Source organism: Dyella sp. SYSU CM1112, from assembly GCF_058216415.1.
In genome coordinates this window covers 225,637-272,245 of record NZ_JBZEGI010000006.1, presented here as the reverse complement: position 1 = coordinate 272,245, position 46,609 = coordinate 225,637, and the positions used below count along the sequence as shown (strand labels likewise).

Genomic DNA, 46,609 nt, shown 5'->3' with positions numbered 1-46,609 from the left:
CGGTCAAGCGCGAGGACGAACAGGCCTTCGCCCTGGCCAATGGCAGCAACCTGATGTTCTGCGAGGATGCCGCGCGCCGCATCCAACGCGCGCTGGATGTGGACAAGGACATCGTGGATTTCCATGTGCGTCTGGAACATCAGGAAAGCTTGCATCCGCATGATGCGGTGGCCTATGCCAGTAAGGGCGTAATGGGCGGTTACGGTGATTCACGCACTTGAGTTTGCTTACGGAACACGGGCAGCGGCTATGATGCCTGCGATGTTCTTGCGGGAGTTTTCATGAAGATTCGCTACGGGGCATGGCTGATTGCCCTACTGGGTGTGGCTGGCTGCAGTTGGATACCGCACTTTGGCAAGCACAAAGCGTCGGAACCACAACAGCAAATGCTGATGAAATCACTGGGTGGCGAAGTCGATTACGACCTCGTGCATACCTTGCCACCGGATGCCTATCTGGAAGTGACGCTGTCCGAGGTCAGTCCGGACACGCGAGTCATCGCCACGGATCGTATAGCCCCCATAGGGCCGTCGCCGGTCTCGTTCGTGTTGAGTTATGAACCCGCCGATCTGAGTGCCGGTACGGACTTCGCGGTCGCGGCCCGGATCAAGCAGGGGAACCATACGCTGGCATCCACCGACGTCCCCGTCCGAGTACTGGGCAGTTCCGGCAATAACGGTCCAGTACGCGTGGTAGTTTCCGAGTTGAAGTAAGCGTCTGGCGTTTTGCGTTTTATCGGTCAAATGCCAAACGTTCGCCGCGCACGTTTTCGTCCACGCGTGATCCATCCCATACCCGTTGTCCGTTGACGAAGGTTCCAACGATCGAGCTGCTGAAGGTGAAACCCTCGAATGGGGACCATCCGCATTTCGAGAGGACTTCCTCGCGCCGTACGGTATGGGGCTTGCGGGGATCGACCAGCACCAGGTCGGCAGCATAACCTTCGCGAAGAAAACCGCGCTGATGGACATCAAACAACGTGGCGGGTGCATGGCAAACCGCTTCCACGATACGTTCCAGTGTCAGCTTTCCTTCGGTGACGCGCTGCAAGGCGGCTTGCAGCGCGAATTGAACCAGCGGCAATCCGGAGGGGGCTTTGTCATAAACCTGTGCTTTTTCCTCCAGCAGATGCGGTGCATGATCGGTCGCCAGCACGTCGATACGGCTTTCGGCCAGTGCTTGAGTGATTGCCTCGCGGTCCGTCGCCGTCTTGATGGCGGGATTGCATTTGATGAGGAATCCCAGGCGTTCGTAGTCGGCGTCGCTGAAGTGCAGGAAATGCACGCAGGTCTCGGCCGTGATCTTCTTGCCCTTGATCGGACCAGGCTGGAACAACGCCAGTTCGTCGGCGGTGGAAATGTGCAGCACATGCAGGCGCGTACCGTGCTTGCGGGCCAGCGAGATGGCAAGTCGGGTCGACTTGATGCAGGCCTCGCGCGAGCGGATCAGGGGATGCTCGCGGGCGGGGATGTTTTCCCCGTATTTTTCGCGTGCTTTGGCATGTAACGCATCGATCATCGGGGTGTCTTCGCAATGCGTGATGATCGGTGTGGGTGCTTCACGGAAGATCCCGTCCAGTGTCTCCGGATTGTCGACCAGCATGTTGCCGGTGGACGCCCCCATAAACACCTTGATGCCCGGCGCAGCCTTCGGATCGAGTGCCCGGATAGCCTCCAGGTTGTCATTGCTGGCGCCTAGGTAGAACGCATAATTCACTGCAGAGGTTTCTGCGGCACGACTGTATTTGGCTTCGAGCGAGTCGCGGTCGAGCGCAGGGGGCCTGGTGTTGGGCATTTCCATGAAGCTGGTGATGCCGCCGGCCGCACAGGCGCGCGATTCGTGCGTGATATCGGCTTTGTGCGTGAGCCCCGGTTCGCGAAAGTGCACCTGATCGTCGATCATGCCCGGCAACAGCCATAGCCCCGAAGCGTCAATGACTTGTTCGCCTGCGCGGGGACTGAGGCGCTCGCCAATGGTCTCGATGCGTCCGTGTTTCACGCGCAGATCGGCATGGAAACGACGCCCTTCGTTGACCAGTTCGGCGTTCTGGATCAGCCAATCGTTAGACATGTAGGACTCCTAGAAGAAAATGGCAGGACATGTGCGTAAAGGAAGCAGGGTACATGTGTAGGCCGCTTCAATGGTTGCTTCCCCCTACATCTCGCTCGGCAGCGGGCATGCGGCATCGGCAGAAGTGAACGTGCTCCGGGACAGGATCATGTCCCCCCGAACAGAGGGGCTGACAGCGCAATATCCGCCATCCTGCCAAGAGGCTGCCGCGCCACGGACCGAAACGGGAGATCGCAATCCGTGCATAATCCGAGCAACTGGGGTAAAAGCGACAACGCTGCCCTAGCAGCGGGCTCACGAAGCGCTTGTAGAGGTCGAGCAGGGAAATAATCAATCGGCTCACAGCATTCACATTGCCGAGCTGCTTACGACAGCTGAGGGTGCAAGTATTCCAGAAGGACGGTTGCCGGTGTTGAGGGTATTGGGCTATAACACCCGGCCGCCACGGCCAAAATGGTGAAGGTAAATGGCGAAAACCACCCGTAATCCGACCGCCGCCAAAAAAGCTCCTAAGGGAAAGGCAGCGGGCAAGAGCAGTGCAGCCAAGGCCGGCAAGGCCAAGGCGGCTGCTAGCAAGTCCGTGAAGAAAACCGCTCCTGCCAAGAAGCCTGCGGCAAAACAAGCGCCGGTCAAGGCAGCAGCCAAAAAGGCGCCTGCCAAGAAGGCGGTGGCAAAGCATGTCGCCAAGCCGGCCGCCAAACCGCAGCCGAAGAAGGCGGCCCCGCCGCCGCCGGCCGCCAAGCCAGCGCCGCGGAAGCCGGAGCCAAAGCCGGCTGCGCCCAAGAAGGCGGTGGAAAAAACCGTCGCCAAGCCGGCGCCAACACCGGCTGCGGCCAAGGCGCCTGCCGTTCCGAAAACATCGGCTGCACAAATTGCAACATCGCAACCCGTATCATCAGCGACCTCCCGCCTTGCCGAGGGCAGGGTGGCCAGCGCCGTCGGGCCGACCGCTCAGCGCGTAGCGAACGCCGCCGCGCATGAATCCTCTACCAAGAAACAGAAGACCACGCAGTCCTCAATGAATAGCACCGCGACAACTCTCGACAATGGCGTGACCCGTGAAGACGGCCGCTACGCCCTGCCCATCACGACCAACATCGACTTGCCAGAAGGCTATCGCCCTTCCCCGAACGAGGAGTACATGAATCCTCGTCATCTCGCATACTTCCGCAACAAGCTCAGGGTGTGGCGTGAACAGCTGGTCGAAGAGTCCCGCCAGACCATGGAGAACCTGCGTGACGAAGTGCGCGATGTCGGCGATGAGGCCGAACGCGCCACTCGTGAGACGGAGAATTCGCTGGAGCTGCGCACGCGCGACCGTTATCGCAAGCTGATCTCCAAGATCGACAAGGCGCTGCGTCGCATCGAAGAGGGGCGCTATGGCTATTGCGAAGAAACGGACGAGGAAATTGGCCTGGAGCGTCTCGACGCCCGTCCCATCGCCACGTTGTCGCTGGACGCGCAGGAACGCCGCGAGCATCTGCAAAAACAGATGGGTGACTGATATCCGTAGCGGCCGAACAAGCAAAGCCCCGCCAGTTCATTGGCGGGGCTTTTTTGTTGAATATCATTCACCGCTTCGTGATTTTGCGGGCGCTACTTTTCCAGCTCGGCAGCGGCATAAGCCCTGAGCTTGGTCAGCATCGCCGCCAAGCCGTTCGAGCGCGTCGGCGAAAGATGCTTGGCAAGACCGATTTGCTGGATGAAAGCCGGTTCCGTGGCAACGATCTCCGCCGCCGGACGGTCCGAATACACGCGCAATACCAAGGCAATCAATCCTGAGACAATGGCCGAGTCGCTGGCCGCATCGAAGTGCATGGCCGAGGCGTTGCCACTGGGTACCAGCCACACCATCGACTGGCAGCCGTGGACACGGTAACCCTCGGTTTTCCATTCGTCCGGAAATGAGGGGAGCTGCTTACCGAGGTCGATCAAGTATTGATAGCGCTCAGTCCAGTCGCCGAAGAAGGCGAACTCGTCGGCGATATCCTGTTGCGCCTGAGCGGCGCTGGCGGTGGCGATCGTATTCATGTTGCCATTATCGCGCGATCCGGCTTACTGGGCCCGAACCGGAGCATGCGAGGGGATTAATGCTTTGCCACGCTCCAGCGTGTCCCCTGGGCGCTATCTTCGATGGTCACCCCCATGGTTGTCAGTTCGTTGCGGATCGCATCGGCTCGCGCAAAGTCGCGTGCCGTACGCGCTGCCCGCCGTTCTTCCAGCAATGCCTCCACATGCGCTGAATCGACTGCGTTGCCACGTGCCTGCTTGAACCACGTCTCTGGGTCGTCCTGCAGTAATCCGAGCACTGCACCGCCACCGAGCAAGGCAGACTTGGCCGCCAGACTGGGCGTTTGTCTAGCCGCATCGGCAAGTACCGCCAGTTCAGCCAGGGCCTGCGGCGTATTCAGATCATCGCAAAGCGCGGCTTCAAGCGATTCGGGCACGGGTAGCGGCTTGGTCGTGTCGATGGCGATGTCGCCAAGATCGCGCAGCACGCGATACCACCCATCCAGCGTACTGATAGCCTGGACGATGGCTGCGTCGGACCAATCCAGTGGCTGACGGTAGTGACCGCGCATGAGTAGCAAGCGCAAAGCTTCCGGTGGATGCATGCCGAGCAGTTCATGCACCTGCAGCACGTTGCCGAGCGACTTGGACATCTTGCGCCCTTCAAAAGTCAGCATGCCGTTGTGCATCCACCAGCGCGCGAACACTTTGCCGCCATGGGCGCAGGTTGATTGAGCAATTTCATTTTCGTGATGAGGAAACTGCAGATCCACGCCACCAGCATGGATGTCGATGGTTTCTCCCAGATGCGCTGCGCTCATGGCCGAGCATTCAATATGCCAGCCCGGCCGACCGCGGCCCCACGGACTTGCCCAGCCGGGAAGCTCGGGGCTGGAGGGCTTCCATAAGACGAAGTCGGTGGGATTTCTCTTATACGGTGCGACTTCCACCCGCGCGCCCGCGATCAGTTCATCGGTATCACGGCCGGACAAGGCACCATAAGCCGAGTAGGACGCTACGTCGAACAAAACGTGGCCTTCCGCTTCATACGCGTGTCCGCTGCGTATCAAGGTCTCGATCATGGCGATAATGGGGCCGATATGCGCCGTGGCAAAAGGCTCGACATCAGGCGGCGCAATGCCGAGCTTCGCCATGTCTTCACGATAAGCCTGCGTGAACTGGCGGGTGATGGCGCCGATGGGCACCCCCTGTTCGAGGGCGGCGGCGTTGATCTTGTCGTCCACATCGGTGATGTTGCGAGCATAGATGACGCACGGATAATGCCGGCGCAGCAGCTTGACCAGGATGTCGAAGACGACCGGGCCACGTGCATTACCGATATGCACGTAGCTATAGACGGTGGGGCCGCACAGGTACATCGTCACCCGGTTCGGATCGATTGGCGAAAAAGGCTCGATACGACGGCTGAGGCTGTTGTAGAGCGAAATCGGCATGGGTGTTTCCGCGGCGGGCCTAGTAAGGTCGACAAGTCCGCCATCTTATCAAGGTCTTGCGGATGAGCTGTGCCGAACCGCCCGGAAATTTCGGAAAGCGGCGCCGAAATAGGCGCTAAATTACGCTTGTTCTAAGCGTGGATTCAGCGTGAATTTGCTGCAATTTCAGCATGCGCAGAGAAGCGTCCTTATGCCCCCTGGTGGAGGTTGTCGATGAATAAAAAAATGATGTTGATCCCCATGCTCATGTTGACTGTGATGTCGACGGGGGTCATGGCGCAGCAGGGCGGTTATCCGCCCCCGCCTCCGCCGCCCGGCGCCGGTGGAGCTCCCGATAATGCACATTACGCGTGGGCAGACGTGCTGCGGGTCGATCCGGTCTATGGTGTTGCGCGCACCGCAACGCCCTCGCAACAGTGCTACAACCAGCAAGTTGTGCAGCAGACGCCTAGCAATAAGGGTCTCGGCACCGTCCTGGGGGCAGTGGTCGGCGGCGTCCTGGGCAGCACCATCGGCCATGGCCGGGGCAACACGGCCGCCACCGTGGGGGGAGCCGTAGTCGGTGGCGCGGTTGGCAATTCCGTGGCCAGTGGCGGCCAGACTTATACGAGCGACCAGACGGTCTGCCAGCCGGTCACTCAAGTCAGCGAGCAGCGCCAAATCATTGGCTACGACGTGGAGTACCGCTACCACGGTGATGTGTATATGTCGCGACTCAGCTACGATCCGGGCGAACGCCTGCGGGTCCGGGTGAGCGTGTCCCCAGCGGACTGATCGGACCGTCTGCGAAACCAAAAGGCGACCGCGCCGATGGCACGGTCGCCTTTATCTTTGTATCCCCGGAACTTTCTGTTGCACGGCAGCGAAATTCCAGTCATGATTCGGATTCGATCACCCGGACCTTCCATGTCTTCAGCCGTCTATACCGCTACCGTGCTCACCAGCGCCCGCATGGCCGCTGGTATGACGTCGCGTGCGCGCCGACCGCTGGACCGACATTCGGCCGGGTAGGCTGTCGCCACATTGCATGTGTAATACGACGACGAAACCCGGCCCCTGCGCCGGGTTTTTTGCTTTTCTGACTGGAGTCAATGATGTCGCTTCGTCACTTCCTTACCACCCAGGACTACAGCCGCGCCGAAATCGATGCATTGCTTGAACAGGCCGCTGCATTCAAGCGTTCGCCGCGTGGCCAACAGCTCGCCGGCAAATCGGTAGCGCTGCTGTTTTTCAATCCCTCGATGCGTACGCGCACGAGTTTCGAACTGGGTGCGTTCCATCTCGGCGGTCACGCCATCGTCCTTTCGCCGGGCAAAGATGCATGGCCGATCGAGTTCCGGCCTGGCGTCGTGATGGACGGCGAGGCCGAAGAGCACATCGCGGAAGTGGCGCGCGTGTTGAGTCGATACGTCGATCTGATCGCGGTACGCGCGTTCCCGAAGTTTCAGGATTGGTCAGTTGATCGGGAAGATAGCGTGATCAAGGCTTTCGCCCAGTATGCGACCGTGCCGGTTATCAATATGGAAACCATCACGCATCCTTGTCAGGAATTGGCGCACGCGTTGGCGTTGAAGGAACGCTTCGGCGATCTGACGGGCCGCAAATACGTGCTTACCTGGACGTATCACCCCAAGCCCCTCAATACGGCAGTTGCCAATTCTGCGCTGCTTATCGCCACCAAGATGGGCATGAACGTGACGTTGCTCTGTCCCACGCCGGATTACGTGCTCGATGAGCGCTACATGGCCTATGGCGCCGAGAACGCCAAGGAAAACGGCGGTTCGCTCACGGTCAGTCACGATATCGAAGAAGCTTATCGCGGCGCCGACGTGGTGTATGCCAAGAGCTGGGGCGCACTGCCGTTCTTCGGGCGCTGGGAGGCCGAAAAACCCGTCCGCGATGCGAACAAGCACTTCATTGTGGACGAAGCGAAGATGGCGCTGACCAACAACGGCGTTTTCAGCCATTGTTTGCCATTGCGCAGAAACATCAAGGCGACGGATGCGGTGATGGATTCACCGGCCTGCATCGCCATTGATGAAGCCGAAAACCGGCTGCATGTGCAGAAGGCCGTGATGGCCTCATTGATCGCACAGCGCTGATTTCCTCCTGGACGAGCCATGTACTTGCCCACTTCCTTTCACGAAACGCGGATCGACGTACTGCACGCGCTGATTCGCGATTATCCGTTCGGCACCGTCGTCACACACGGCGCCGAGGGATTGGCTGCGAATCATCTTCCCTTTGAGCGGGTAGGCGATGCGTCATTGCATGGGCATGTAGCGACCGGTAATGAGCTGGCGAATGCTGATGGTGCGCAAGTGCTGGTTATTTTCCAGGCGGCGGATAGCTACATCAGCCCGAACTGGTATCCGAGCAAGCACGAATCCGGCCGCGTAGTTCCCACCTGGAATTACGCAGTGGTCCATGTGCATGGACGTCTAAGAGTGGTGCGCGACGCGATATGGCTGCGTCGGTTGCTGGAACGGCTTACTGCACGTCACGAAGCATCACAGCCCAAGCCATGGCATATCGATGACGCACCCGCGGACTACATCGAGAAAATGCTGCAGGGGATCGCGGGCATTGAGATCGCGATCGAGCGTATCGAGGGCAAGTTCAAGCTAAGCCAGAATCATCCCGGCGCGAACCGTGCAGGGGTTGTACAAGGGCTGTCCGAACGAGCCGGTCAGCGCGATGCCGAAATGATGGCGCTGATGCAGCAAGCCGAGGATCGTCGAGATGGGGAATAAGCAGCACCGCTATCCCATTGAAGTCGTGTGGACCGGCAACCGTGGCGAAGGCACTAAAACCTATCAAGCCTATGGTCGGGAGCACGAGATACGCATTGCCGGCAAACCGGTCATTGCTGCTTCCTCCGATCCGGCTTTTCGCGGTGACGCAGGGCGGCACAATCCGGAAGAGTTGCTGGTCGCTGCATTGTCGAGCTGCCACATGCTCTGGTACCTGCACCTGGCGGGTGTCGCGGGCGTTATTGTCACCGGTTATATCGATGAGGCTGTCGGCACGATGGTGGAGCATGCCGATGGTGGGCGCTTTACCGAAGTCGTGCTGCGGCCATGTGTCACGATCGGTGCGAACAGCGATGCCGAGCTTGCTACGCGCGTGCATGGCGAAGCCCATCACGCCTGTTTCATTGCCAACTCCGTCAATTTCCCGGTGCGTTGCGAACCCCGCACTGTCATTGAATCCGTGTAAACAACCTTTCTTTTGGATCTCGCATCATGAGCAAAGATATCGTTCTGGCTTTCTCCGGTGGTCTCGACACCAGCTTCTGCATTCCCTATCTGCAGGAACGCGGCTGGGCCGTGCATACCGTGTTCGCCGATACCGGTGGTGTCGATGCCGAGGAGCGTGCTTATATCGAAGCGCGCGCCAAGGAACTGAACGCAGCCAGCCACGTCACAGTCGATGGCGGTCCGGCCATCTGGAACGGTTTCGTCAAGCCGTTCGTGTGGGCTGGCGAGGGGTACCAAGGGCAGTACCCGCTGCTGGTGTCCGACCGTTATCTGATTGTGGACGCTGCTCTCCAGCGTTGCGCCGAACTCGGCACCAAGGTGATTGCGCACGGCTGCACCGGCATGGGTAACGATCAGGTGCGTTTCGATCTTGCCGTCAAGGCGCAGGGCGATTACGAGATCGTGGCGCCGATCCGCGAGATCCAGAAAGAACACACGGAAGTGCGTGCTTATGAGCAGAAATACCTGGAGCAGAAAGGTTTTGGTGTGCGCGCCAAGCAAAAGGCCTACACCATCAATGAAAACCTGCTCGGCGTCACCATGTCCGGTGGCGAGATCGATCGTTGGCAAGCGCCGGGTGAAGGCGCGGTGGGTTGGTGCAAGCCACGTTCCGAATGGCCGTCCAAACCGCTGCGCCTGACGATCACTTTCGTCAACGGCGAAGCCGTAGCGCTGGATGGCGAAAAAATCGAAGGACACAAGCTGCTTGCCAAGCTCAATGGCTTGCTGGCGCAGTACGGTGTGGGCCGTGGCCTTTACACCGGCGACACCACCATTGGCCTCAAGGGCCGCATCATTTTCGAAGCACCGGGCCTCACCGCGCTGCTCGTCGCCCATCGTGCCTTGGAAGAAGCCGTGCTCACCAAGCAACAGAACCGCTTCAAGCCGGACGTGGCGCGCAAGTGGGTGGAATTGGTTTATGAGGGCTTTTTCCACGATCCCTTGAAGACCGACCTGGAGGCTTTCCTTGCGTCCAGCCAGTCGACCGTCAACGGCGACATTACGCTGGAAACGTCGGGCGGGCTGGTAACCGCGGTAGCGATCGAGTCGAAGCATATCCTCAACGCCAAGGGTGCCACCTACGCGCAGGCGGCTGACTGGGGCGTGGCCGAAGCGGAGGGCTTTATCAAGCTGTTCGGCATGAGCAGCACCTTATGGGCCGAGGTCAACCGATGAGCACAGGCCTTGGCACGCAACGATCCGGCTTGGACAGTGCCGCGTTGCTGGATGCGACGCTTGAGCATTTGCGCGCATTGGTTTCATTCGACACGCGCAATCCGCCGCGTGCGATCGGCACCGGCGGCATCTTCGACTACTTGCGCGAACGATTACCTGGCTTCACCGTGGACGTCGCCGATCACGGTGCGGGTGCGGTGACGCTTTATGCCGTGCGTGGCGCGCCAAAGTATCTGTTCAACGTGCATCTGGATACCGTGCCGGATTCACCGCATTGGTCGCGCGATCCGCACGTACTGGAAGTCGCCGAAGATCGTGCGATCGGCCTGGGTGCTTGCGACATCAAAGGCGCCGCTGCCGCACTGGTTGCCGTGGCGAACGCGAGCGAGGGCGACATGGCCTTGCTCTTCTCCACCGACGAAGAGGCCAATGATCCGCGCTGTATCGCCGCTTTTCTCAAGGGGAACCACCCTTATGAAGCGGTGATCGTGGCAGAACCCACGCGCGGCGAAGCGGTGCTTGCGCATCGCGGCATTCATTCGGTGCAGATGCGCTTCAGCGGGCAGGCCGGTCACGCCTCGGGCGAAATCAAAGCCAGTGACAGCGCCGTGCATCAAGCCATTCGTTGGGGCGCCGCCGCGCTGGATCATGTAGACAGCCTGGCGCATGAACGCTTCGGCGGCCTGACCGGGCTGCGCTTCAACATCGGTCGCGTGGAAGGTGGCATCAAGGCGAACATGATCGCGCCGACAGCCGATGTGCGCTTCGGTTTTCGACCGTTGCCAAGCATGAATCCGGATCATTTGCTGGAGAACTTCCGCACCCTGGTGCAGCCTCAACCGGTGGCCTATGAGGAACTGTTCCGCGGCGTGTCGCTACCCGCGGGCGACGTGTCCACGGCCGAGGCGCGTCGTCTTGCCGCCCGCGACATCGCTGATGATCTGGGCATTCCGGTAGGCAATGCCGTGAACTTCTGGACAGAGGCGGCACTGTTTTCCGAAGCCGGCTACATCTCATTCGTCTATGGCCCCGGCGATATCGCGCAAGCGCATACCGCCGACGAATGGGTGGCCTTGGATCAATTGCAAACGTACGCAGAGAACATCTACGAGATCGTGAACCGTGGAAGCCCATAAGAACACTCGCCAGACCATTGTGCGCCTGCTTTCCGCGATGGGCAGCGCCAAGGAAATCCAACAATACCTGAAGCGGTTTTCACAGCTGGATGCCAAGCGTTTTGCCGTCGTCAAAGTCGGTGGCGCGGTGTTGCGCGACGAACTCTCGGACCTGACATCCTCGCTCACCTTTTTGCAGCAGGTGGGCCTCACGCCCATCGTGCTGCATGGCGCCGGTCCCCAGCTTGACGAAGAGTTGCAAGCCGCCGGCATCACCAAGCAGACCGTCAACGGTCTGCGCGTGACCTCGGCCAAGGCGCTGGGCATCGTGCGGCGTGTATTCCAGCAACAGAACCTGCGTCTGGTCGAAGCCTTGCAGGCGATGGATACACGCGCTACCTCGGTGCCATCCGGCGTGTTCATGTCCAGCTATCTGGATAAAGACGTCTACGGCATGGTCGGCAAGGTGGACAGTATCAATCTGGCGCCGATCGAAGCGAGTTTGCGCGCGGGTTCCATTCCCGTCATCGCCAGCCTTGGCGAAACGGACGAGGGCCAATTCCTCAACATCAACGCCGACTTCGCCGCCAACGAGCTGGTACGCGTGCTTCAGCCCTACAAGATCGTTTTTCTTACCGGCACCGGCGGATTGCTCGATGATGAAGGCCGCATCATCGACTCGATCAACCTCAGCACCGAATTCGATCATCTGATGGCGCAACCGTGGATCAATGGCGGCATGCGCGTGAAGATCGAGCAGATTGCCGACCTGCTGCAGAGCCTGCCGCTGACGTCCTCGGTATCGATCACGCGCCCTTCCGAGCTGGCCAAGGAGCTGTTCACGCACAAGGGGTCCGGTACGCTGGTCCGGCGCGGTGAAAAAGTGTTCCGTTTCGAAAGCTGGGAAGGTATAGACCAGGCGCGCATGCGCTCGCTGATCGAATCCAGCTTCGGTCGCAAGCTGGTCGACGATTACTTCGAACGCACCAAACCTTATCGCATCTACGTCAGCGAGAACTATCGTGCCGCAATGATTCTGACCGACGAGGATGGCCTGATCTATCTCGACAAATTCGCCGTGCTCGACGATGCGCAAGGCGAAGGCCTCGGGCGTGCCGTGTGGCTGGTAATGCGCGAAGAAAATCCCAGCCTGTTCTGGCGTTCACGGCACGGCAATCAGATCAATCACTTCTACTATGCCGAGTCAGATGGCTGCTACAAGCAGGAACGCTGGAAAGTGTTCTGGTACGGCCTGGACGGCTTTGCAACGATTGCGCGCTGTGTCGAACACTGCGCCGTGCGTCAACCCACCCTGATAGATTGAGCAGTCATGGCACTCTCTAAAAAACGCATTGGCATCGTCGGCGCACGCGGGCACACCGGCGCGGAATTGATCCGCCTGGTTGCAGCCCATCCTTCGCTGGAACTGGCTTATGTGTCATCACGCGAATTGAACGGCCAGCGTGTCGACGCATACGTTCCGGCTTACCAAGGCGATTTGCACTACAGCTCGCCCGAGCATGAAGCGTTGCCGGAGCTGGATGCCGATGTCGTCGTGCTGGCGTTGCCCAATGGCAAGGCCGCGGCCTGCGTCGCAGCGTTTGATGCGGCAGGCAAGGATCCGGTGGTCGTGGATCTGTCAGCGGATTATCGCTTCGATCCTTCCTGGTATTACGGCTTGCCGGAACTTACGCGTGACAAGTGGCGCGGCGAGAAGCGCATCAGCAATCCCGGATGCTATGCCACGGCGATCCAGCTCTCCATCGCGCCGCTGAAGGATCTTCTGGCTGCGCCGCCAGTGTGTTTCGGCGTATCGGGTTATTCAGGCGCAGGCACCACGCCATCCGATCGGAACGATCCGGAAAAACTTCGCAACAACCTGATGCCTTACTCGCTCACCGGACACACACACGAGAAGGAGGCAAGCCGCCATCTCGGCATCCCGGTGGAGTTCATGCCGCATGTCGCGCCGCATTTCCGCGGGCTGACAGTGACCACCAATCTCTATCTTGCACGCCCACTGAAACGTGAAGACGTGATGACGCACTTTCAGCAGGCTTACGGCGGCGAAAAGCTCGTGCACGTGATCGACGAGGCACCCTGGGTCAGCAACATTGCCGACAAACACTATGTCGAGATTGGCGGTTTTGCCCTGTCTGCCGACGGCAAGCGTGTTGTTGTGGTCGCCACCCTGGATAACCTGCTGAAGGGGGCTGCCACGCAAGCGATGCAGAACATCAACCGGGCGATTGACGTGGACGAATACACGTCGATTCCCGTCTGATTACGAGTACACCTTATGACCGACCTTCTTTGGCAAAAAGCCGGCGTTGAAACCAACGCTAAAATCATGAAGTTTCTCGCAGGTGACGATGTACTGCTGGATCGCGAGTTTTTCCTGCATGACATCACTGCCAGCAAAGCGCACGTGGAAGGGCTGGCCAACATCGGCGTGATCAGCAGCACGGAGCAGGATGATCTCAAGCGTGAGCTTGAGGTCCTTGCTGAGGATTTCCGTGCCGGCCGTTTCGTACTCGATGATCGGTACGAGGATGGCCACTCCGCCATCGAGGCGCGCCTGACCGAACGTCTGGGCGATGCCGGCCGGCGCGTGCATACCGGCCGCAGTCGCAACGACCAGATCCTGGTTGCCACGCGCTTATGGCTGAAAGAAAAGCTCGCTTTGCTCGAAACCCATTGCCGCGCGATTGCCGAGGCGTGCTTGCAACGCGCCGCGCAGCCGGCCGTCCCGTTGCCCGGTTATACCCATTTGCAGCGCGCAGTGGTGTCTTCCACTGCCATGTGGTTTGCCGGCTTTGCGGAGGGATTCATCGACAATGCCTGGCGCGCAAAGCAGACCGCCGCATGGGTCGACGCCAATCCGCTCGGTACGGCAGCGGGCTATGGCGTGAATCTGCCGTTGGACCGCGTGCATACCACGCAAGCGTTGGGTTTCGGACGGATGCAGGTGTCGCCCATCTATGCGCAGCTTTCGCGTGGCAAGTTCGAGATGGCGGTGATGGAAGCGCTCAGCAGCGCCATGCTGGATGCGCGTCGCCTGGCATGGGATCTATCGCTGTTCACCACAGCCGAATTCAATTTTGTTTCGCTGCCCGCGGCATACACCACGGGCAGCTCCATCATGCCCAACAAACGCAATCCGGATGTGGTCGAACTGTTGCGCGCCTCCTATGCGACAGTGGCGGCCTCGCGTTGCGAGATCGAACAACTGTTGTCGCTGCCCTCCGGTTACCAGCGCGATCTGCAATTCTCCAAGGGGTCGTTGTTCCACGGCGTCACTCATGGCCTTGCTGCGTTGGAGCTGCTGCCGGATTTGCTTGCACGCATGCAGTGGAACGAAGCGGCCATGCGTGCCGCCATCGAACCGGCGATGTATGCGACAGACGTGGCAATCGAACAGGCTGCCGCGGGGGTGCCTTTCCGCGATGCGTATCGTGCCGCGGCACAAGCAGCGGCTGACGCAGGAGAGGGGCGCACGCCCGAATCAAGCCTGGCAGCGCGTACATCGGCAGGGGCAGGCAACGATTTGCAGCTCGACCTTTTACGGCAACGCCTCGACAGCCTCTCGTCATAGCACGTTGACATGGCCACCGTCAGCATCGCCAACGCCGAGCATTATCACTGGGGACAGTCTTGCGAGGGCTGGCATCTGCTGGCACTGGACGATCTCAGCGTGATCGAGGAACGCATGCCGCCCGGCACATTCGAGCAGCGGCATCGTCATGCGCGTGCCCGTCAGTTCTTCTATGTGCTGGAAGGCGAAGCCACGATTGAGCTGGAAGGCGCCGTGCATCGCTTGCAGCGTGGCGAGGGCCTGCACGTGCCACCGGGCAGCGCGCACCAGGTACGCAATGATGGTGCGTTCGACATTCGTTTCGTGGTGGTGTCGTCACCGAAGAGCCATGGCGATCGAAACGCCGCACCGCTGGATGGCACGCTCTCATGACGGACATCCCGTTGCCTGAGCATGTCTTGCCGCCGTGGCGGCGTGCGGTACTCAAGGTCGGCAGCAATTTGCTCGCTGCCGATGGTGGTGGCCTTACCAGGCGTTATGCGCAGGCGTTGGCCGCTTTCATGACGGCCAGTCATCAGGCGGGACGTGACGTGGTGCTGGTGTCATCGGGGGCTGTCGCGGCGGGGCGTGCGCTCTTGCGCGAACGGACTGCGCCCGGTTCCGATCTGGTGGCCAGGCAAGGGCTTGCCGCGTTGGGGCAGGCACCGATGATTGCATTGTGGCAGAGCTTGTCGGAGCGACCGGTCGCACAGGTGTTGTTGACGCATGACGACCTGCGCAATCGGCGTCGTTATCTCAACGCGCGTGCCACCTTGCGCGAATTGCTTACGCTTGGCGTGCTGCCGGTGGTGAATGAAAACGACACCGTGGCGGTGGACGAGCTCAAGCTGGGCGATAACGACAATCTCGCCGCGATTGTGGCTGCATTGGTCGACGCGGACCTGCTGCTGATTGCCTCGGACGTCGATGCGCTCTACAACGCCGATCCACGCCGTGATCCGCATGCCAAACCTATCGGTCACGTACCGCAATTGACGGCTGAGATCATCGCGATGGCCGGCGGCAGCAGCACGAGTGTGGGTACGGGCGGCATGCATACCAAACTGCAGGCAGCGGAAAAGGCGGCGGTGGCGGGTATCCCTACCGCGTTGTTCAGCGGACGCGATACCACCACCTTGAAGATGCTCGAACAAGGCCGTTTGCGTGGCAGCTTGATTGACGTATCCGGCAGCCGCATGCAGGCGCGCAAATACTGGTTACGTCATGCCCCGGCTGGTAGCGGACGTATTCGCGTCGATGCGGGGGCCGTGCGTGCCTTGATCGGTGGCCGTGCATCACTGCTGCCCGGTGGCATGCTTGATGTGACGGGTGAATTTCATCGTGGCGACCTGGTGGAAATCGTCGACATCCACGACCGGCCGGTGGCACGAGGACTATGCCAATATGGGGCAGCGGAAGCGCGACGGCTGGCCGGACGCCACAGCCGGGAAATCGTTTCCGTACTTGGCTACAGCTATGGCACGGAAATCGTGCATCGCGACGATCTGGCCACGCTGGCGGACCCTGAAACAGCGGGAGAGTAGGAAGCATGAGCGAGATTCGTACTCTGGCGTTGGCATGCAAGGATGCTGCGCAAGTCATGTTCGCGCTCGACACCGATACCAAGCGCAAACTGCTGCAAGACATGGCGGCTGCCTTGGAGACGCAAGGTGACGACATCCTCGCGGCCAATGCACGGGATGTGCAGCAGGCGGGCGCGAAAGGCATTCAGGGCGCACTCCTGGATCGCCTGCGGCTGGACGAATCGCGCATAACAGCGATTGCCAATGCCGTGCGCGAGATCGCGACCTTGCCCGATCCCGTCGGGCTGGTCACGCGCCACGAGACACGACCGAACGGTCTTGAAGTAGAGCGCGTGCGTATCCCGCTGGGCGTGATTGCGATGATCTATGAGGCACGCCCCAACGTCACGGCCGACGCAGCAGCCTTGTGCCTGATGGCAGGCAATGCCGTGATCCTGCGTGGCGGTTCCGAAGCGTTGCACTCTAATGTTGCAATCGCTTCCGCGCTTCGCGGCGCCCTGGAAAAACACGATATTCCCGCCGCGGCCTTGACCTTGGTCGAAGATCTGCGCCGCGAAACGATGGTCGAACTGTTGCAACTCAGCGATCTGATCGACCTGGCCATCCCGCGCGGTGGCGAAGGACTGATCCGTTTCGTCGCCGAGCACGCACGTGTGCCGGTCATCAAACACTACAAGGGTGTCTGCCATCTCTACGTCGATGCGTCGGTGGACGAAGCATTGGCGTTGAACCTGTTGGTCGACGGCAAGACATCGCGTCCCGGTGTGTGCAACGCGCTGGAAACCCTGCTCGTGCATCGCGACATCGCCTCGTCGTTTCTGCCAAAGGCGGCGTCGGCGCTGCAGGAGCGTGGCGTGGAGCTGCGTGGCTGCGAACGTTCGCGCGCTATCGTTGAAGGCATGCGCGCGGCAACCGACGAGGATTACGCGGCGGAATTCCTGGATCTGATTCTTGCCGTGCGCGTGGTGGATGATCTCGGCATGGCCATCGGCCATATCCAGCGCTTTGGTTCCGATCACACCGAAGTCATCGCCACGCGGGATGACGGGGCCGCGCGTCGCTTTGTGCAGGCCATCCGCTCGGCGGTGGTGGTGGTCAATGCGTCGTCGCGCTTTTCCGATGGCGGCGAGCTAGGACTCGGTGCCGAAATCGGCATTTCCACCACGCGCTTGCATGCCTACGGTCCGATGGGAGCGGAAGCGCTGACGGTGGAGCGCTTTATCGTGCGGGGTGACGGTCAAGTGCGTCACCCGCAGAGCCGGTTGTAGGCGGGCCATGATTTCTGGCGTCATTCCCGCTTTGGCAGGAAGGACGAAGGAACAGCAGGCCAATCAAGATCAGGCGCGTTCTTTCCAGCGACGTACCGCCTGTGCAAACGCCAGGCAATCGGCAAACTGGTTATATAGCGGTACCGGCGAAATGCGGATGACATCGGGTTCGCGCCAGTCGCCGATGATGCCATGAGCGATCAGATAGCCGAACAGTGCGCGTCCTTGCGCGCGACCGCCAAGCACGCGGATGGACAGCTGTGCACCACGCCGTTTGGGTTCCTTGGGCGTGACAATCTCCAGCACGTCAGGCAACTGCGTTTGCACCAGCCATTCAAGGTAACCGGTGAGCTGCAGCGATTTCTCGTGCAGACGCTGCATACCGGCGCGATGAAAGATTTCCAGCGATACGCGCAATGGCACAAGGGAGAGAATCGGCGGATTGGACAGCTGCCACCCATCTGCCCCTGGAGTGGGCACGAATTCCGGCCCCATCTGGAAACGCGTGGCTTTGTCGTGCCCCCACCAGCCGGCGAAACGCGGCAGCGCGGCGCGGGCATGTCGGGCGTGGACAAAGGCGCCACCTACCGCTCCCGGCCCTCCATTGAGGTATTTGTAGCTGCACCAGATCGCAAAATCCGCGCCGCTGTCGTGTAACTGCAACGGCAGATTGCCGACGGCATGCGCCAGATCGAAACCCACCTGGCAACCTTGGCGGTGCGCAAGCTCCGTGATCGCTTTCAAGTCGAATGCCTGCCCAGTGCGGTATTGGATGCCGGGCAGCAGCACCAGCGCGATGCGCGAGCCTTGCTCGGCAAGCACGCGTTCGATGGCAGCCATCGACATCGTACCGTTGGGTTCGTCACCCTCTACTTCGATCAACGAAAGATTGGGACTGAAACCGTGGTAGCGAATCTGCGATTCCACCGCATAACGGTCGGTAGGAAACGCGCCGGCTTCGATCAGGATGGCATGCCGATCCGGAGTGGGGCGATAGAAGCTCACCATCATCAGGTGCAGGTTCACGCCCAAGGTGTTCATGGCGACCACTTCGCCAGGCTGCGCGCCGACGACTTCTGCAAGGTGGTCGCGCACGAATTCGTGGTAATCCATCCAGGGCAGCCGGCCCTTGAAATGTCCTTCCACGCCAAGTTCGCCCCAGTAATCGAGCTCGGCGTTGACGGCTTCGCGTGATGCACGCGGCTGCAGTCCGAGTGAATTGCCGCAGAAGTAGCGGCTTTCGCCCTGCTCGTGCGGCGGGATGAAAAATTCGTCGCGAAAACTGCGCAAGGGATCGACGGCGTCGCGAGCCTGAGCCCACTCGACGGTAGCGGCAAACGATTCAGACATCAGTACATCCAGGATGGGTTCGTGCAGGGTTAGCGGGCGAGAAAAACGGCGATGCCGCGTTCCGCTTCATGCGTGTCAGCTGTTCAACGATGTAGCGACTTCGCTGCAGCCTTTGTCGAAGCTGCTTGCCCAGGCTTGTCCGGCCTGGCTGGCGGAGGGGCGCGCGCAACGCAATTGGATCGCATGCCCATCGCGAAACCAGTAGCGCTCGATATACGTGTACGGCGTACCGCTCTCGCTCGCTGTGTAGATAAAGCTGTTCTGGTCGCCCGACGGGTGGGTACCGGGTGTGTAGTCCTTCAGATTTTTGGCTTTGCTCACGGCGCCGCTGACGTAATCATTGAAGGCCTGCAAATCCTGCACCTGTTTGACGGTAACGGTAACGCGCGCGAGCGTCGTGCTTGCGCTCGGTGACGGATCCGGTACCTGGAACACACGCACTTCCGGATCGCCATCCACCTGCATGATGCCGACCCAGCCAGCGGGGGTGGTGAAGTGCACGTGGCCGGACGCCATGCTGACGTCGTCCGCCTGGACCGCGCCGATGCTGGCCACCATCAACACCATGACTGCCATGTAGCGCTTTAGATTCATGCGTGCTCCTGAGTTGATGCGTTTTGAACGAAGCGTCGTTCCGGCAGGCCCAGCCATTCCAGCGCGGTGCCATGAAACAGGCGTGCGCGGGTAGGTTCGTCCAGCGATAGCGATTCGATGGCGCTGCCCGGTTCTTGCTCCCCTAGCGGGAAAGGATAATCGGTACCGAGCATCACGCGATCGACGCCGGTCACATCCAGCAGGTAGCGCAACGCTTGCGTGTCGTGCACGCAGGAATCGAAAAACAGTCGTTTGAGGTATTCGCGCGGATTGCGGGGGTTATCGGTGGCAACCAGGTCCGGGCGCATGCGGAAACCGTGTTCGATGCGACCGATCGTCCACGGAAAGCTGCCGCCACCGTGGGCCAGCATCACACGCAATTTCGGCAGCCGTTCGAGTACCCCGCCGAATGCCAGGCAACAGGCCGCGCGTGATTGTTCGGCGGGCATGCCCACCAGCCATGGCATCCAATACTTGGGCATGGTCGCCGCACCCATCATGTCCCACGGGTGCACCATGATGGCCGCGCCAAGATCCGCTGCGGCTTCAAAGAAAGGAAAGAGCTCCGGCGCGTCGAGATTCCAGTCATTGCAGTGCGAACCGATCTGCACGCCGCACAGACCGAGCTCATCGATGCAGCGTTCAAGCTCGCGGATCGCCAGCTCCGGCGCCTGCAGCGGCACGGTGCCGATGCCCGCGTAGTGCCGAGGAAAATCCCGGCAGGTAGCAGCCATATGATCGTTCAGATGCCTATGCAGCTCCAGCGCCTGATAGCCGGGCGCCCAATAGGAAAACAGCACCGGCACGGTGGAAATCACCTGCACGCTGACGCCAAAGCGGGCGTAGTCATCGATACGGAATTGGGGATCGAACGAGGATTCCCACACTTCGCGAAAGAACTTGCCATCTTTGTAGATGCGATGCCGGCCATCGCTATGGGTCATCACCGGAAAGGCTTCATTGCCGTATTTGACTGCCAGATTCGGCCAGTCGCGCGGGAGGACGTGGGCGTGAGTGTCGATTTTCAGCATGCGCCAAGTGTAGCGCTTGCGGCTATTCCGGGCTGCGGCCGGGCTGGACCGGAGCAGGCCAGGCTCGTCAGGGGTGTACGCTGCGGCCGCTGTAGACGGTGGTGGTTTCCTGTGGGCCGCGTGCGACGACGTGGCCCAGGGTGTTGATGTTGTCGACCAGGCGGTCGCTGATGCGTATGACCTGCTCCGCGTGCGGACGATCATCCGCCATGGCCAGGAGGATAGAAAGACTGCGTTGCAGTTGACGCAAATCGGGAGCAGAAGGAGGCGGCTGATTGTTGCGCAGCGCGATAGCCAGGGCATGAAGGTAGGAGGCGGAGCGGTCGATGAAATGCGTCACCTCCACTTGCTCAGGCAGGATAGTGCAGTCATTCAGCAGTGCCTCCAGCGTCATGGTCGTGCGTGCGAGCCGGTTGCCATTGAGGAACAATGCATTGGCCAGCTCCAACAAGCCCGCCGGCGTGGCCGGTTCTGCCTGCATGCGATCGATGGAAGCCTGTGCATTGGTACGTGCTGTGCGTGCTGCCGTACGTGTTTCGCGATGCGCCGTGCGTTGATCTGGGCGCGCTAGCGCGTGCAGATACGCCGCGTAGGCGTCGAGCATGTCCGACAGCGCGGCGCGCGCTCGCCCACGTTCCCATGTCGGCCATACGAGGTAGGCGAGCAAGGCCATGCCACTGCCGAGTACGGTATTGATGACGCGGTCCATCACAGCCGTGTTGGAGTCCACCCCTTCGTAGGAAAGCAGGATCACCACGGTGCCGGTCAACGCTGCCACCGCAACACCGTAATGCGCGGTGGCTAGATAACGGAACGCCATGCACAGCACAGCCATCAGCGCCAGATGCGCCCAGGGATCGTGGGGCGTGACATACAGCAAGGCGGTGGTCAGCACCAGGCCAAGGAGGGTGCCGACGACACGCAGCAGACCAAAGTTGAACGTAGCGGCGAAATCGGGACGCAATACGATAGCGGCTGTCATCGGCAGCCAATAGCCGTGCGGCAATCCTCCCATACGTGAAATAAGCAAGGCGAGACTCAAGCAGACGGCGCAGCGCGTGGCGTGCCGGAAGGCGACGGAACGCGTGCTGAGGCTGGCGCGCAAAGTGGCCAGCGCAGAGCTGCCGCGCAATGCGCGCGGTAAGCGCATTTCGGCGGTTTCCGCGCGCTGTTCGCCATGCGACCCGGCCCAGTTGGCATTACGTACTGCCGCAGCCAGTTGACCGGACAAGGCGTGGATATGCGTAGCGATGCTGTCCTGGCGTGCGCGATCGTCCAGCAATGTGCGTTCGCTGGCTTGTAGTGTATGCAGCGTGCGTAAGGCCCGATCGGGTAGGACGCCTTGTTCAAGCGCCTCGGCAATCGCATGGAGTACACGTGCCGCGTCGGTGCGAAATAACGCGAGGACACCGGTCGCGCCGTGCATTTCCTTCATGGCGATCAGCTCCAGGCGGATACGTTCAGCCAGTTCCAGCAACACGGCGAATGCTTCCATGGCTCGGCCACGGGCATGGTGCCGGCCCAGCAATGTCTGCTGCAGCGTGGTCATGGCTTCGGTAAGCGCGGGCACGTCCTGTGCTTCGTTGGCACGGCTTTCTGCCAGAGTTGCCAGCCCGCGATAGACGGTGGCCAGTGCCTGTCGCTCCGGGCCATAGCGCTGCAGTGGCCATGCTGCGACGGAGAACAGTGCCAGCAACAGGCCACCGGCGAAAATCAGCAGGGCGCCGTTGATGGCTTGACCGAATGGCGTGGGTGTGGCGGCGGTGACGACGAGCAGGATCATGCTGGTCATGCCTACGCGCGCAATATCGGCGCCGAAAACTACCAGCAGGCCACCAAAGAAACCGAATATCGCCGTGGCGGCCAGCATCAACGCCAGATTGCCGCCAACCAGGAAACCACAAAGCGAAGCGAATCCCGCGACCGCAGAGGCCAACACCAGTTGCCTGAGGCGCTGGCGATACGGGCCGGGCTGATCAGAAAACATGGTGTCGAGCGCACCGACACCGATCGCCAACCCTGCCTCGCCGTGTCCGGTCCACATGCCTATGGCGAGGGGCAGCACAACTGCCGCCGTGTTGCGCACCACGACCCACACCGGTACATCCGGGCGCTTGGTCGCGGTCAGGCTTTGCAACACGCTGGCGCGCAGCGAATAGTCTCGAGTCGACATGGCCGGGGAGAACGCTCAAGTGGATCGATTCTGCCTCAGCCAGCTAACGATGTCGCCTGGGATCGACACACCCAAACGGCGCCGAAATGGCGCCGTTTGGGTGTGGTTCAACGCCGCCGCCAATGCGATGGTGTTTGCAACGGTGTTCTGTCGTTTATGAAACGCGGCCGGCAAACTCGCCCGTCAATGTATTCACCCAGACTTTTTCATCGTTGCTGATGTATTCCGGTACCTGGATCTCGATGCCGGTGTTGAGTTTGGCCGGCTTGGTGCGCTTGGTGGCGCTGGCGCCTTTCAATTCGGGTGCTGTATCCACCACCGTAAGTTGCACGCTGGTGGGTACTTGCAGTCCTACCGGCGCATCGTCGATGACTTGCACGTAATAACCTTCCACACTTTCGACGATGTAGCCGGCGTTATCGCCGATCAGTTCCGGATCGAGGGTGTACTGCGTGTAGTCTTCATTGTCCATGAACACATAGGCCTCGCCATCCATATACGAAAAATTGGCGGCGCGACGAACCAGCTCCATTTCCTTGAGGTCATCGTCCGCGCGCAGGCTGAGATCGAACTTGCGCCCTCCCGGAATGGAGTACAGCGTGAAGCGGAACGTGACATTGCCGCCACGCGCCGTAGGTGCGCTGCGCTCGATGTCGCGCACTTGATACACGGTGCCTTCGTGTTCGACTACGTTGCCTTTCTTGACGTCGGAAGCTTTCATGGAATGTCGGTGATGAGAGTGAGTGAATGGGAAAAGCGGAATCAGCGAAGGTCGTGCAGATTGGAAAAAGAAACAGGCAGGCAGGACGGCGGGGCGATAGGCGTTACCTGTTTCTCCCGCGCCCTACTTGGACGCCAGCCTTACCGCACCATCCAGCCGAATCGTCTCGCCGTTGATGTAGCGGTTGCCCAGGATAAACGCGACAGTTGCCGCGAATTCCTCCGGCTTGCCCAGGCGCGAGGGAAAGGGGATCGAGGCTGACAACGATTCCTGCACCTGTGGCGGCATGCCGTCCACCATGGGCGTCCAAAAGATACCCGGCGCGATGGTTGCGACACGGATACCGAAGCGCGACAGCTCGCGCGCCATCGGCAAGGTCATGCCTACGACGCCGCCTTTGGAGGCGGAGTAGGCGGCCTGACCGATCTGGCCTTCATAAGCCGCCACACTGGCCGTGTTGATGATCACGCCACGCTCGCCGTCTTCGCCGGCCTCGTTCTGCTGCATCAGCGCGGCCCCGGCTTTGGCGACATTGAAGCTGCCGACCAGATTCACCATCACCGTGGTGGCGAACGTACCCAAGGGCATCGGGCCTTCCTTGCCCAGCACGCGCCCTGCGCCGAGGATGCCGGCACAGTTGATCACGACGTTCAAGCCGCCCAGGGCGTCCCGTGCCGATGCAACGTTCGTCGCCACACCGTCCTCGGAGGTGACGTCAGTGCGGAAGAAGTGCGCGTGGCCACCCAGGGCCTTGGCGGCTTCCTGGCCTTTTTCTTCATTGACGTCGAACAAAGCGACGCGACCGCCATGGGTCACCAGGTGTTGAGCGACAGCATGGCCGAGACCGGAAGCGCCGCCGGTGATGATGGCTTTGACTTGATCGAGCTGCATAGGGGGATGTCCGGGAACCAAAACCGCAATAGTAACGCACCAGGTTCGTTACCCGTTCTGGTTCCAGCGAGCTGAACAGGTGTCTCGCCAGCGACACAGGATTCACATAGCATTCGGGAGGCTGACGTGATCTTGATGCCGCGTCGGTCATTCGTGCGGAGGCGCCGTGCTCTACCAAGATCTTGCGACGTCATGATCTTGGCAGAGCCTACGATTGACCGTGCAACTCCACTCACACAAGGAGAACGCCATGAAAAAGCAATTAGGAGCGATGATTTTTTGCAGTGCGATGCTGCTGTCGTCGCAATTCGCCCTGGCTCAAGATGATCACCACCGGCCACCGCCGCCGCATTCGGCGCCTCACGGGCACTACCACGGCATGTACGACCAGGGTCGGCATGAAGGTTGGTATAAGCGAGGCGGCCATATCCCTCCCGCTTATCGGGGTAGTCAATATGTGGTGAGTGACTGGCGTCACTATCACCTCAAGCCGCCGCCGCGCGGCTATCACTACATTCGCAGCGATAACGGTGATTTCCTGCTTGCAGCCGTCACCACTGGCGCGATCCTTAGCATCATCGCAGCCAGCCACTGATCATCTTGTTCAGTGTTTTTCGGGCAGGCTTTTAGCCTGCCCGATGTTTTGAGGGCCGCCGGATGGTTCGGGTCAAGGCGCCACCCGCAATCTGTCAGGTGTATAGCAAGGCCTGTAGCGAAGGCGACCCGATGAGTGATGAAAACAGCTGCACGGCCTTGGGTGGATTCGTGGCAGGTTGCAATTCCTTCTGCCATACCCCCACATCCCACCAGCGCTCCAATTTGTAGCCGGCCTTGCGCCAGACACCGGCCGGCGTAAAACCCATCGTCTCGTGCAGCGCGACGCTGACCTCGCCCGGCAGCGTGATGACTCCCACCGCCTGATTGATACCTTGCAAGCGCATGACATTCAGCAATGTGCCGTAAAGGCGGCGTGCGATGCCTCGTCGACGTGCGTCGCCATGCACATAGATCGATGTCTCCGCAATCCAGTCATAGGCGGCGCGTTCTCGAAATCGAGTGGCATAGGCATAGGCCCATACCTCACCGTGTTCCTCCCATACCAGCCATGGGTAGTGCTGCAAGCGGGTGACGATGCGCTGGCGCATCGCGTCGGCGCCAGGAAGTTCGGTTTCGAAGGTAATCGCCGTATCGGTAATCGCGGGCGTATAGATAGCGTGGATGGCGTCGGCATCTTCGGCTCGGGCGACTCGGATCATTTCTGATATTTCCAGTTGCGATGCTTGCCTTCCGTCAGCCACTCCAAAGCGGTGGCTATACGTTTCTGGCGAGTGGTGTCGGTCTTGGCTTCCGTTATCCAGTCGACGTATTCGCGCTGCGCGCTCGGGCTGAAGGCGTCATAGGTCTTGCGAGCCGCCGTGTGCTTCTTCAACAGCGTGGCAAAATCGGACGGCAATAGCGGAGGTGGTTTTCGTGTCGTTACAGGGCGTCGTTTCTTTACGTCCTCGTCTTTCAACGCCATGGCCTTGCGAACGTAGGCGATCAGTTCTTTCTTGCTTGGCAGTTCCTTGATGGACACGATCTTGCCGAACTGCCCCATGCCTTCCTGGTTCGTCTCGCCGACCACTTGCTTGCCATGCCAGAAGTGGAAACTGCAATGCTGCTTGAATGCTGCCATGGAACACATCAGCTTGCCCTGGTAGCCGAAATGCGGACAACCCCATTTGATGTCTTCCTCCACCTCGGGGCATGCGGCATGTATGACGGCGCGGAGATGTTCGAGGATGGGTTGGGCGAATTCGGCCGACTTGGCGATATAAGCGTCGATGCGTGGATCGCGTCCGGTCATAGACGCCTCGTTATAGATCGCAGATGTAAAAGCGGTCGCAACTGAAATGGCCGGTTCCACCCATGGGTGTCTGCAGTGGCGTGAATCCATGTTTGCGATACAACGCCTGCGCGGCATCCATGCCGGTCAAGGTTTCGATGTAGCAGCGCTTGAAACCGAAACCACGCGCCGCATCCAGGCAGCGATGCATCATCATTGACCCTGCGCCGGTACCGCGTGCTGCGGGGAGAAAATACATTTTGCGCAATTCGCAGACATCCGTATCGCCGCCTTCCAGCGGCGCAATGCCGGCGCCGCCGATCACGATGCCGTCGCGTTCCACGACGAAATACGCGCTACGCGGGCGGCCATAAGCAACGGACATCGCGTCCACTTCGGCATCGTGAATGGCGAAGCCGGGGCCATCGGCGCCGAACTCGGGCATCACGGTACGGATGATGTTGGCAACTGCCGCGTTGTCACGCGGCTCTACGGGGCGGATAAGAAAGTCAGTCATGACGGCGAGCTTACCAACCCCTTTCGCATTCGGGGAGGGAGCTCGTTGCTAAAGAACATCAAGCGGCGGTCGTGCGTGCCTTCGTAACCCGGCTAGCCGTTGGTTTGTTGAGCTGTGTCGAAAGCCACGCACCGGTAGCAATGAGCTGATCCAGGTCGATACCCGTTTGCATACCCATGCCATGCAGCATGTACACCACGTCCTCGCTGGCCACATTACCGGTAGCGCCCTTGGCATACGGGCAGCCGCCGGTACCGGAGACCGCGCTGTCGATCACCCGTACCCCTTCTTCCAGACAGGCCAGGATATTGGCCAATGCCTGGCCATAGGTGTCATGGAAATGGACGGCCAATGCGTGCAGCGGAATTTCCTGCGATACCGCGTGCAGCATGGCACGCGCTTTCGCAGGCGTGCCCACGCCGATGGTATCGGCCACCGAAATTTCATAGCAGCCCATCTCATACAGACGCTTTGCTACATTGACCACGCTGGTCAGCGGTACTTCGCCTTGATAGGGGCATCCCAGTGCCGTGGACACATAGCCGCGCACCTTGATGCCTTCGGCTTTTGCTTCCTCAAGTACCGGCTCGAATCGCCGCAGCGATTCGTCGATGGATGCATTGATGTTGGCCCGGTTGAAGGCTTCGGATGCCGCGGTGAACACCGATACCTCGGTCGCGCCGGCAGCGCGCGCCAGCCGATAGCCCTGTTCGTTCGGTACCAGCACGGGGTAGGTCACGCCCGGCACTTTGCGGATACCACGAAACACTTCCGCGGCGTCAGCCAGTTGTGGCACCCAGGTGGGGCTTACGAAACTGGTGGTTTCAATCGTCTTCAGGCCGGTCGCGGAAAGCCGGTCGATCAAGGCGATCTTGATGTCGGGTGGAAGCAACGTCTTTTCGTTTTGCAACCCGTCGCGCGGGCTGACTTCGACGATGCGAACCTCGGAAACGTTCATGCAGAAGCTCCTGCAACCGGGCGGTGGTTCACGACGCGAAGCGAACGAGTACGGCGTCGGCTTCCACAAACTCGCCTTGCGTTGCACTCACGCTTTCAATGGTGCCTTTGCGCGGCGCCTTCAAGGCTAGCTCCATTTTCATCGCTTCCATCACGAGCAATTCCTGACCTTCCTCAACGTTATCGCCTGCTTGCGCCTTTACCAGCACGATGCGACCGGGCATGGGTGCGATGATCTGGTTGCCTCCGCCGCCTTCGCTGGATTCCCATGCAAACGCAGCAGCACAGTGAAAGGTGTACCGCTGCCCGTTCGTATCGTGCAGCAGGATGCGATCGCGGTCGACATAGAGGGATAAACGGATCGCCTGGCCGTCGAAGCGTACGCCGAGCGTGCCGCCAAGGTTGCGTGCACCTTGCACTTCGCAGCGCGACGAGCCGACCTGCAAGCGATAGTTGCCGCCGTGTCCGTGCGCCTCGACTTCATACCGTTGTTCGCGCAACGCCAGCGCGACGATCCGCTTGCCCGCATGCCCGATACGCCATGCATCGGCGCGCGACCAAGGCGAATACGGATCGCTGCCATGCGACGTATCGGCAATGGCCGTACGTTCGTCATCGAGCAGCGCGGCAGTGGCAGCGGCAAAGAGAACATGTTCAGAGGGTGACGCATCGCCGGTTAGAAATTCATCAAGATGCCGATCCAGATAACCGGTGTCGATCCGTCCTTCGATGATGGCCGGATGACGGACCAACCGTTCGAGAAACGCGATGTTGGATTTCGGGCCGGCGATATCTGCTTCCGCGAGCGCCTCACGCAGGCGCTGCAAGGCTTGCACGCGATCCGTGTCATGCACGATGAGCTTGGCGATCATCGGATCGTAAAAAATCGTTACGGTATCGCCTTCGACAACGCCGCCATCCAGGCGCACATGCGCCGATGGTGCGGGTAAACGTAACGTGCGCAAGGTACCGGAGCTAGGCAGGAATTGTTGATCCGGATCCTCGGCGTACAGGCGCACTTCGATCGCGTGCCCATGCGCCTGCACATCTTCCTGCTGCCATGGCAGCGATTCACCCGCCGCGATGCGCAACTGCCATTCCACCAGGTCGACGCCCAGCGTTGCTTCGGTGACGGGGTGCTCCACCTGCAGGCGCGTGTTCATTTCCATGAAATAAAACGTGCCGTCCTGCGCCACGATAAATTCCACGGTGCCTGCGCCGACGTAATTCACGGCCCTGGCCGCCGCCACCGCCGCCATGCCCATCGCTTCCCGCCGTTCGGGAGTGAGGAAGGGGGAGGGCGTTTCCTCCAGCACTTTTTGATAGCGGCGTTGTGCCGAACACTCGCGTTCGTTCAAGTGAATGATATGGCCCTGGCTGTCGCCGAAGACTTGGAATTCGATATGCCGGGGGTGCTCGACATAACGCTCCAGAATCACCCGTGTATCGCCGAACGAGCTGGCTGCTTCGCGCTGAGCGGATGCCAGCGCGTCCGCAAATTCGTTTTCAGCGCGCACGATGCGCATGCCTTTGCCACCACCGCCCGCGGCCGCTTTGATCATCAGCGGAAAACCGGTCTTGCGCGCTTGCGTGGCAAGCACCCCGGGCGATTGGTCATCGCCGTGGTAGCCCGGTACCAGCGGTACGTGATGATGTTCCATCAACGCTTTTGCCGCTGCCTTGGACCCCATCGCTTCGATGCTTTCAGGGCGTGGGCCGATGAACGTGACGCCTGCTTCGGTGCATGCCCGCGCAAACGCGGTGTTCTCGGAAAGAAAGCCGTAACCGGGATGGATGGCCTGCGCGCCGGACATCCTGGCAACATCGAGAATAGCCTCACCGCGGAGGTAGGAGTCCGCCGGACGAGGGCCTCCGATCGGCCACGCTTCATCCGCTAAACGCACATGCTGCGCGTCCTTGTCGGCTTCGGAGTACACCGCAATCGTGCGAATGCCTAAACGCCGGCAGGTGCGGATGACGCGGCAGGCAATTTCACCGCGATTGGCAATCAGTACACGCTCGAACATGCGAGGGCTCGCAGAAGCTGCAAAGCCCATAAAACTAGCAGAATTGCCCGATCTCGCCGATGCGCAGCGCAGCACGGCTTTCCCTTCGCCAGATCCAAAGCTGCCCAGGGCGTGATCCCGGGTTACAGCACTGTTGCGGCGCCCACGGCGGCTTGTGCGCACATGAGTGTGCGGAGGTGTCCCCTCATTCCGCCTGTGGCACGCAAGCTGAGCCGGTTATTCACCTTCCCAATAATCCGCGGTATCCCCTTGGCGCATGACAATTCGGATCATTTGCGGCTTACCTTCTGCATCAGGCCCGAAATCGCCCTGGATGCCGTATTTGTTCGAATCCGGGTATTCGCAAATTTCCGGTGAAAGCTTGCTGCTTACGGCGAGGTAGCGCATCTCGACGGGGCCGGTATTGATGATCTGATGTGCGCTTTCCGGGCCACCGGGCGGACAGGCGATGATGTCACCCTTTCGTATGGGATACCGTTCAGCGCCGACGCGAATTTCGCCTTCCCCTTCCAGGATAAAAAACATCTCTTCGTTGACGCGATGGTTATGCAACGGAAAGGCACGCTTGCCGGGCGGCACCGCCGTGATGTTGTAGCCGAGTTTTTGCGCACCCAACTGCATGGATACGCGACCCATGCGTGCCTCGAAGCGTTGCGCCGTTTCGCCGCTAGGGCCGAATCCGGGTGGAAACGATTGCAGCTCGATGTCATCGATATGAACGATGCGTTTCATGGCACAACTCCTGATTGGAAACGAAAGGTGGACGTCGCAAGGCTAAATCAGCCTGCTGCCACCATAGTGTCAGCTATAGCGTGTCCAGCCAGGCGCGCGTTTATCGAGGAACGCACTCAAGCCTTCCTGGCCTTCGTCTGAGACGCGCAGGCGAGCGATCAGCGCTGCGTTGTCACGGTCGATGCGTTCCGCCGTGGGTTCGTCAAGCCCGTGCATGCCAAGCGCCAACCGCTTCGCTTCGATCTGTGCAATCGGGCCGGCCTTGAGCAGCTGCTGGAGGACGGCGTGTACGGTTTCATCCAGGCTCTCGGCCGACACGGTGTGGTGCAGCAAACCGATGCGCGCCGCGGTATCGGCGTCAAAGATCTCGCCGGTCATGAACAAGCGTCGCGCTTGCCGCAGACCGATAGCGGCGATGACATAGGGCGAAATCACTGCCGGCACCAAACCGAGTTTTACTTCGGTCAGGCCGAATTTGGCCGTGGTCACGCCAATGGCGATATCGCAACAGGCGATAAGCCCCACGCCCCCTCCATAGGCGGCGCCGTTGACGCGCGCAACAGTGGGCTTGGGAAGAAATTGCAGCGTGCGCATCAGCGCGGCAAGGCGCAGGGAATCCTCCCGGTTTTCTGCTTCGCTGGCTTTTGCCATGCCGAGCATCCATTCCAGGTCCGCTCCGGCGGAGAAGCTGGCTCCCACGCCGGTCAGCACGATGGCGCGTAGGCGGCTGTCGCGCCCCGCTTCCTGCAAGGCAAGGGTGAGCTCGCCGATCAGGTGGTCGTCAAAGGCGTTGTGCACGTCCGGACGATTCAGCCGAAGTTCGCGAATGCCGGCACGATCGGCGATCTGTATCGAAGTAGTCATGGGCGGTCCTGCAAGGAAATGCGGGCATCTTAATGAAGCCGGCTCGGAGACCCATTTTTTCTTTTCCGCGAGCGTTTAGGGGGCACCCCCTGTACCGCTTGTGAAAAAAGGCTACAATGCGAACCATTCTTATTTAGAAAAGTAACAACTGTGCGCCTGTCCGACTTGCCGAAAGGTGCGTACGCCGTGGTTGAACGAGTTGAAGATGCCCACGCTGATGACATGATCGCGCAACGACTGCGCGACCTGGGTTTTGTCGCGGGCGAGCGGGTGAGGCTGGTGGCGCGGGGGCCGATTGGCGCCGATCCGCTGCTGATCCAGATCGGCTCGACGCGATTCGCCCTGCGGCGGGCAGAAGCGGCACGGGTAACGGTGCAGGAGGAAGTCGCATGAGCGCCGGTACGTTGCGCGTCGCCCTGGTTGGCAATCCTAACTGTGGCAAGACGGCTCTGTTCAATCAGCTTACTGGCGGTCGCCAAAAAGTCGCCAACTACGCGGGCGTCACCGTGGAACGGAAGGAGGGCCGTTTTGCGGCGCCATCCGGACGCGTGCTGCAGATTCTCGATCTACCGGGTACATACAGCTTTGACGCCGCCAGTCCCGACGAACAGATCACCCGCGACGTGCTCGAAGGTAATTATCCGGGTGAGGCTGCACCGGATCTGATCGTCTGCGTGGCCGATGCCACCAACCTTCGTCTGCATTTGCGTTTTGTGCTGGAGGTCAAGCGCCTCGGCCGGCCAGTGGTGCTGGCGCTGAACATGATGGATGCCGCGCGCCGTCGCGGCATCGTGATTGACGTACCGACCTTGCAGCGTCGCCTTGGCATCCCTGTAGTGGAGACGGTAGCGATCAAGCGCGGCGGCACGCGAGCGTTGGTCGAGCGCGTCGACGGCGACTTGCCGCAAGCGCCGCCTGCACTACCTGACGATCCGGCAAGCCGCGCCGATCTGCATGCTGAAGTGCGTGAACTGATGGCGGCCACCGTGACCATGCCGCGCGCGACCGCGGTGATCGACGACATGCTGGATCGCTGGGTGCTGCATCCAGTGTTCGGCTTGATCACCTTGGCGGTCGTGATGTTCCTGGTGTTCCAGGCGGTATATGCCTCCGGCAAGCCGATGAGCGATTTGATCGGCAACCTCTTTACGGACCTTGGCGAGCACGCCGCAGTCATCCTGCCGGCTGGACCGCTGCGCGACCTGTTGATCAGCGGCGTGTTCGGTGGCTTGGGTACGGTGCTCGGCTTTCTGCCTGTGATCCTGGTGCTGTTCTTTTTTATCCTCATGCTGGAGGAGTCGGGCTATCTGCCGCGTGCCGCCTTCCTGCTGGACCGGCTGATGGTGTCGGTGGGGCTGACCGGGCGTTCGTTCATTCCGCTGTTGTCGAGTTTCGCCTGCGCGATTCCCGGCATCATGGGCACGCGCAGCATCACCGATCCGCGCGATCGTCTGGCCACCATCCTGGTGGCACCGCTGATGACATGTTCGGCGCGCCTGCCGGTCTATGCCCTCTTGATCGGTGCTTTCATTCCCACGCGCAGAGTATTGGGTGTGTTCAATCTGCAAGGCGTGGTGCTGTTCGCCTTGTACGTGGCCGGCATCACTGGGGCAATGACGGTAGGCTGGGTGATCAAGCGCATGCGTCGTGACAAGAGCGAACACGCGTTGCTGATGGAACTGCCTTCGTATCGCCTGCCGAGGGCTCGCGACGTTGCCATCGGTCTGTGGGAGCGTGGCACGATCTTTCTCAAACGGCTCACTGGCGTCATCCTGGCCTTGACCGTGCTGATGTGGTTTATCTCTACCTTCCCCGCACCGCCGGCGGGGGCCACCGGTCCGGCCATCAATTACAGCTTCGCCGGTTACCTAGGCCGCTTTCTGCAGCACATCTTTGCGCCGCTGGGTTTCAACTGGCAGATCAGCTTGTCGCTGATCCCTGCCTTCGCTGCGCGCGAAACAGCCGTGGCCACGCTGGCGACGGTGTATGCCGTCAGCGGCGATGTGCAGCATGGTGGCCTTGCGCATGCCTTGACGGCTAATTTCTCGCTGGCAACGGCGTTGTCACTGCTAGTGTGGTTTGCGTTTGCACCGCAGTGCATGTCCACGCTCGCCGTTGTCCGACGCGAGACGAATTCCTGGCGCAATGTCGCCATTTCCTTCGGTTATATGTTCGCCGTAGCCTATGCGGCGTCGCTGGTCACCTATCAGGTGGCGAGGTTATTCCTGTGAGCACGAGCCTGTTTATCCAATATGTAGCGGTCGGGTTGGTCGTACTGGTGAGCGCGCTGTATGCGTTTCGCAAGCTCGCACCGCAGCTTACCAACCGTTGGTTGGCGTCTGCGTCGATCGGATTCCGCCAGCCTGGGCATGCCGCATGGGTGCAGGCCTTGGGGCGGCGCATGCAACCCAAGCAGGCGACTGGCAGCTGCAGTGACGGTTGCAGCACATGCGGTGCCTGCGGTCCCAAGCCGCCTGCTCGTGCGCAGGGCGATGCCTTGCCGCTGGAATTTCGGCCGCGGCGTCATTGACGACGTGGCAGTGCGTGTATCAGTCAGGTGCGCGCAAAGCTCGGATGCAGATGGGCGCGATGTCGCCACAGATCGACGGCCCACATGCAAAAGGCTGCACACGCCGCTATCGGTACGATGGGCAAGCTTCCTTCACGTAGCACTTGCGCCAGCGGGTTGAGGCAGGCCATGCCGATAACGATCGCTGCGGGAAGCACCCGATTCAGTCGTGGTGAAAATCCTGCATTGCGCCGACGGAAACGGCGAACGGCGATCACGAAACTCGGAACAATCAGCGTCCATGCCATCGAATGCGTTGGTCCCACTGCATAAAGCACAAGACCCCATGCGGAAAGCACCGGCAATATCAGTCGACGCAGCCACGGGCGCTGCGATGGCGAAGACTCCGGCAAACCCTGCCACCAATCCAGCCACGCATATCCCGCGTAGATCAGCCATAGCGCGAACACGGTGCCAGCCACGATGGTGGACACCTCGGCTGTCGTAAGCCATTCGCTTGCTGCCGATCCCTCGCTCGCGCGCGATGAGCCGCTGAGCAGGGACAGACCCAGGGCGGCCAGCCCGCACCCTAGGGCCGCAAGGGCGGCTCGCAGCGATCCCAGGGTGAAACGCGGCCACGATATCGTCCTGGGGACCGCGGCTTTAAGCCAGAACTGTGCATGGTCGCGGTCGATGGACGAAGGCAGTTCTTCAAGTCGCCCATGACAAAGGGCTTGAATAAGACGCCCCATCTCGCCCACCCGGCCAAACTGCAAGGCTGCCGCCATGACACGCCATGTACTGAGGGGGCGTTGCAGCAATGCGAGATCTTCTCGGATCGAGGCTACATCCGGCTGCGAACCTCCCATCATGCGTATGCGCCGCGCCAGTTCGCGGTGATTACGGGGAATCATTTCCCACAACGTCAGCTGGCGTCGACGCAACTGCTGCAAGGCGATGGGATTGATGCCGGAGAGTACGTGGTCCAGGTCGAAGAAATGCAGTAGCGCATCCAGGTGGTAAGAGGACATGGGCCGCGGCTGCTGAAAAAGGCGGTGGATGACGATGCGGCTGACCTGCTGCTTGACCTGGATGGCCCAGAACTCCGGCCGCGCCGTCAGCCAGCTGGAAAAAGCTTCATGCTGTTCTGTATCGACCGCCGCACGGATGATTTCGTCAGCCAGCATGCCGAGGTTCGGCGCCGGCCATGCCGTCGCGTCGAGAAGGGTGGGGGGTGATGAGTGCGTATCTTTCGCCGCTGCTTCCTTGCGCGGCAAGGCGGAATCTTCCGCGGCAACGACCCGGGCTGCTGGCGGAGAGACAGCTCGATTCGTCGTGCGCGCGCTTACATGTGCCAATGCGAGCTTGTAGGCCGTGTGCAGGCGCTGAAATGCATCCGGATCCTCATCTGGCCGCGTCGTCCGCAGCAGACGCGCGTAGGCACGTTTGACATCGGCTTCATCTGCGTCATCCGCGACCAGGCCCAGCAGTTCGAACGGCCCATTCACAGTTTCGCTTCCAGCGAATCCAGCGCCTCGCCGAAACTCCGCTGATGTTCACGGATCAGGCGCTCGTCCTGCGTTTCCAGCGTCTGGCGAAACTGGCCGATCCATTGCTGCAAAATTTGGCGGGCCGCGATATGTTCTTCGAACAGACGTTCCGCGCGGGCAAGCAAAGCGATGTTTTCCTGCTTGGCGCGAGGATGGATTTTCAATTCCGACAACGCCGCCAGTCGTGTGCGGATCTCCGCTTCGCTGAGCATGCCTGGATTTTGCTCCAGCAGCAGCTCGTGTCGTATGCCCGTAGCTTTGGGCGTGACCTCGATCTGCAGAACGCCATTGATGTCATACGTGAACCGGACCGCGATTTCGTTTTGCGCGACAGGCAAATTCGGATTGAGCGGAATGTCGAGTTCGCCCAGCTTGATGTTGTTCGCGACGAGCGGGTTCTCTCCTTGGTAGACCTTCAAGCTTAGCGTCGCCTGCCGCTCGGCCATCGGCCAATAGCTGCTTTCCCGGCTGATCGGCACCACACTGTTGCGCTGGATGATCGGCGAGAACAAACCATTCTGGATATGACCTTGTGCATCCCGCTGGCCGATCTCCACACCCAGCGTGTAAGGGCACACGTCCGTGAGAATGATTTCTTCCAGCTTTGCGTTGCGGCTTTTCAATCCCGAAGCGACGCAAGCGCCCAGCGCGATGGCTTCATCCGGATTGACGTGACGCAACGGCAACTTGCCGAACATGCGCGCGATGAGCCGCGATATCAGCGGCATGCGGCTGGCACCACCCACCAACACGATTTCGTCGAGTTGATCGGGGCGCAGGCGGGCGTCGCGCAGGGCGCGCTCCAGTGGCGCGCGCATGCGTTGCATGAGCGGTTCGGCGAGTTGCAGGAAACGTCCCTGATCGATGCTCCAGCGAATGTCACGCTGACCGATCTGGCCCTCCACCTGCACGTCAGAGTACTGACTCAGATTGCGCTTGGCGGCTTCGAGCTTGCGGCGCAGCAGTCCGCGTTCGACCAGTGAAAAGTCATCTTTTTCAAGCTTTAGGTCAGCAAGGCAGGCCGTCTGCAGAACGTCGAGAAAATCCTCGCCGCCGAGATAGTTGTCGCCGGCGCTGGCATGAACTTCGACAACGCCCTCGAACATCTCCAATACCGATACGTCGAACGTGCCCCCGCCCAGGTCGAACACCAGAAAGTGATTGCCGTCTTTGCGGTCTTGCAGCCCATAGGCCAGCGCGGCGGCTGTCGGTTCATTGATCAGACGCTCGACCTTGATGCCGGCGAGTTCACCGGCAGCACGCGTGGCTTTGCGTTGCGCATCGGAGAAATAGGCGGGCACGCTGATCACCGCCTCCTGGACCTTCTCGCCAAGTGCGGCTTCTGCGTCGGCGAGCAGTGTTCGCAAGACCAGTGCGGACAACTCTTCCGGCCGGAAGCTGCGGTGGCCGAGCTCGGTTTCGCGCGAAGAGCCCATCCATCGCTTGAACGCCGCAACGGTCGAACGCGGATGACTGATCAGGCGATCGCGTGCGGCTTCGCCGACCAGCATGTGCTCCTGGTCGTCGAGGCTTACCACCGAAGGCGTGAGATACCCGCCAAGCGCATTGCGAAAAAGTATCGGACCGTCTTCGCCGTAGTAGCCGATCAACGAATGTGTAGTACCCAGATCGATGCCAACGATCATCTCAAATCCCCTGCAAACATCCTTGGCTGCGGCCAGGCCGCGCTATCACTTGTTACATGCGGAATACGCCATAACGCTGAGGTTCGATCGGCGCATTCAACGACGCGGAAATGGCAAGTCCCAATACGCGTCGTGTATCGGCGGGATCGATGATGCCGTCGTCCCACAACCTCGCGCTTGCGTAATATGGATGTCCTTGCTGTTCGTATTGTTCGCGGATCGGCGCCTTGAAGGCTTCCTCCTCTTCCGCGCTCCAGCTTTGTCCAGCCGTTTCCATGCCATCGCGCTTCACCGTAGCCAATACGCTTGCTGCCTGCTCGCCGCCCATCACGCTGATGCGCGCATTCGGCCACATCCACAGGAAGCGCGCGCCATAGGCACGGCCACACATCGCATAGTTGCCGGCACCGAAGCTACCCCCGATGACCACCGTAAACTTGGGAACCTGCGAGCAGGCCACGGCGGTCACCATCTTTGCTCCATCCTTTGCGATGCCGGCGTTTTCGTACTTCTTGCCGACCATGAAGCCGGTGATGTTCTGCAGGAACACCAGCGGTACGTTGCGCTGGTTGCACAACTCGATGAAGTGCGCGCCCTTGAGTGCCGACTCGGAAAACAAAATGCCGTTGTTGGCGACGATGCCCACCGGATACCCATGGATATGCGCGAAGCCGCATACCAAGGTTTTGCCATAGCGAGCCTTGAACTCATGGAACTCCGAGCCATCGACGATACGCGCGATCACTTCGCGGATATCGAACGGACGGCGCGTATCCCGCGGAATCACACCGTAGAGTTCTTCGGCCGCATAACGCGGTTCCACCGGTGGCTTCAGCGCCAGCGGCATCGGCTTTTTGCGATTGAGGCTGGCAACGATGTCGCGCGCAATGGACAGCGCATGCGCATCGTTTTCCGCAAAGTGATCGGCCACGCCCGAGACGGATGTATGCACGTCCGCGCCGCCGAGCGCTTCCGCGTCGACCACTTCGCCGGTCGCGGCCTTCACCAGCGGTGGGCCACCGAGGAAGATCGTGCCTTGCTCCCGCACGATGATGGTTTCATCGCTCATGGCCGGCACATAAGCGCCGCCGGCCGTGCACGAACCCATGACCACCGCAATCTGCGGAATGCCCAGACCCGACATGCGCGCCTGGTTATAGAAAATGCGGCCGAAGTGTTCTTTATCCGGGAACACTTCGTCCTGCATCGGCAGGAAGGCTCCGCCGGAATCGACCAGATAGATGCAAGGCAGGCGATTTTCCAGCGCCACTTCCTGTGCGCGCAGATGCTTTTTCACGGTGATCGGAAAGTAGGTGCCGCCTTTGACCGTTGCGTCATTGGCGACGATCACCACCTCGGTACCGTGCACGCGGCCGATGCCTGTGATGATGCCTGCGGCAGGTGCCGCATTGTCATACAAGCCGTGCGCAGCCAATGGCGACAGCTCCAGGAAAGGCGAGCCAGGGTCGAGCAATGCGCGGACACGTTCGCGTGGCAGCAGCTTGCCGCGGGCCGTATGTTTCGCGCGCGCCTTGGTACCGCCGCCTTCGGCAGTGCGTGCCAGTTCGCGGTGCAGGTCATCCACGAGAGAGTGCAAGTGCGCGTGGCTGGCTTGGAATTCCGGTGAGCGGGAATCGATCTGCGAGAGGAGGACGCTCATGATGTCGTGCTGATCGTCTGGCTAAACCACGCATCATAACGGCCTGAGTATGGATCCTGCACGAAAGCGGCCCGCTGCATTGCCACATCCACAGCTGGTTTTTGCACGGCCCATAAAAAAACCGGCCGCACATGGCGGCCGGTTTTCCGAAACCTCGCGAAGAATCAGTTGCCCTTCGAGGCGTCTTTGGCGTCCTTCGCAGCGGTAGCAGCCGACTTGGCAGCGTCGGCAGCCTTGTCAGCAGCCTCCGAAGCATTGGAAGCTGCGCTCTTCATCGCATCGCCGGCGCTGGGCGCGGCGGTGGAAGCGGGAGCGGCACCGGCGGTGGAAGCCGGAGCAGCAGCAGCCGGAGTGGCAGCCGTGGAGGCGGCAGCGGCCTTCTGAGCCTGATCAGCAGCCTGAGAAGCTGCTTGCTGGGCCTGATCAGCTGACTTCTGTGCGTCCTGCGCGGCATCCTGCGCGCCGTTGCTGCAAGCCGCCAGCAGCGCGACAAGCGCGGAGGCGAGAAGGGTACGCGTGAACTTCATAATAAATCTCCTTAGCCGTGGAATGCCATTTGGCGGATTATTAATAGCGCTTTCACGTTAAACGCGCTACCTGTTTCAACAAACAACTTTTAAGCCGCATTTAAAACCAACGGCCGGGTATTTAGCCCGGCCGGGTCATATGCAACGGTGTGTAGCTTAATCCAGGCGTTCGATTGCGACAGCAGTAGCTTCGCCGCCACCAATGCATAACGCCGCCACACCGCGACGCAAGCCTCGGGTTTTCAAAGCGTTGAGCAAGGTCACCACCAAACGTGCACCGCTGGCACCGATGGGATGGCCAAGCGCGCAAGCGCCGCCGTTGACGTTGAGCTTTTCATGCGAAATGCCCAGCTCGCGCATGGGCGCCATCGCCACCACCGCGAACGCTTCATTGACTTCGAACAGATCGACGTCGTCCACTTTCCAGCCGGCCTTGTCGAGCACCTTGCTGATCGCAGCCACCGGTGCGGTCGTAAACCATTCCGGTTCCTGGGAATGCGTGGCATGCGCGACGATGCGCGCCAGCGGCTTGATGCCGCGTGCCTTGGCGTCGTCCGCCGAAAGCAGGATGACCGCTGCCGCACCATCGGAAATGCTTGACGAGCTGGCTGCGGTAATTGTGCCGTTTTCCTTGCGAAACGCCGGTTTGAGCGAAGGAATCTTGTTGATGTCCGAACGGCTTGGCTGCTCGTCGGTATCGATCCGTACGTCGCCCTTCTTGCCGGCCACGGTCACCGGTGCGATTTCATCGGCGAAGGCGCCGGATTCCTGCGCGGCCTTGGAACGCTTGACCGACTCGATGGCGAAGGCGTCCTGCTCTTCACGGCTGAAATGGTATTTATCGGCACAAAGCTCGCCGAACACGCCCATGGCCTTGCCGTCGTAAGGGTTGGTCAGGCCGTCCCAGGCCATGTGATCGACCAGCTCGGCGTTGCCATAGCGGATACCGCCGCGGGCATTCACCATGTGCGGTGCGTTGGTCATGGATTCCATGCCGCCTGCCACGACGAGGGCGGCCGAGCCGGCTTTGATCAGGTCGTGTCCCAGCATGATGGCTTTCATGCCCGAGCCGCAGACTTTATTGATGGTGGTGCAACCGGTGCCGACCGGCAGGCCTGCCTGCAGGGCCGCCTGGCGGGCGGGCGCCTGGCCGAGGTTGGCGGGCAGTACGCAACCCATGATGACTTCGCTGACATCCCTGGCGGCGACGCCTGATTGCTCGAGTGCCGCCCGAATGGCGGTAGCGCCGAGGGTGGGGCTGGGCACGCCGGTGAATTGGCCGAGGAAGGAGCCGATGGCAGTGCGCTTGGCACCTGCAATGACAACGCTGACGTCCGACATGGGGATCTCCGAGGGAGCTTAGAGGCGCTTCGCGCCAGGGAAGAACCTGCGAATTATCGCAGTCCTCGATGCAAAGCAGCAAATCCGGTTTCAGCGTGAGAAATCGCGTATTCAGCCGCGCTCCCCATCCCGTCGGGCAAGCGAATAAGCTATGCGAGTCACCGTTGCGGAGGCAGCGGTGTATCTGCGTGTTGTGGGGACCAACATAGCCAATAGGGGTGGATGCATGGCAACGGGAATGCAGGCGTGGCGCCGCCGTGAAATCGCGCTTTTGATCGCTCTTGCACTGGGGTTGAGCGGGTGCGGCGGAGGCGGCGGTAACAGCAATGTAAAAACATCGTCATCCGGAACACCGGCACCTTCGCCGGCACCTTCGCCTTCACCGAGTTCGAACCTGCCGCAACCACCGATCAATGCGCAGCTTGCATTGACCAACACCTACGCGGCTTTCAAGCAAGGTTATACCGGCGCCGGCGTCATCATCGGCGTGGTCGACAGCGGCATCATGCCGAACAACCCGGCGGTGGCAGGGCGCGTCGTGCAGCCCGAACTCATCTATGTCGATCCGAGCACCAACAACACCAGTATTCCCGACGTAGTCGGACATGGTACCTGGGTGTCCGAAATTGCCGCAGGTGCATCATTTGGACAATTTGCCGGCGGTATCGCACCCGGCGCCACGCTGGTCTCCGCACGCATCATCGATGACAACGCGCCGGACGATAATGGATCCACCGCGCCGACGCCGGTGGCACCATCCGATGCCGTGCCGCTCGGGCAGGTCAACAGCAACCTGATCAGCAGCGGCGTAAAAGTCATGAACAACTCCTGGGGTGGCATTTCCTGGAGCAGTACCGATACGGCAACCAGCCAGGCCTTTGATACGGCTTACACACCGTTCGTAAACAACGGCGGTTTAGTGGTTTTTGCTGCAGGTAACGATTCACAAGCCAACCCGAGCACCATCGCATCATTGCCGTCGATCGCCAACGACGCGAATCTGCAAAAAGGCTGGTTGGTAGCCGTTGCGTTGAACAGCAACAGTCCCACTCAGCTGGACAGCTATTCGAACAAGTGCGGTATCGCCATGAATTACTGCCTGGCTGCGCCGGGCGATGTGATCGTGCTAGACAAAGACACGCTCGCCAGCACGACCAATCCCAGCTACTACATCGTGGAAGGCACCTCGTTTGCGGCGCCCGAGGTATCGGGTGCGGCGGCGTTGGTATGGCAAGCCTATCCGTATTTTTCCAACGATCTGGTACGCCAGACCTTGCTCGGCACCGCAACGCCATTAGGCGGTTCGCAACCCAACCCGACGTTCGGTTACGGTGTACTCAACGTCGGCGCCGCGGTGAACGGTCCGGAGCAATTCAACTGGGATAACGTTGCCGTAAGCTTTTCGGGCACGTCCAGTTGGAACAATCCCATCTCGGGGATATACGGCTTGACGATGAATGGCCCCGGCACGCTTACCCTGAGCCAGCCTTCTACCTATACCGGTGACACGAACGTCAACGGCGGCACGCTGAATGCGGTATCTCTGACATCAAACGTCAACATCGCTTCCGCCGGAACATTCGCTGTTACGGGCAATTCGGCCACGGCGACCAAGCCGCTCATCACCGGCAACATCACAAGCCAGGGAACGCTTGTGGTAGGCAGTACCAATCTCACCATGAGCGGAACCTACCAGCAGACCGGCGGGAGACTGGCCGTTCCGCTGGGATCGGCGCTGCAGGTGACAGGAGCTGCAACACTCAGCGGCAATCCGCAGCTTTATGTCTATGGCGCAGATGCCGGTTATGTCATGAGTTCAAAGACAATCGTTTTATCGGCGACGCAGGGCCTCACGGGAACGTTTGCGGGTTCGACGCCGACAACGGCGCTTTCCGTCGTATTGACTGCCACCATCGGCTACGACGCCAACGACGCCTACCTGGATGTCACCAGCGTCAACCTCACCAGCATCAAGGGGCTGCCATACTCGTCCGCAACCTATGCCGCCGCCGAACGCGTACAAGGCGCCTTCAACACTATCAACAATGCCATCCAGAGCGGATCGGCCGCACAAACGTTGCCGAGCAGTTTTGTCAGTGGTGCGGCAAGCATCCAGCAAACGCAGACGACGGCCGCCATGCAGCAGTCGCTCAACAGCCTTTCTGGTCAGTTGTACGCAGCCAGCGCCGCGATGACGTTCGAAGCGATCGATGCCGACACGCGCGCTTTGTCCGATCGGTTCGACATGCTGCTCGATCATCCGGAACTGCTCGACCGCAACCAATTCCAGAGCTGGACGCAGAATCTCGGTTATCAGGGAAACTTCTCGCGCAGCGGATACGACAATCTGGGCTTTCAGCTCTACGGCAACATGATAGGTGGCGACCGCCGTGTCGGCAGCAGTGGCATCGTCGGTTATGCCGTCAGCCAGAGCCAAGGGCTGGGCAATCTTCAGCAGAGTGCCGACCAGGGATTCAGCCGTGCCCTCGAAGGTATGGTTTACGGTGGCGTCGTACATGGAAACTGGTACGCGATGGGACGCATGGGCGTCGGCACCGATTGGCAAAATACCCGTCGCGCATTGCTGCTTGGCAATCAATACGCAGGTGTGTCGAGTTTCAGCAATGGACGCTACAACGTCGCTTATACCGAAAGCGGGTATCGTTTCCATGCAGGCAACTGGAACCTCACGCCGTATACCAATCTGGAATACGCCAACGTCGAGCGCGACGGCTTCAGCGAAGCAGGTGGCTACGGATTCGGCCTCACGTCTACGATGCAAACCATCCAACGTTGGCAAGCGGGCCTTGGCTTGCGCGGTTCACGGCAGTGGCTCATGGCCAATGGCACGCGGCTGAGCCTGCAGGCGCGCATGCTCTGGCAGGATGCCTTCGCCATGCGCGGTGTGCTGCCAAACGCCAGTTTTGCCGCTTTGCAGGAGTTCACGCCGATCGAGGGCATTGGCCTGTCGCGCTACGGTAGCGTTGCCGGTCTCTCACTGGATTGGCGTTTCTCGGCGCGCTCCGATCTGTCGATGGGCGTGGACGAGTACGATGCGCAGCATGCGCGCGCCACCATGAGTACGCTGAACTACAGCCTGCACTTCTGAGGTGTGAGCCGATCAGGATTCCATGGCCGTCATTACCCATCAGCGGGAATGACGGTCTTATGGAGATCGACGATGCGGCAGCAAAAGCGAGCGCGAGATCACGCGCGTCCGTGAAACAGCTCACGTCCGATCAGCATGCGCCGGATTTCATTCGTGCCAGCACCGATCTCGTACAACTTCGCATCGCGCAACAGGCGGCCGGTAGGGTATTCATTGATGTAGCCATTGCCACCCAAAGTCTGGATCGCTTCCAATGCCACTTGCACCGCATTCTGCGAGGCATTGAGCAGGCAGGCGGCGGGATCGATGCGCGACTTCACGCCTGCATCGAATTCCCTTGCCACCATGTATGCAAACCCGCGCGAGCTTTGCAGCTTGGTGTACATGTCGGCGATCTTGGCCTGCATGATGCCGAACGTACCGATCGGCGCATTGAACTGCTTGCGTTCGCGCGCATAGGGCAGTGCGATATCCAGCGCCGCCTGCATCAAGCCGATCGGGCCGCCGGAGAGCACCAGGCGTTCGGTATCCAGGCCGCTCATCAGCACACGCACGCCTTCGTTCACTTCGCCCACGATGTTTTCGGCAGGGATTTCGCAGTTCTCGAACACCAGCTCGCAGGTGTTCGAGCCACGCATGCCGAGTTTGTCCAGCTTCTGCGCGGTCGTGAAACCTTTCATGCCTTTTTCGACAATGAAAGCCGTCATGCAGCGGCTGCCCGCCACGCGCGGGGCCGTACGCATGTACACCAGCAGCACGTCCGCATCGGGGCCGTTGGTGATCCACATTTTCGAACCGTTGGCGATCCACACGTCACCGCGTTGCTCTGCCTTGCAGGTCATCGAACCGACGACGTCCGAGCCCGCGCCCGGCTCGCTCATCGCCAAAGCGCCGACGTACTCGCCCGAGCAAAGCTTGGGAATGTACTTGCACCGCTGGGTTTCGTTGCCGTTGTGGAAAATGTTTTGTACGCACAGGTTGGAGTGCGCGCCGTAAGAAAGACCTACCGAACCGGATGCCCGCGAGATTTCTTCCATCGCGACCATATGCGCGAGAAAGCCCATGCCGCTGCCGCCGTATTCTTCCGACACCGTGATGCCAAGCAGCCCCATGTCGCCCATCTTCCGCCAGAGATCGTGGGGAAACAGGTTCTCGCGATCGATGTGATCGGCGCGCGGTGCGATCTCCTTTTCCGCGAAGGCGGCGACGCTTTCGCGCAGTAGATCAATCTCTTCACCGAGCGGGAACGGACGCATGACAGACTCCTGGGGAAGGGGATGTGTGTAGCCGGGCAATTGTAGCGCAGCGGCCTTGCCAGCCCTGATGCGCCGCAGCGTAAGCGGGGCTCATGGGTCAGGCGAGAACGCTGTCATCTGCGCGAAAGCAGGGATCCGGTTAGCTTTTGATCGAAGCAAAGATAGAAGTTGCGTTCGCGGAGATGACCATGCACGCCGAGCTGCTCTGGCGATTACTGCACCTTCGCCAGCTTGCCTTTCATGATCACGCCGGACATCAGGAAGCCGACATGGCATTCATAGTTCTGGCTGTCGCGATACTCATGACCATAGTCGCTGACGATATCGATCACTGCGTTCGCGCCGGCTTGCTTCGCCTCTGCTTGCAGACTGATCAATGCCGATTGCAGCGCCCAGTCACAGGTGGGCTGATCGCGTTTGCCGAAGGCATTGGTCTTGCGATTCACGCTGACATCGTCCTTCAACACTGTGACCCGTCCAGATGGTGGGTTGCCCGCAAGATAGAACTTTACAGAGCCATCCAGCTTGCCGGATTGAGTCGCCGCGGCGACCGCATTCGCAAAGGGAAAATGCACGATTTTGTCTTTGGCGCATGCAAATCCAGGAACAGCCAGTGCGAGAAGAACCAGCATTTTTGCTTTCATGCGTACCTTTTCCTTGTGGTTAAGAAAGCCGAGGCAGGTCGTTTTGCGCGTGTGTCTCTGCCGCAACGGCTTTGCCCTGAAATCTAGCCTCAACACAAACCGCCATTCACCGCGAGCACCTGGCGCGTGATATAGCCGGCCTCCGGACTCAACAGAAACTGCACGGCAGCAGCGACTTCGTCCGCCGTGCCGGTGCGTTGCATCGGAATCATCTTCAGGATGTCTTCCAGCGGAACGTCTTCGCCGATCATGTCGGTATCGATCAGTCCCGGCGCCACGCAATTGACGGTGATCTTGCGCTTGGCGAGTTCCACCGCCAGCGCTTTGGCCGCCCCGATGATGCCGGCCTTGGAGGCGCTGTAGTTCACCTGGCCACGATGGCCGATCAGGCCAGATACCGACGTGATGCATACGATGCGCCCGGATTGGCGACGACGAATCATCGGCATGATCAAGGGATGCAGCACGTTATAGAAACCATCGAGGTTGGTGCGCAAAACCTGGTCCCAATCCTCACCGGTCAGGGCCGGAAAAGCCCCGTCACGGGCGAGGCCCGCATTGCACACGACGCCGTAATAGGCACCATGTGTCTCGATGTCCGTCGCCAAGGCGGCGGCACATGCGGCACGGTCTGCCACGTCGAATTGAAGGATTCGCGCCGAAGAACCAAGCGCATGGATGGAGGCGGCAACTTGCTCGGCTTCCTCGCGCCGGCTGCGACAATGCAGGACGATGTCGTAACCTGACTGCGCCAGGCGCCATGCAATGGCGCGACCGATGCCGCGGCTGGAGCCGGTAACCAGAACCGTATCAGGCATGGACATCCCCTTGGTCGAATTGTTTGAGCAACGCATCCGCGTCGAGCGGGCTGTACACATTCAGCCGCGCTGTGGCTTGGATACCGGGACCTTCGATGCGGCAGCTGAAGGCTCCCATGCCTTGATCGTCATGAAAGCTTCGCTCCGCTTCCACGTGCAAGCGGGTACCGGCCGGGAACGCCTCGACATTGCAGGTGTAATGGCGGGTGCCGAGCAGGAATCCAAGTCTTACCGGCCGCTGTTCGGCGCGCGCACGACACCCTGCCCAAGCGGCGATGGCCTGCGCCATCAGCTCGATGCCGGTCCACGCAGGCAAATGTCCATCGGTATCGACGAACAAATCCCCGGCCTGTACGGTACGCACGCAGACGATACGTTCGGCCTCTACCGTCTCGA

Annotated in this window: 46 protein-coding genes (1 of these 46 cut by a window edge); 20 read left to right on the top strand and 26 right to left on the bottom strand. The window is 60.4% G+C overall.

The window, feature by feature from the left end; genetic code table 11:
• Positions 1–221, top strand: a 221-nt coding sequence (locus AC4HNJ_RS11450; protein WP_490479694.1) for a GTP cyclohydrolase, FolE2/MptA family, incomplete at its 5' end; no start/stop codon positions are given.
• A 60-nt stretch (positions 222–281) separates the two neighbouring features.
• Positions 282–713, top strand: coding sequence for a YbaY family lipoprotein (locus tag AC4HNJ_RS11445; RefSeq protein WP_490479693.1), 432 nt, complete (start codon positions 282–284; stop codon positions 711–713).
• A gap of 19 nt (positions 714–732) precedes the next feature.
• Here the strand turns inward: AC4HNJ_RS11445 and AC4HNJ_RS11440 are convergent, their stop codons facing one another.
• Both AC4HNJ_RS11440 and yidD read right to left on the bottom strand, forming a co-directional pair.
• Positions 733–2,070, bottom strand: a complete 1,338-nt coding sequence (locus tag AC4HNJ_RS11440; protein WP_490479692.1) for a dihydroorotase — start codon at positions 2,068–2,070, stop codon at positions 733–735.
• 67 nt (positions 2,071–2,137) lie between these two features.
• Entirely contained in the window at positions 2,138–2,368 is a 231-nt protein-coding gene (gene yidD, locus AC4HNJ_RS11435) for a membrane protein insertion efficiency factor YidD (protein ID WP_490479709.1), read from the bottom strand.
• Between the two features lie 168 nt (positions 2,369–2,536).
• Between yidD and dksA the strand changes: the two genes are divergently transcribed.
• Positions 2,537–3,574 carry an RNA polymerase-binding protein DksA gene (gene dksA / locus AC4HNJ_RS11430; RefSeq protein ID WP_490479691.1) on the top strand — a complete coding sequence of 346 codons (1,038 nt, stop codon included), beginning with the start codon at positions 2,537–2,539 and terminating at the stop codon, positions 3,572–3,574.
• 92 nt (positions 3,575–3,666) lie between these two features.
• Here dksA and AC4HNJ_RS11425 read toward each other — a convergent pair whose 3' ends face one another.
• Together AC4HNJ_RS11425 and cysS are read right to left on the bottom strand one after the other, a co-directional pair.
• Complete coding sequence (locus AC4HNJ_RS11425) at positions 3,667–4,101, bottom strand: SufE family protein (RefSeq protein ID WP_490479690.1); 435 nt, start codon at positions 4,099–4,101, stop codon at positions 3,667–3,669.
• A 56-nt stretch (positions 4,102–4,157) separates the two neighbouring features.
• Positions 4,158–5,534 (bottom strand): cysteine--tRNA ligase, encoded by a 1,377-nt coding sequence (cysS, locus tag AC4HNJ_RS11420; RefSeq protein ID WP_490479689.1) that lies wholly within the window; start codon positions 5,532–5,534, stop codon positions 4,158–4,160.
• Positions 5,535–5,747: 213 nt separating this feature from the next.
• Between cysS and AC4HNJ_RS11415 the strand changes: the two genes are divergently transcribed.
• The 12 genes from AC4HNJ_RS11415 to AC4HNJ_RS11360 all read left to right on the top strand — a co-directional run bounded on the left by AC4HNJ_RS11415 (position 5,748) and on the right by AC4HNJ_RS11360 (position 17,471).
• Entirely contained in the window at positions 5,748–6,308 is a 561-nt protein-coding gene (locus tag AC4HNJ_RS11415; protein WP_490479688.1) for a glycine zipper 2TM domain-containing protein, read from the top strand.
• Positions 6,309–6,628: 320 nt separating this feature from the next.
• The gene (locus AC4HNJ_RS11410; protein WP_490479687.1) at positions 6,629–7,636 is read left to right on the top strand and encodes an N-acetylornithine carbamoyltransferase; all 1,008 of its coding nucleotides are present in this window, start codon (positions 6,629–6,631) and stop codon (positions 7,634–7,636) included.
• Positions 7,637–7,654: 18 nt separating this feature from the next.
• Positions 7,655–8,287, top strand: coding sequence for an FMN-binding negative transcriptional regulator (locus AC4HNJ_RS11405; RefSeq protein ID WP_490479686.1), 633 nt, complete (start codon positions 7,655–7,657; stop codon positions 8,285–8,287).
• A complete protein-coding gene (locus AC4HNJ_RS11400) occupies positions 8,277–8,753 on the top strand; it encodes an OsmC family protein (RefSeq protein WP_490479685.1) in 477 nt (158 codons plus the stop codon). Before AC4HNJ_RS11405 ends, AC4HNJ_RS11400 begins: the two co-directional genes overlap by 11 nt.
• 23 nt (positions 8,754–8,776) lie before the next feature.
• The gene (locus AC4HNJ_RS11395) at positions 8,777–9,970 is read left to right on the top strand and encodes an argininosuccinate synthase (RefSeq protein ID WP_490479708.1); all 1,194 of its coding nucleotides are present in this window, start codon (positions 8,777–8,779) and stop codon (positions 9,968–9,970) included.
• The gene (locus AC4HNJ_RS11390; RefSeq protein WP_490479684.1) at positions 9,967–11,106 is read left to right on the top strand and encodes an acetylornithine deacetylase; all 1,140 of its coding nucleotides are present in this window, start codon (positions 9,967–9,969) and stop codon (positions 11,104–11,106) included. Before AC4HNJ_RS11395 ends, AC4HNJ_RS11390 begins: the two co-directional genes overlap by 4 nt.
• 37 nt (positions 11,107–11,143) lie before the next feature.
• Positions 11,144–12,409: an acetylglutamate kinase gene (locus AC4HNJ_RS11385; protein ID WP_490479707.1), complete on the top strand. Its 1,266-nt coding sequence runs from the start codon at positions 11,144–11,146 to the stop codon at positions 12,407–12,409.
• Between the two features lie 6 nt (positions 12,410–12,415).
• Complete coding sequence (gene argC, locus AC4HNJ_RS11380; RefSeq protein WP_490479683.1) at positions 12,416–13,369, top strand: N-acetyl-gamma-glutamyl-phosphate reductase; 954 nt, start codon at positions 12,416–12,418, stop codon at positions 13,367–13,369.
• Between the two features lie 15 nt (positions 13,370–13,384).
• The gene (gene argH, locus AC4HNJ_RS11375; protein WP_490479682.1) at positions 13,385–14,680 is read left to right on the top strand and encodes an argininosuccinate lyase; all 1,296 of its coding nucleotides are present in this window, start codon (positions 13,385–13,387) and stop codon (positions 14,678–14,680) included.
• A gap of 9 nt (positions 14,681–14,689) precedes the next feature.
• Positions 14,690–15,052: a cupin domain-containing protein gene (locus AC4HNJ_RS11370; protein ID WP_490479681.1), complete on the top strand. Its 363-nt coding sequence runs from the start codon at positions 14,690–14,692 to the stop codon at positions 15,050–15,052.
• Entirely contained in the window at positions 15,049–16,203 is a 1,155-nt protein-coding gene (gene proB, locus AC4HNJ_RS11365) for a glutamate 5-kinase (protein WP_490479680.1), read from the top strand. Before AC4HNJ_RS11370 ends, proB begins: the two co-directional genes overlap by 4 nt.
• A 5-nt stretch (positions 16,204–16,208) precedes the next feature.
• Positions 16,209–17,471 (top strand): glutamate-5-semialdehyde dehydrogenase, encoded by a 1,263-nt coding sequence (locus tag AC4HNJ_RS11360; RefSeq protein ID WP_490479679.1) that lies wholly within the window; start codon positions 16,209–16,211, stop codon positions 17,469–17,471.
• Between the two features lie 69 nt (positions 17,472–17,540).
• Here AC4HNJ_RS11360 and kynU read toward each other — a convergent pair whose 3' ends face one another.
• From kynU to AC4HNJ_RS11330, 6 genes are all read right to left on the bottom strand, one after another.
• Positions 17,541–18,821 carry a kynureninase gene (kynU, locus tag AC4HNJ_RS11355; protein ID WP_490479678.1) on the bottom strand — a complete coding sequence of 427 codons (1,281 nt, stop codon included), beginning with the start codon at positions 18,819–18,821 and terminating at the stop codon, positions 17,541–17,543.
• 75 nt (positions 18,822–18,896) lie between these two features.
• Positions 18,897–19,415: a hypothetical protein gene (locus AC4HNJ_RS11350; RefSeq protein ID WP_490479677.1), complete on the bottom strand. Its 519-nt coding sequence runs from the start codon at positions 19,413–19,415 to the stop codon at positions 18,897–18,899.
• The gene (locus AC4HNJ_RS11345; RefSeq protein WP_490479676.1) at positions 19,412–20,446 is read right to left on the bottom strand and encodes an amidohydrolase family protein; all 1,035 of its coding nucleotides are present in this window, start codon (positions 20,444–20,446) and stop codon (positions 19,412–19,414) included. Before AC4HNJ_RS11345 ends, AC4HNJ_RS11350 begins: the two co-directional genes overlap by 4 nt.
• Before the next feature lie 67 nt (positions 20,447–20,513).
• Complete coding sequence (locus AC4HNJ_RS11340) at positions 20,514–22,619, bottom strand: FUSC family protein (protein ID WP_490479675.1); 2,106 nt, start codon at positions 22,617–22,619, stop codon at positions 20,514–20,516.
• Between the two features lie 154 nt (positions 22,620–22,773).
• Positions 22,774–23,340: an elongation factor P-like protein EfpL gene (efpL, locus tag AC4HNJ_RS11335; protein ID WP_490479674.1), complete on the bottom strand. Its 567-nt coding sequence runs from the start codon at positions 23,338–23,340 to the stop codon at positions 22,774–22,776.
• A 123-nt stretch (positions 23,341–23,463) separates the two neighbouring features.
• On the bottom strand, positions 23,464–24,231 hold the full coding sequence (locus AC4HNJ_RS11330; protein WP_490479673.1) for an SDR family NAD(P)-dependent oxidoreductase: 768 nt from the start codon (positions 24,229–24,231) through the stop codon (positions 23,464–23,466).
• Positions 24,232–24,481: 250 nt separating this feature from the next.
• On the opposite strand from AC4HNJ_RS11330, the gene AC4HNJ_RS11325 reads away from it, so the two are divergent.
• Positions 24,482–24,826 carry an RcnB family protein gene (locus AC4HNJ_RS11325; protein ID WP_490479672.1) on the top strand — a complete coding sequence of 115 codons (345 nt, stop codon included), beginning with the start codon at positions 24,482–24,484 and terminating at the stop codon, positions 24,824–24,826.
• Between the two features lie 94 nt (positions 24,827–24,920).
• Here the strand turns inward: AC4HNJ_RS11325 and AC4HNJ_RS11320 are convergent, their stop codons facing one another.
• From AC4HNJ_RS11320 to AC4HNJ_RS11290, 7 genes are all read right to left on the bottom strand, one after another.
• Positions 24,921–25,487: a GNAT family N-acetyltransferase gene (locus tag AC4HNJ_RS11320; RefSeq protein WP_490479671.1), complete on the bottom strand. Its 567-nt coding sequence runs from the start codon at positions 25,485–25,487 to the stop codon at positions 24,921–24,923.
• On the bottom strand, positions 25,484–26,077 hold the full coding sequence (locus tag AC4HNJ_RS11315; RefSeq protein ID WP_490479670.1) for a YdeI/OmpD-associated family protein: 594 nt from the start codon (positions 26,075–26,077) through the stop codon (positions 25,484–25,486). The genes AC4HNJ_RS11320 and AC4HNJ_RS11315 overlap by 4 nt, the downstream gene beginning before the upstream one ends.
• Before the next feature lie 10 nt (positions 26,078–26,087).
• Positions 26,088–26,573 carry a GNAT family N-acetyltransferase gene (locus AC4HNJ_RS11310; protein ID WP_490479669.1) on the bottom strand — a complete coding sequence of 162 codons (486 nt, stop codon included), beginning with the start codon at positions 26,571–26,573 and terminating at the stop codon, positions 26,088–26,090.
• 58 nt (positions 26,574–26,631) lie between these two features.
• Positions 26,632–27,531, bottom strand: a complete 900-nt coding sequence (locus AC4HNJ_RS11305; protein ID WP_490479668.1) for a hydroxymethylglutaryl-CoA lyase — start codon at positions 27,529–27,531, stop codon at positions 26,632–26,634.
• Between the two features lie 28 nt (positions 27,532–27,559).
• Positions 27,560–29,557, bottom strand: coding sequence for an acetyl/propionyl/methylcrotonyl-CoA carboxylase subunit alpha (locus AC4HNJ_RS11300; RefSeq protein WP_490479667.1), 1,998 nt, complete (start codon positions 29,555–29,557; stop codon positions 27,560–27,562).
• A 216-nt stretch (positions 29,558–29,773) separates the two neighbouring features.
• Positions 29,774–30,289, bottom strand: a complete 516-nt coding sequence (locus tag AC4HNJ_RS11295; RefSeq protein WP_490479666.1) for a cupin domain-containing protein — start codon at positions 30,287–30,289, stop codon at positions 29,774–29,776.
• Between the two features lie 69 nt (positions 30,290–30,358).
• Positions 30,359–31,153 carry an enoyl-CoA hydratase-related protein gene (locus AC4HNJ_RS11290; RefSeq protein ID WP_490479665.1) on the bottom strand — a complete coding sequence of 265 codons (795 nt, stop codon included), beginning with the start codon at positions 31,151–31,153 and terminating at the stop codon, positions 30,359–30,361.
• Between the two features lie 150 nt (positions 31,154–31,303).
• On the opposite strand from AC4HNJ_RS11290, the gene AC4HNJ_RS11285 reads away from it, so the two are divergent.
• From AC4HNJ_RS11285 to AC4HNJ_RS11275, 3 genes are read left to right on the top strand one after another with little or no spacing between them, the layout of a single operon-like run.
• Complete coding sequence (locus tag AC4HNJ_RS11285; RefSeq protein ID WP_490479664.1) at positions 31,304–31,546, top strand: FeoA family protein; 243 nt, start codon at positions 31,304–31,306, stop codon at positions 31,544–31,546.
• On the top strand, positions 31,543–33,384 hold the full coding sequence (feoB, locus tag AC4HNJ_RS11280) for a ferrous iron transporter B (RefSeq protein WP_490479663.1): 1,842 nt from the start codon (positions 31,543–31,545) through the stop codon (positions 33,382–33,384). The genes AC4HNJ_RS11285 and feoB overlap by 4 nt, the downstream gene beginning before the upstream one ends.
• Positions 33,381–33,683, top strand: coding sequence for a DUF6587 family protein (locus AC4HNJ_RS11275; protein WP_490479662.1), 303 nt, complete (start codon positions 33,381–33,383; stop codon positions 33,681–33,683). The genes feoB and AC4HNJ_RS11275 overlap by 4 nt, the downstream gene beginning before the upstream one ends.
• Before the next feature lie 23 nt (positions 33,684–33,706).
• On the opposite strand, the gene AC4HNJ_RS11270 is transcribed toward AC4HNJ_RS11275, so the two are convergent.
• The 5 genes from AC4HNJ_RS11270 to AC4HNJ_RS11250 form a co-directional block, all read right to left on the bottom strand.
• Positions 33,707–35,170 carry a J domain-containing protein gene (locus AC4HNJ_RS11270; protein WP_490479661.1) on the bottom strand — a complete coding sequence of 488 codons (1,464 nt, stop codon included), beginning with the start codon at positions 35,168–35,170 and terminating at the stop codon, positions 33,707–33,709.
• Positions 35,167–36,858, bottom strand: a complete 1,692-nt coding sequence (locus AC4HNJ_RS11265; protein ID WP_490479660.1) for an Hsp70 family protein — start codon at positions 36,856–36,858, stop codon at positions 35,167–35,169. The genes AC4HNJ_RS11270 and AC4HNJ_RS11265 overlap by 4 nt, the downstream gene beginning before the upstream one ends.
• Before the next feature lie 52 nt (positions 36,859–36,910).
• Entirely contained in the window at positions 36,911–38,518 is a 1,608-nt protein-coding gene (locus AC4HNJ_RS11260; RefSeq protein ID WP_490479659.1) for a carboxyl transferase domain-containing protein, read from the bottom strand.
• A 164-nt stretch (positions 38,519–38,682) separates the two neighbouring features.
• Positions 38,683–39,045 (bottom strand): hypothetical protein, encoded by a 363-nt coding sequence (locus AC4HNJ_RS11255; protein WP_490479658.1) that lies wholly within the window; start codon positions 39,043–39,045, stop codon positions 38,683–38,685.
• 156 nt (positions 39,046–39,201) lie between these two features.
• On the bottom strand, positions 39,202–40,386 hold the full coding sequence (locus tag AC4HNJ_RS11250) for a thiolase family protein (protein ID WP_490479657.1): 1,185 nt from the start codon (positions 40,384–40,386) through the stop codon (positions 39,202–39,204).
• Between the two features lie 226 nt (positions 40,387–40,612).
• Here AC4HNJ_RS11250 and AC4HNJ_RS11245 point away from each other — a divergent pair, with 226 nt between their 5' ends.
• Positions 40,613–43,495, top strand: a complete 2,883-nt coding sequence (locus tag AC4HNJ_RS11245) for a S8 family serine peptidase (protein WP_490479656.1) — start codon at positions 40,613–40,615, stop codon at positions 43,493–43,495.
• 98 nt (positions 43,496–43,593) lie between these two features.
• Here AC4HNJ_RS11245 and AC4HNJ_RS11240 read toward each other — a convergent pair whose 3' ends face one another.
• The 4 genes from AC4HNJ_RS11240 to AC4HNJ_RS11225 form a co-directional block, all read right to left on the bottom strand.
• On the bottom strand, positions 43,594–44,751 hold the full coding sequence (locus AC4HNJ_RS11240; RefSeq protein WP_490479655.1) for an isovaleryl-CoA dehydrogenase: 1,158 nt from the start codon (positions 44,749–44,751) through the stop codon (positions 43,594–43,596).
• 212 nt (positions 44,752–44,963) lie between these two features.
• Positions 44,964–45,395 (bottom strand): excinuclease, encoded by a 432-nt coding sequence (locus AC4HNJ_RS11235; RefSeq protein WP_490479654.1) that lies wholly within the window; start codon positions 45,393–45,395, stop codon positions 44,964–44,966.
• Positions 45,396–45,484: 89 nt separating this feature from the next.
• Positions 45,485–46,213 (bottom strand): 3-oxoacyl-ACP reductase FabG, encoded by a 729-nt coding sequence (gene fabG / locus AC4HNJ_RS11230; protein WP_490479653.1) that lies wholly within the window; start codon positions 46,211–46,213, stop codon positions 45,485–45,487.
• Positions 46,206–46,609 carry the 3' portion of a hotdog family protein gene (locus AC4HNJ_RS11225; protein ID WP_490479652.1) on the bottom strand. The gene runs 64 nt beyond the window's last position, so only the last 404 of its 468 coding nucleotides appear in the window; the start codon falls outside the window, past its right edge; it ends in the stop codon at positions 46,206–46,208. The genes fabG and AC4HNJ_RS11225 overlap by 8 nt, the downstream gene beginning before the upstream one ends.

What these genes read in the sequence shown, in the direction of transcription:
- AC4HNJ_RS11260 (WP_490479659.1), bottom strand. Translation starts at nt 38,518, where the DNA reads ATGAGCGTCCTCCTCTCGCAGATCGATTCCCGCTCACCGGAATTCCAA.
- AC4HNJ_RS11305 (WP_490479668.1), bottom strand. Translation starts at nt 27,531, where the DNA reads ATGAACGTTTCCGAGGTTCGCATCGTCGAAGTCAGCCCGCGCGACGGG.
- AC4HNJ_RS11235 (WP_490479654.1), bottom strand. Translation starts at nt 45,395, where the DNA reads ATGAAAGCAAAAATGCTGGTTCTTCTCGCACTGGCTGTTCCTGGATTT.
- AC4HNJ_RS11340 (WP_490479675.1), bottom strand. Translation starts at nt 22,619, where the DNA reads ATGTCGACTCGAGACTATTCGCTGCGCGCCAGCGTGTTGCAAAGCCTG.
- AC4HNJ_RS11410 (WP_490479687.1), top strand. Translation starts at nt 6,629, where the DNA reads ATGTCGCTTCGTCACTTCCTTACCACCCAGGACTACAGCCGCGCCGAA.
- AC4HNJ_RS11390 (WP_490479684.1), top strand. Translation starts at nt 9,967, where the DNA reads ATGAGCACAGGCCTTGGCACGCAACGATCCGGCTTGGACAGTGCCGCG.
- fabG (WP_490479653.1), bottom strand. Translation starts at nt 46,213, where the DNA reads ATGCCTGATACGGTTCTGGTTACCGGCTCCAGCCGCGGCATCGGTCGC.
- AC4HNJ_RS11320 (WP_490479671.1), bottom strand. Translation starts at nt 25,487, where the DNA reads ATGATCCGAGTCGCCCGAGCCGAAGATGCCGACGCCATCCACGCTATC.
- AC4HNJ_RS11245 (WP_490479656.1), top strand. Translation starts at nt 40,613, where the DNA reads ATGGCAACGGGAATGCAGGCGTGGCGCCGCCGTGAAATCGCGCTTTTG.
- AC4HNJ_RS11300 (WP_490479667.1), bottom strand. Translation starts at nt 29,557, where the DNA reads ATGTTCGAGCGTGTACTGATTGCCAATCGCGGTGAAATTGCCTGCCGC.
- AC4HNJ_RS11445 (WP_490479693.1), top strand. Translation starts at nt 282, where the DNA reads ATGAAGATTCGCTACGGGGCATGGCTGATTGCCCTACTGGGTGTGGCT.
- kynU (WP_490479678.1), bottom strand. Translation starts at nt 18,821, where the DNA reads ATGTCTGAATCGTTTGCCGCTACCGTCGAGTGGGCTCAGGCTCGCGAC.
- proB (WP_490479680.1), top strand. Translation starts at nt 15,049, where the DNA reads ATGACGGACATCCCGTTGCCTGAGCATGTCTTGCCGCCGTGGCGGCGT.
- argH (WP_490479682.1), top strand. Translation starts at nt 13,385, where the DNA reads ATGACCGACCTTCTTTGGCAAAAAGCCGGCGTTGAAACCAACGCTAAA.
- dksA (WP_490479691.1), top strand. Translation starts at nt 2,537, where the DNA reads ATGGCGAAAACCACCCGTAATCCGACCGCCGCCAAAAAAGCTCCTAAG.
- AC4HNJ_RS11250 (WP_490479657.1), bottom strand. Translation starts at nt 40,386, where the DNA reads ATGTCGGACGTCAGCGTTGTCATTGCAGGTGCCAAGCGCACTGCCATC.
- AC4HNJ_RS11400 (WP_490479685.1), top strand. Translation starts at nt 8,277, where the DNA reads ATGGGGAATAAGCAGCACCGCTATCCCATTGAAGTCGTGTGGACCGGC.
- AC4HNJ_RS11425 (WP_490479690.1), bottom strand. Translation starts at nt 4,101, where the DNA reads ATGAATACGATCGCCACCGCCAGCGCCGCTCAGGCGCAACAGGATATC.
- feoB (WP_490479663.1), top strand. Translation starts at nt 31,543, where the DNA reads ATGAGCGCCGGTACGTTGCGCGTCGCCCTGGTTGGCAATCCTAACTGT.
- AC4HNJ_RS11295 (WP_490479666.1), bottom strand. Translation starts at nt 30,289, where the DNA reads ATGAAACGCATCGTTCATATCGATGACATCGAGCTGCAATCGTTTCCA.
- AC4HNJ_RS11265 (WP_490479660.1), bottom strand. Translation starts at nt 36,858, where the DNA reads ATGATCGTTGGCATCGATCTGGGTACTACACATTCGTTGATCGGCTAC.
- AC4HNJ_RS11325 (WP_490479672.1), top strand. Translation starts at nt 24,482, where the DNA reads ATGAAAAAGCAATTAGGAGCGATGATTTTTTGCAGTGCGATGCTGCTG.
- AC4HNJ_RS11415 (WP_490479688.1), top strand. Translation starts at nt 5,748, where the DNA reads ATGAATAAAAAAATGATGTTGATCCCCATGCTCATGTTGACTGTGATG.
- efpL (WP_490479674.1), bottom strand. Translation starts at nt 23,340, where the DNA reads ATGAAAGCTTCCGACGTCAAGAAAGGCAACGTAGTCGAACACGAAGGC.
- AC4HNJ_RS11385 (WP_490479707.1), top strand. Translation starts at nt 11,144, where the DNA reads ATGGGCAGCGCCAAGGAAATCCAACAATACCTGAAGCGGTTTTCACAG.
- AC4HNJ_RS11310 (WP_490479669.1), bottom strand. Translation starts at nt 26,573, where the DNA reads ATGACTGACTTTCTTATCCGCCCCGTAGAGCCGCGTGACAACGCGGCA.
- AC4HNJ_RS11370 (WP_490479681.1), top strand. Translation starts at nt 14,690, where the DNA reads ATGGCCACCGTCAGCATCGCCAACGCCGAGCATTATCACTGGGGACAG.
- AC4HNJ_RS11345 (WP_490479676.1), bottom strand. Translation starts at nt 20,446, where the DNA reads ATGCTGAAAATCGACACTCACGCCCACGTCCTCCCGCGCGACTGGCCG.
- AC4HNJ_RS11360 (WP_490479679.1), top strand. Translation starts at nt 16,209, where the DNA reads ATGAGCGAGATTCGTACTCTGGCGTTGGCATGCAAGGATGCTGCGCAA.
- AC4HNJ_RS11240 (WP_490479655.1), bottom strand. Translation starts at nt 44,751, where the DNA reads ATGCGTCCGTTCCCGCTCGGTGAAGAGATTGATCTACTGCGCGAAAGC.
- AC4HNJ_RS11330 (WP_490479673.1), bottom strand. Translation starts at nt 24,231, where the DNA reads ATGCAGCTCGATCAAGTCAAAGCCATCATCACCGGCGGCGCTTCCGGT.
- AC4HNJ_RS11255 (WP_490479658.1), bottom strand. Translation starts at nt 39,045, where the DNA reads ATGAAGTTCACGCGTACCCTTCTCGCCTCCGCGCTTGTCGCGCTGCTG.
- cysS (WP_490479689.1), bottom strand. Translation starts at nt 5,534, where the DNA reads ATGCCGATTTCGCTCTACAACAGCCTCAGCCGTCGTATCGAGCCTTTT.
- argC (WP_490479683.1), top strand. Translation starts at nt 12,416, where the DNA reads ATGGCACTCTCTAAAAAACGCATTGGCATCGTCGGCGCACGCGGGCAC.
- AC4HNJ_RS11350 (WP_490479677.1), bottom strand. Translation starts at nt 19,415, where the DNA reads ATGAATCTAAAGCGCTACATGGCAGTCATGGTGTTGATGGTGGCCAGC.
- AC4HNJ_RS11405 (WP_490479686.1), top strand. Translation starts at nt 7,655, where the DNA reads ATGTACTTGCCCACTTCCTTTCACGAAACGCGGATCGACGTACTGCAC.
- AC4HNJ_RS11290 (WP_490479665.1), bottom strand. Translation starts at nt 31,153, where the DNA reads ATGACTACTTCGATACAGATCGCCGATCGTGCCGGCATTCGCGAACTT.
- AC4HNJ_RS11315 (WP_490479670.1), bottom strand. Translation starts at nt 26,077, where the DNA reads ATGACCGGACGCGATCCACGCATCGACGCTTATATCGCCAAGTCGGCC.
- AC4HNJ_RS11440 (WP_490479692.1), bottom strand. Translation starts at nt 2,070, where the DNA reads ATGTCTAACGATTGGCTGATCCAGAACGCCGAACTGGTCAACGAAGGG.